Raw genomic sequence first — 57671 nt, forward strand, 5'->3', positions numbered from 1 at the left:
GCTGTCGGCGTTGACGTCGTTGCGACCGGCGACGATGGTCAGGTTCTGCGCCTGAATCTGCGCGTTGATTTTCGCGCTGCGGGTGATGATTTCGAAGCGGTCGATGTTGGTCGCGTTGATGCCCGCGCCTTCGATGGCCACACTGCCCTGATCGACCTGGAAACGATCCAGCCGACCGTTTTCCAGCACCGGTTTGCCGGTGGTCAACGTCACCCGTGGCGCGTTGATAAAACCGCAGCCATTGCAGGTGATGCCGTACGGGTTGGCGACGATGACCCGCGCCGACTGCCCGGCCACTTCGGTGTAGCCGCGCAACTGGCTCGGGTTGCCGCTGATGACTTCGTTGAGGATCGCCTGCGCCGACCCGCTGTTCTTCAGGTTCGGATTGCCGATGACGTGCCCGGCCAACTGGGTGTTCGAGGTCTGGGTCGCGCCGTTGTTGAGGATGACGCCCTGCGCACCGACGTTGTAATCGTGGAACTGGTTATGCGACAGCCCGCTGGCATTGGGCGTGGCAATGTTGATGATCGGCACGCCGTTGCCGGCACGATCCAGTGTGGTATTGGGGTTGGCGACAACGATGCCGTCGGCCTGCGCCCACATCGGTTGCCAGAACATGACGTTCGCCAGCAGGAAGGCCAGTCCGCGCTTGGGCATGCCGAGGAACTGCTCGCGTTTGGCCACGACGGCAGAAGGCTGGCGAGCGAGGAATGCGTACTGGCGAACGTCCATGTAGAAGATCCTGCAACGGGCAATAATCGGTCTGATCAGGTGCCATGCTCCGCAGGAAAGCGGCGCGGATGAGCGCAAAGAGTCGCTGGCATCCCTGCAATAGCGCACTAGTATCAAAATAGTGGCGCGATATTAGATGGCCACTATTTTGGCGTCAATTAAAGGATGCGTTGAAAAATCGATTTCGATGAGCGGTGCAGCTCAAATTCGAAGGCAACAGTCGCCTGCCGACTGCGCAACGAGCGCTCAGGCCGCAATAATCTGTAAACTCTCCTCTCTTTCGCCGCCTGTCACTCCCTCGCGGCCACTACCTCTTTATTTGTTGCGGAGTCCACTTTGCGTCTGTTCCACACCTCCGACTGGCACCTTGGGCAAAACCTGCACGGCCAGGAGCGCGATTTCGAGCACGCGTGTTTTCTCGAATGGCTGCTGCGTCAGTTGCACCTGGCGCAGCCGGATGTGCTGCTGATCGCCGGGGACATCTTCGATACGGTTAACCCGCCGGTGAAAGCGCAGGAACGCCTCTACGATTTCATCGTCAGTGCTCACGAACAGCAGCCGCTGCTGACCATTGTGATGATCGCCGGCAACCATGATTCCGGCTCGCGGATCGAACTGCCGGCGCCGTTGATGCGGCGTTTGCGCACTCACGCGTTGGGCCGGGTGCTGTGGCTGGATGACGGCCAACTCGACGCCGAGCGCCTGTTACTGCCGCTGCCCGATGCCAAAGGCGAAATCGCCGCGTGGTGTCTGGCGCTGCCGTTTTTGCGCCCGGCGGAAGTCACTGGCGCGCATCTGGGCGACAACTATCTGCGTGGCATCGGTCAGGTGCATGAGTGGCTGATCGCGGCGGCGAATGCCAAGCGTCAGCCCGGGCAGGCGTTGATCGCTATCAGCCATGCGCACATGGCCGGCGGTTCGGTGTCGGAGGATTCCGAGCGCAGCCTGATCATCGGCAATGCCGAAGCCCTGCCCGCCAGCCTGTTTGGCGAAAGCATCAGCTATGTCGCCCTCGGCCATTTGCACAAGCCGCAGAAGGTCAACGGCGAGGAGCGCATCCGCTACAGCGGCTCGCCGATTCCGCTGTCGTTTTCGGAGATCGGTTATCAGCACCAGATTTTAGATGTAGTCCTTGATGGTGAAACGCTGGTCAGCGTCGAGCCGAAACTGATTCCGCGTTCGGTCAATCTGCAGCGCATCGGCCCGGCGCCGCTGGCCGAGATCCTCCTGCAACTGGCCGACCTGCCGAACATCGATCTGCTCGCCGAAACCCAGCGCCAGCCATGGCTGGAGGTGCGCGTGCGTCTCGACGAACCGCAACCGGATTTGCGCCATCAGGTGGAAACTGCGCTGCAAGGCAAAGCCGTGCGGCTGGTGCGCATCGCTGCTGAATATGCCGGCAATCGGGGCGCCGATGGCAGCGATGACGGCAGCACGCTGATCGAACTCGACCAGCTCACCCCGCAGGAATTGTTCAGCCGCGCCTGGCTCGACAACTACGGCAGCGAGGTCGATGAACAGACGCTCAAGGACTTCGCCGAACTGCTGCAGGACGTGCAACTGGAGGGCGAGCAGCCATGAAGATTCTTGCCATTCGCTTGAAGAACCTAGCTTCGCTGGCCGGGCCGTTCGAAATCGATTTCACCGCCGAACCGCTGGCCAGCGCCGGCCTGTTTGCGATCACTGGCCCGACTGGCGCTGGTAAAAGTACTTTGCTCGATGCGTTGTGCCTTGCGTTATTCGGCGCTGTGCCACGCCTGAACAACACTGGCCGCGATGCGAAAGTGCCCGACGCCGACGGTGAAATCGCCACTGGCGATCCGCGCACCTTGCTGCGGCGCGGCACCGGCGAGGGCTACGCGGAAGTGGATTTTGTCGGCGTCGATGGCCGTCGCTATCGGGCCCGCTGGGAAGCCAACCGCGCTCGTGAGAAGGCTGGCGGCAAGCTGCAAGCGAGCCGGCAGAGTCTGCGCGATATCGATCAGGACCAATTGCTGGCCAGCCAGAAAGGCGAATACAAAACCCAGCTGGAAGCCGCGCTGGGCCTGAACTTCGAACAGTTCACCCGCGCCGTACTGCTGGCGCAGAGCGAGTTCAGCGCCTTCCTCAAGGCTGACGACAACGACCGCAGCGAACTGCTGGAAAAGCTCACCGACACCGCGCTGTACACCCGCCTCGGCCGCCGCGCCTTCGACAAGACCAAAGAGGCCCGCGAAGCGCACAAGCTGCTGCAGGATCAGGCTACCGGCGTAACGCCGTTGGCGCCTGAAGCCCGCGCCGAACTGGACGAGCGTTTCAACGCCGCGCAGCTACAGATGAAGGCGCAACAGGCGCAGCTCAAACAGCTTGAGCAGCAGCACGGCTGGCTCAAGGACTTGCGCCTGTTGCAGGAGGCGCAGCAAGCGGCCGGCGAACAACTTCAGCTAGCGCAACAGCAATGGCAAGCACTGGCCAGCGAGCGGGAGAAACTGACACGCCTGGAGCAGCTCGGCCCGCAGCGCCATCAGTTCGCGCGTAAAGCCGAACTCGATGCCCTGCTGACGCCACTGGCCACGCAGATTGCCACGCACACGCAACAACACGCAGCGCTGAGCGAACGTCAGACGCAACTGGAGCAGAACCTCGACGCCGCAAAAATCGCCCTGGGCCAAGCGCAACAGCAGCAGAGCGAAAACGCACCACTGTTGCGTCAGGCATTCGACGAGCAAAGCACCCTCGCCCGCCTGATCAAGGACACCGCCAGCAGCGCCGAAGCCCGGCAGACCGCCGAGCAAGCGTTCAAGGATGGCCAAAACGCGATTCAGGCCTTGCAGGAAAAACAGGCTGAGGTCGCCGAGCGTTTGCAACGCATCGCCGCCGGGCTTGAGCAGAGTGCGCATCTGGCGCCGTTGAGCGATGCCTGGAGCGCCTACCGCGATCGTCTGCAACAACTGATGCTGATCGGTAACCGCTTGAACAAGGGCCAGACCGAGCTCGCATCGCTTGAACACAACGCCGCACGCAGTGCTGAACAACTGGCCTCGCACAAACAGCAACTGGAAGTGCTGTTCAAAGAGGCCGGCGCCGAGCCCGACGCGGTCGCCGAACAGATCGGCCTGCTCGGCACATTGCTGCAGGACAACCGCAAACAGCTGCGTGCGATCGAAGAGCTGTCGCGCCTGTGGGCCGCTCAACAGGATCTCGACAAACGCAGCGCGGACTTGCAACAACGCCAGCTCGACGCACAGCAACAACGTGAACGCCTGACCCAGGACGGGGTGAAAACCAAAGCCGAACTGACCGTGGCCGAGCAGACCCTCAGCGTCACCCGCGAACTGCTCGAGCGTCAGCGGCTGGCGCGCAGTGCCAGTGTCGAAGAGTTGCGCGCGCAGTTGCAGGACGATCAGCCCTGCCCGGTCTGCGGCAGCAACGAGCATCCGTATCACCAGCCCGAGGCGCTGCTGCAAAGTCTCGGCCGTCATGATGAAAGCGAACAGGCCAACGCCCAGCAAGTGGTCGATCAGCTCAAGGAGAAACTGATCGAGCTGCGCGGCGAAGTCGGTGGCGTGATCGCGCAACAGAAAGAGTTGCTGCAACAGCAGGAACAACTCGCCGCTCAGCAGCAAGCCCTGGCTTCAAGCCTTGACGCGCATCCACTGGCCGCGCAACTGCTCAATCAGGACGCTGACAAACGCGGCGCCTGGCTCAGCCGCCAGAACGAGCAGTTGAACCAGAGCATCACCCAGGACGAACAACGCCAGAGCGCCCTGCTTACCTTGCAGCAGGATGCGGCGCGTCTGTCGCAGCAATTGCGGCAGGCCGAAGTGGCGCACCAGCAGGCAGCGCAACAGCTGAGCCATCAGCAGCATGAACTCAACGGCGATCGTCAGCGCCTTGATGAAGAACTCAGCGCGTTCGGCCCGCTGTTGCCCGCCGACACGCTTGAAGCCCTGCGTGTTGAGCCGGCAGCGACGTTCATGCAGTTGGACCGGCAGATCGCCGAGCGCCTGGCGCAGCTTGAGCAGCAAAAGGAAGAACTCAGCGAACAGCAGCAACGCCAGCAGACGCTGGAAAAAGAACAGGATCGCCAACAGATTCGCGGCCAGCAACTGCACAGCGCCGCGCAGCGATTGCAAACCCTGACCGAACAGCAGCAAAGTTCTCAGGCGAAACTCGCGCAACTGCTCGGTGAACACAGCAGCGCCGAGCACTGGCAACAGCAGCTGGAAAACGCCGTGGGTCAGGCACGCAGCGCCGAAACCAGCACGGCTGAGGAATTGCAGAACGTGCGCACGCAACTCGTGCAAATCGCCGCAGAGCTGAAGGCGCAGCAGGAACGATTGCAGGCGCTGGAAGGTGAGGACAAAGCGCTCACCGCCAGGATCGCCGATTGGCGCGCCAGCCATCCGGAACTGGATGACGGTGGGCTCGAAGAGTTATTGCGGTTCGACGACGCGCAGGTCGCCCAACTGCGGCAAATCATTCAGCAAAACGAAAAAGCCATCGAACAGGCCCAGGTCTTGTTGCAGGAACGCGATCAGCGTCTGCTCGATCATCAGGCCCGGCAGGACAGCAGCCTCGACACCGAACAGCTCGACAGCGCCCTCGCCGAATTGCACAAACAGTTCGCCGTCAGCGAGCAGCAATGTGCCGAACTGCGCGCCGAACAGCTTGAAGACCAGCGCCGGCAGAACGCCAATCAGGCGCTGGCCCAGCAGATTGCCGATGCCTATGCCGAGTATCAGCGCTGGGCGCGGCTCAGTGCCCTGATCGGCTCGGCCACCGGCGACACCTTCCGCAAGATCGCTCAGGCCTACAACCTTGACCTACTGGTGCATCACGCCAACGCGCAGCTGCGCCAACTGGTCAAACGCTATCGCCTCAAACGTGGCGGCAGCATGCTCGGGCTGCTGGTGATGGACACGGAAATGGGCGATGAACTGCGCTCGGTGCATTCGTTGTCCGGCGGCGAGACGTTTCTGGTTTCGCTGGCATTGGCGCTGGGTCTGGCGTCGATGGCGTCGAGCACGCTGAAAATCGAATCGCTGTTTATCGACGAAGGGTTTGGCAGCCTCGATCCGGAGTCCTTGCAACTGGCCATGGATGCACTCGACGGCTTGCAGGCGCAGGGGCGCAAGGTCGCGGTGATTTCTCACGTACAGGAAATGCACGAGCGGATCCCGGTGCAGATTCAAGTGCGGCGCCAAGGCAATGGTTTGAGCACGCTGGAGGTGAAATGAACACGCTGTATTCTTTCCGCCGCTGCCCTTACGCCATGCGTGCGCGCATGGCGCTGCGTTATTCAGGCGTGCCGGTGGAGATTGTCGAAGTCAGCCTGAAGAACAAACCGGCCGAGATGCTCGCGCTCTCGCCCAAGGGCACGGTGCCGGTGCTGAACGCCGATGGCGTGGTGATTGATGAGAGCCTGCAGATCATGCGCTGGGCGTTGGCGCAGAATGATCCGGATGATTGGTTGCTGGCTGGGGACTCGTTCGCGGCGATGCGGCTGGAAAAGCTTGTTCAGGCTAACGATCAGGTGTTCAAGACAGCTTTGAATCGCTACAAGTACGCCGAGCGTTACCCTGAGCAGCCGATGGAGGTTTATCGGGCTGAAGGGGCGTTGTTCCTGCAGAAGCTGGATGAGCTGCTTGAAGGTCGTGACGACTTGCTGGCCGATCATCCGAGCCTCGCCGATATCGCCCTGCTGCCCTTCGTCCGGCAATTCGCTCATGTTGATCGCGAATGGTTTGCGCAGACGCCGTATGTTCGCTTGCAGGCATGGTTACAGCGCCTGCTCGAATCCGAACTGTTCACTTCAATCATGAAGAAGTGACCCTGAATCTCGCCTCACACCACACCTGTGGCGAGGGAGCTTGCTCCCGCTCGGCTGCGCAGCAGTCGCGGTCTGTTCAGGGCATCAGAAATACTGTGTCTGCAGGATTTGGGGTTGCTTCGCAACCCAGCGGGAGCAAGCTCCCTCGCCACAATGGTCCGCGTTTTTACGCCAAGGCGTTGCACATGCCCAGTGCCATGCAATCCACTTCAAACGGCCCGAGAAAATCGACTGCGGCCTTGACCGGTGGATTACCGGCCATCAGTCCCAGTGTGTTGGCGCGTTCAATGTTATGCGCGATGTTGTGGTTGGCCTCTATGGCGCGGGCCAGACCGCCCACCGAGCCTTGGCCAAACCCCAGCAGTGTGGCGCCGTTGGTCATCAGCGCGAGGCTGGCGATGATCCACAGTCTGTAGCCTTTCATGCGCCGCCGACTCCTGCGAGCTCGGCTCTGTCGACCATTGCGCCTTGCGAGCGCAATTCGAACTGGATGCCAGGGTGGGCGACGTCGATCGGCGCGTCGAAGCTGTGTTCCATTTGCGCGCCGATGCTGACGATCAGCACCACGGCCAGGTACAGACCGATGGCCAGGTAGGCGCCGCGTTTGGCAGAAGTGAGGATTGCGCTGGCCATGGTGTTCTCCCGTGGACAAAGGTTTCGATGGCCACAGAATCAATCAAAAAAACCGAGGCAACCACTCAGGGTTTGCAATGGTGCATATCAGCTTCGTTGATTATTTACCGGCTCTATTTGCCCGTTTGAAGAAACCTATAACCGGATGGCACGCACACGTGTAGGAGCTGCCGAAGGCTGCGATCTTTTGATTTTGAAAAAACAAGATCAAGAGATCGCAGCCTTTGGCAGCTCCTACAGGGAGACCGGAATTTCAGGCTTGGGTTTTATGATCCAGTGCGGCGTAGAAGTTGGCGCTTTGTTGCAGGTATTTCTGGGTGTAGCTCTGGGTATGGGACTTCTTGCTGCTGATCTCGACGTTGGCACTGGCTGGCAATACCACGGTGGCGGAGATGGCGGAGGCGGCGATTACGGAGAAGAGATTGAAGTTCATGGCGGTAACCCTCGTGTGCGTTTGCTTGGTTTGCCCGGTCGGGCTGTGAAACAAACGTAACGCTCGAGGGTTGTTCGCTTGAAATCTTTTGTAGCATTAGCCGTTATCAGTGCAATTAATACAACGGCGCAGGCCCCGCGAATCGGGGCCTGCGGCTCATTGTCGCACTAGAAACTTCAGATCGCTTGGCGCGTCGATCGGCAGTTTTTGCACGGTTTTACCCAGCAGTCCGGTCTTGGCATCGCGCTCGACGACGACAATCTGGTTGCTCTTCTGGTTGGCGATCAAGACGAATTTACCGCTCGGATCGAGGGCAAACTCGCGTGGGTGATCGCCATCGACCGAGCGCTTCTGCAGCTCTTTGAGCTGACCGCTCGCCGGGTCGATGCTGAACACCACCAGTTGGTTGGCCGTGCCGCGATTGCTGACGTAGAGGAACTTGCCATCGGCCGACGCATGCAGCGCGGCGGCCGCCTTGTCCGAGGTCGGCTGGCCCGCTGCCAGATCGACCAGTTGCGTTTGGGTCAGCACGCCATCGTTGTAGTCGAACGCCGCGACCTGAGCGCTCATTTCCATGGTCAGCCAGGCGTGTTTGCCGTCGGCGCTGAACAGCAGATGACGCGGGCCACTGCCGGCCGGCATCGCCACCGAGGCGGTTTTCGCCGGGGTCAGCGGCAAGTGTGGATTGGTTTTCGGGTCGTATTGATAGATGAAGACCTTGTCCGCGCCCAAGTCATTGGAGAACACATAGCGGCCGTCCGGCGAGGACACCGTCGAGTGCACGTGGTTGGAAGCCTGGCGCTCAGGGTTGACCCGACTGGCCGGGTGCCCGCTCATCTGCACCACCGGTTTCAGCTGGCCGTCGGCATCCACCGGCAATACCGCCAGGGTGCCGCCCGGGTCTTGCATCACCGAATAGTTGCTGACGAACAGGTGTTTGGCATCAGCGCTGAGGCTGGAGTGGGTCGGCTCGTTGCCCAGGCTCTGCACTTGATTGATCAGACTCAGCGCGTGGGTTTTCGGGTCGATGGCGAAACTGCTGACGCGACCGACCGGATCGGTCTGGCCCGGACCGTTTTCGTTGACCACGAACAGGCGTTTCTGGTCTTTCGAGAGGGTCAGCCACGATGGGTTTTCAGTCTTGACCACTTGCAGCGGCTTGGCGTCGATCTGGCCGGTGGCGCTGTCGAATTGCATGCGATAGATGCCCTGGCTGGAACCGGCGGTATACGAGCCGACCAGCAACTGCAAGGTCTCGGCAGAGGCGCTGGACAGTCCCATCGCACCGACGCTACCGGCCATCAGCAAAGGCCAGAAGTTACGCATTTTCATCAGATTCTTCCTCGTCATCGCTGCTGCTGACTACGTCGTCGAGACACACCAGGCGATGCTCGCCAGTGGTCTTGGTGTCGCTGGCGTAACCGACGATCAGCCAGCTCTTCAGCGTCTCATCGAACGTCGCCGCCGCGACCTGCGCCGGGGTGAATACCCAGTGCCTGGCTTCGCCGCCAATCATGCATTCGATGTGCAGGTTATCGTCCTCGTCGAGGGCCAATTCGAAGGCGTGCAGGCCATCGATTTCGACCATACCGCAATGTTCGAGGGCGTTGAGAAGGGTTTGGGCAGTCATGGCAAACAGTCTTTCTTTGGGGGAAAGGGCCAATGATAGCTCATGGCGCCCTGCCCTCCGTGTAGGAGCTGCCGCAGGCTGCGATCTTTTGATCTTGTTTTTAAAAGCAAAATCAAAAGATCGCAGCCTGCGGCAGCTCCTACACGGGAGATTGCGGTGCTGGCTAGATCGCCTCACGCGATGGCTTGCCATCGACCAGTCGCTGAATGCGCAGCGGGTTGGCGTTTTTCAGCGGCTCGGGCAGCAAGCTGTCCGGGTAGTTCTGGAAGCACACCGGGCGCAGGAAGCGATCGATCGCCAGCGTACCCACCGACGTACCGCGCGCGTCGGACGTGGCTGGATATGGCCCGCCGTGCACCATCGAATCGCACACCTCTACACCGGTCGGATAACCGTTGAGCAGAATGCGCCCGACCTTTTGTTCCAGCAGCGGCGTCAGTTCGGCGAATTGCTCAAAGTCCGCTGGCTCACCAATGATCGTCGCGGTCAGTTGACCATGCAGACCGTGCAGCGCCGCGCTGAGTTGTGCCTGATCGGCCACTTCAACGATCACTGTGGTGGGGCCGAACACCTCTTCCTGCAGCACTTCGTCAGCGTTGATCAACAGGCTGACATCGGCCTTGAACAACTGCGGCTGCGCCTGATTGCCCTGCTGCGGGTTGCCGGCCAGATGTTCGATGCCGGAATGGCCCAGCAGTTTTTCCAGACCTTTGCCATAGCTGCCAAGGGTGCCGGCGTTGAGCATGGTTTGCGCCGGCTGATCACCGATTGCAGCGGCGACTTGCTGTACAAACGCGCTGAACTGCGGCGAGCGAATGCCGATGACCAGACCCGGATTGGTGCAGAACTGACCGCAGCCCTGCACCACCGATGCGGTCAGATCGCGAGCGACGGTTTCCGAACGCACGGCGAGTGCCTGCGGCAGGACGATGACCGGGTTGATGCTCGACATTTCGGCAAATACCGGGATCGGTTGCGGCCGGGCAGCGGCCATGTCGCACAGCGCGCGACCGCCCTTGAGCGAGCCGGTGAAGCCAACCGCCTGAATCGCCGGATGCTTGACCAGCCATTCGCCGACGCCGCCACCGTAGATCATGTTGAACACGCCGGCGGGCATGCCGGTTTTTTCCGCCGCACGAATGATCGCGTCGGCGACCAGCTCAGCGGTGGCCATGTGGCCGCTGTGGGCCTTGAACACCACCGGGCAACCGGCGGCCAGCGCCGCTGCGGTATCGCCGCCAGCGGTGGAGAACGCCAGCGGGAAGTTGCTCGCGCCGAACACTGCAACGGGGCCGAGGCCAATGCGGTATTGGCGCAGATCCGGGCGTGGCAGCGGCTGACGATCGGGCAGCGGCAGATCGATCCGCGCGCCGTAGAAATCACCGCGACGCAAGACTTTGGCGAACAGGCGCATCTGCCCGCTGGTGCGACCGCGCTCGCCCTGAATGCGCCCGGCCGGCAGCGCGGTTTCACGGCAGACCACGGCAACGAAATCATCGCCAAGGGCGTCCAGCTCATCCGCCACCGTGTCGAGGAATTGCGCGCGACGTTCGGCGCTGAGGCTACGGTAAGTCGGGTAAGCCGCAGCGGCGGCTTTGGCGGCGGCGTCGACTTCTTCGGTCGTGGCCTGAATGAAATCGTGCGGCAGGGCCTCGCCGGTGCTGGCGTCGACCGAGTGCAGTTTGACGGTGCCGGCGGCGCTGCGCTGACCGCCGATGTAGTTGTGACCGAGAATCTGAGTCATGGGATCTCCTTAAAGGGTGCCGATGCTGTCCGGTTCAAAAGCCGCTTCGACCGGGACGATGCCGTTGACCAGCGGTGCGCCGAATTCGGCCTGGCTGATCTCGAACGTGTCGCCCGGTTGAGTGCGGATGCCGTCGGCAAACGACAGCGTCGCAGTGCCGAAAAAGTGAATGTGCACGTCGCCCGGACGCAGGAACTGACGGTACTTGAAGTGATGGTATTCGAGGTTCGCCAGGCTGTGGCACATGTTGGCCTCGCCGCTGAGAAACTCGTTTTGCCACAACACTTCGCCGTCACGCAGGATGCGACTGGTGCCGGCAAGGTGTTGAGGCAATTCACCGGTGCGAAGTTCCGGGCCATAACTGCAACTGCGCAATTTCGAGTGCGCGAGGTACAGGTAATTCTTGCGTTCCATGATGTGGTCGGAGAACTCGTTGCCCACCGCAAAACCAAGGCGATACGGCTTGCCGTCGTTGCCGATGATGTACAGCCCGGCCATCTCCGGTTCCTCGCCGGCGTCTTCGGCAAACGGCGGCAGCGGGAACGGCTGCCCCGGACGCACGACGATGCTGCCGTCGCCCTTGTAGAACCACTCCGGTTGCACACCGGCCTGCCCCGCCGCCGGTTTGCCGCCCTCCACGCCCCATTTGAAGATGCGCATGGTGTCGGTCATCGCCGCCTCGTCACCGGCCTGCTGGTGCATCTTGTCGCGGGCCGAAGCGCTGCCCAGGTGAGTCAGACCGGTGCCGCTGACCAGCATGTGTGCCGGATCCGGGTGATCCAGTGGCGGCAGGACGCGCAGGTCTTTGAGCAACTGCGCGTAGTCGTGACTGGCACCGAGGCCGAGGCTCTGCACTTGATGCTCAAGGCTGCTGCCGGCCTCGATCGCGGCGAGGGCCAGATCGCGCACGCTGCGTGTAGCTTGCACCTCACGAACCTGAGCGTTATCGACCACGCCGACACGGCGCTCGCCGTTGGTTAATTCGAATTGAACCAGATGCATGTTGTTCTCCTTTTCCATCAAAAACGCCGCTATCCCTTGTGGGAGCGAGCCCGCTTGCGAAAGCGGTGTATCAGTCACCCACAATGCTGGACGTGATGGCCTCTTCGCGAGCAGGCTCGCTCCCACAGGGGCCGGTGTTGGTCAGTCAGGTTCGGGTCGCGCCGCGTGCACTGGCGGCAAACTGCTCAACCGGCAGCACATGCTTGCGTTCCAGCGCACGGTAAACCACGCCCGTCAGAATCAGGCCGAACACCATCACGCCCGAGAGGAAATACAGGCCAGAAGCCAGATTGCCGGTGTATTCCTTCAATGCGCCGATCACGAACGGCCCGATATAGCCGCCGAGGTTGCCCACCGAGTTGATCAAGGCGATCCCCGCCGCTGCACTCGCGCCTGCAAAGAAACGGCCCGGCAAAGTCCAGAACACTGCCGTGCAGGAGAACAACGCGAACGCGACCAGGCACAGCGCCGCCAGTTGCGCTGCCGGCATCGACAGCCAGGCGCTGAAGAACAGGCCCAGCGCACCGAGCACATACAGCACCGCCAAATGGCCGTAGCGATCGTTCAAGCGATCGGAGCTGCGCGGAATGATCAGCAGGCCGATGATCCCGAAAATGTAAGGCACCGAAGAAACGAAACCGGTCACCAGGTCGCTGCCGCCGAACTGTTTGATCAACGTCGGCAGCCACAGGCCGAGGCCATAAATGCTCAGGGTTACCGGGAGATAGAACAGCGCCAGCAGCAGCACGCGTTTGTCTTTCAGCGCATGCAACGGATTGCCGTGACGGGTCTGGCCGTACTCCTGCAAATCTTTTTTCAGTTCGCCGGTCAGCCAGTCTTTTTCCGCCTGATCCATCCACTTCACTTGCTGCGGACCGTCCGGCAGCCAGCGCAGCACTGGCCAGGTCAGCAGGATCGCCGGGGTGCCGATGACGATGAACAGCCACTGCCAGCCGTGCAGGCCGAGGATGCCGTCCATGCCCAGCAAGCCACCGGAAACAGGACCGGTGATCATCATCGCGATCGGTTGCGAAAGGATGAACAGCCCGAGGATCTTGCCGCGATGGCGCACCGGAAACCACTGGGTGATGTAGTACAGAACGCCGGGGAAGAAGCCCGCCTCGGCCGCACCGAGCAGAAAGCGCATCACATAGAAACTGTGCGGCCCCTGAACGAACGCCATGCCGATGGTGATCGCGCCCCAGGTGATCATGATCCGCGCGAACCAGCGCCGCGCGCCGAAGCGTTCGAGCATCAGGTTGCTGGGAATCTCGAGCAGGAAGTAACCAATGAAAAACAGCCCGGCGCCCAGGCCATAGGCGGCGTCGCCGATGCCGATGTCGGCGCCCATGTGCAGCTTGGCGAAGCCGACGGCGGAGCGATCCACATAGGCGATCAGGTACAGCAGGATCAGGAAGGGAATCAGTTTCAGTGTGATGCGCCGGACAAGCCGCAATTCCTGGCTCATGAGATCGGTCTCCGATTGTTGTTTTTATAGAACCTCGGGGGACGCCTCTCGCTAAAACAGCCAGGGCCATCCCTCCGTCGAAAACGACTATATAGTAATACTAATTACCCAACAACACTTCCAAAGCGCCGATTTTGAGCTTAGATTAAGCGTCAGCTCGCAAACAATAGTCTTACAATAAGAGAATCGATCATGTCTGATAAGAAACCCACCCTGCGCTCCGCCCAATGGTTTGGCACAGCCGACAAGAACGGCTTCATGTACCGCAGCTGGATGAAGAATCAGGGCATCGCCGACCATCAGTTCCACGGCAAGCCGATCATCGGCATCTGCAACACCTGGTCGGAACTGACTCCGTGCAACGCGCATTTCCGCCAGATCGCGGAGCACGTCAAACGCGGGGTGATCGAGGCCGGTGGTTTTCCGGTGGAATTTCCGGTGTTCTCCAATGGCGAATCGAACCTGCGCCCGACCGCCATGCTCACCCGCAACCTGGCAAGCATGGATGTTGAAGAAGCCATTCGCGGCAACCCGATCGACGGTGTGGTGCTGCTGACCGGCTGCGACAAAACCACCCCGGCGCTGTTGATGGGCGCGGCCAGTTGCGACGTGCCCGCGATCGTCGTCACCGGCGGGCCGATGCTCAACGGCAAGCACAAGGGCAAGGACATCGGTTCCGGCACCGTGGTCTGGCAGCTCAGCGAACAGGTCAAGGCCGGCACCATCACCATCGACGATTTCCTCGCGGCCGAGGGCGGCATGTCGCGCTCGGCGGGCACCTGCAACACCATGGGCACCGCCTCGACCATGGCGTGCATGGCTGAAGCACTGGGCACTTCGCTGCCGCACAACGCGGCGATCCCGGCAGTGGATGCACGGCGCTACGTGTTGGCGCACATGTCCGGCATGCGTGCCGTGGAAATGGTGCGTGAAGACCTGAAGCTGTCGAAGATCCTCACCAAGGAAGCCTTTGAAAACGCCATTCGTGTCAACGCCGCCATCGGTGGTTCGACCAACGCGGTTATCCACCTGAAAGCCATCGCCGGGCGCATCGGTGTCGAACTCGATCTGGACGACTGGACGCGTATCGGTCGTGGCATGCCGACCATCCTCGACTTGCAGCCGTCCGGGCGTTTCCTGATGGAAGAGTTCTACTACGCCGGTGGCCTGCCAGCGGTACTGCGTCGCCTCGGCGAAGCCAATCTGATCCCTAACCCGGACGCGCTCACCGTCAACGGCAAATCGATTGGCGAGAACACCAAGGACGCGCCGATTTATGGCGAAGACGAAGTGATCCGCACCCTCGACAATCCGATTCGCGCTGACGGCGGCATCTGCGTATTGCGCGGCAACCTGGCGCCACTGGGTGCGGTGCTCAAGCCTTCCGCCGCGACCCCGGAATTGATGCAGCATCGCGGCCGTGCGGTGGTGTTCGAGAACTTCGACATGTACAAGGCGCGGATCAACGACCCGGAACTGGACGTCGATAAAGATTCGATTCTGGTCATGAAAAACTGCGGGCCGAAGGGTTATCCGGGCATGGCTGAAGTCGGCAACATGGGCTTGCCGGCCAAGCTGTTGGCGCAGGGTGTGACCGACATGGTGCGTATCTCCGACGCTCGCATGAGCGGCACCGCGTACGGCACGGTGGTTTTGCACGTAGCACCGGAAGCCGCAGCGGGCGGGCCTTTGGCGGCGGTGCAGGAAGGCGACTGGATTGAACTCGATTGCGCCAGCGGTCGTTTGCATCTGGATATTCCCGAGGCGGAACTGGCTGCGCGCATGGCCGATCTGCAAACGCCGCCGCAGTTGCTGGTGGGTGGTTATCGTCAGCTGTACATCGACCACGTGCTGCAGGCGGATCAGGGCTGCGACTTTGACTTCCTCGTCGGTTGCCGAGGCGCTGAAGTCCCCCGCCACTCTCACTGATCACACAAATCCCTGTGGGAGCGAGCTTGCTCGCGAAAGCGGCGTGTCAGCCAAATATATGGCACTGACAGTCCCTCTTCGCGAGCAAGCTCGCTCCCACAGTTGTTCTATACCCGACTCAAGATTGTCCGGTGCCTGCTATGATGCGCGGCATCTCCATCGCTCAGGATCGCGCCGCTCCCCATGGATTACCGCAAACCTTCCGACCGTAAAAGCATGCACTCGCGCATCGTCCAGGAACTGGGCATGCAGATCGTCTCCGGACGCTTTTTGCCCGACGACAAACTGCCCGCCGAAGCCCTGCTCTGCGAAGAGTACGCGGTCAGTCGGCCGGTCTTGCGCGAGGCCACGCGGGTGCTGGTGGCCAAGGGGCTGGTGTATTCAAAGCCACGCGTAGGCACGGTGGTCAAGGCCCGCCGCGAATGGCACATGCTCGACCCGGACGTGCTGCACTGGCTGATGCAAAGCAGCCCGCAGAATGAATTCTTCAACGTGCTGACCAGCGTGCGCAGCATCATCGAACCCGCCGCCGCCGCCCTCGCCGCCCAGCACGCAACCGATGCCGACATCGCCGCGATCAACGAAGCCTATCAACGCATGGAGGCCGCGCCGACGCCGGAAGCCTTGTTGCAGCCGGATCTGGATTTCCATAGCCGGATTGCCGATGCGACGCACAATGATTTGCTGGCGAACCTGTGCAACATGCTCGCGGTGGCGATTGCCGAGGCATTGAAGCATTCCAATCAACGGCCGAATCTGCATGAGTTGGCGTTGCCGCGACATAAGGCGATTTTGACAGCGATCGAAAATCGCGATGCGCTGGGTGCCCGGCATGCGACGTTGGTGCAGCTGGATGATGCGCGCAGTGCGTTGAGTGTGGTGCTGGGCGCTGAACTCTCTTAGCGTTGATGATCGACCTGTGGGAGCGAGCCTGCTCGCGAAACGGTCTGCCTGTGACATTTATGCTGTCTGACACTCCGCCTTCGCGAGCAGGCTCGCTCCCACAGGGAATCGGCGTCTGGTTCAAAAAAATAAAAAAGCCGCAACCCATAAGGTTGCGGCTTTGTTGTATCTGCCTTTCAGATCAGTGCGCAAACAACGAATTGCCCTTCTGCCCCGCCAGCTTCTCTGGCTTGATCAGGAACTTCGCCAGGGCCGGCAGCAGCCACAGCGCGCCGAACATGTTCCACAGCAGCATGAAGGTCAGCATCAGGCCCATGTCCGCCTGGAACTTGATCGCCGAGAAGATCCAGGTGCACACGCCGATCGCCAGGCACAGGCCGGTGAACAGTACCGCTTTACCGGTGGATTTCAGGGTCTGGTAATAGGCTTCCTGCAACGGCAGCCCCGCGCGCAGGAAACTTTCCAGGCGGCTATAGATATAGATACCGTAGTCCACGCCGATCCCCACACCCAGCGCCACCACCGGCAGCGTCGCGACTTTCACGCCGATGCCCATGAACGCCATCAGCGCGTTGCCGAGTACCGAGGTCAGCACCAGCGGCAGGACGATGCACAGGGTCGCCGCCCATGAGCGGAAGGTGATCATGCACATCACCGCCACGCAGATGTACACCAGAATCAGGATGGTCAGCTCAGCCTGTTTGATCACTTCGTTAGTCGCCGCTTCGATCCCGGCGTTGCCGGCGGCGAGAATGAATTCCAGGCCGTCCTTGTTGTTTTCCTTGGCGAACTCCTGAACTGCCTGCACCGCACGGTCGAGGGTTTCGGCCTTGTGGTCGTTGAGGAACACCAGCACCGGCGCCAATGAGCAACTGTTGTTGTACAGGCCGTCGGCGCGGGCGATCGAGTTGTTCAGCACGTCAGGATTGCGCGACAGGGTTTCCCATTTCAGGTTGCCCTCGTTCATGCCCTTGATCATCTGCTTGGACACGGTGACCAGCGAGATCGCCGATTGCACGCCTTCGGTGTTCTGCATCTTCCACATCAGCTGGTCGATCGGAGCCATGGCTTCGTAGCGCGAGCAGCCTTCGGCCTTGGTCTTGACCATCACCACCAGCACGTCGGAGCTGGTCGAGTAGTTACTGATGATGAAGTTGTTGTCCTTGTTGTAACGCGAGTCCGGACGCAGTTCCGGCGCGCCCTGGTCGAGGTCGCCGATCTTCAGGTTCTGGCTGTACCAGAGGCCGCCGCCGAAGGCGATCAGCGCCAGGGCAATGGAGACCGGTGCGACTTTCGGGCTGGCGAAGTTCGACAGCAGGCGCCAGAACGGATGCTCGCGATTGGCGTCCTTCTTGCTCTTGGCAATCGCGCGCTTGCTGATGCCGACATAGGAAATCGCCACCGGCAGCAGGATCAGGTTGGTGAACACGATCACTGCGACGCCAATGGAGGCGCCGATAGCCAGTTCGCGGATCACACCGATGTCGATGATCAGCAGGGTGATGAAGCCCACCGCATCGGCAAGAATCGCGATCATCCCCGGCAGGAACAACTGCCGGAAGGTGCGCCGCGCAGCGGTCAGGGCGTTATCCGCCTCGCTGGATTGCAGGGCGATACCGTTGATTTTCTGCACGCCGTGGGAAATACCGATGGCGAAAATCAGGAACGGCACCAGCATCGAATACGGATCGAGACCGAAGCCGAAGAAGTGCATCAAGCCCAGCTGCCAGACCACCGCCACCAGCGTCGTGCTCAACACCGCGATGGTGCTGCGCAGGCAGTTGGTGAACCACAGCAGCAGAATCAGGGTGATGACGAAGGCGATGCCGAAGAACATCACCACCATCACCAACCCGTCGATCAGGTCGCCGACCTTCTTGGCGAAACCGACGATATGAATCTTGATGTTGGGGTTTTGCGCTTCGAACTTGTTGCGGATCTTGTCTTCGAGTTCATGGGAGAACTTGCGGTAATCCAGCGCCAGCAACTTGCCCTGATCCTGCGGGTCCGGGTAGGCCTCCAGCAGCGGGATGTCGACGATGCTCGACTTGAAATCGTTGGCCACCAGACGCCCGACCTGGCCGGACTTGAGCACGTTGTTGCGCAGCAGGTCGAGGCTGTCCTGGGAGCCGTTGTAGCTCTGCGGGATCACTTCACCGCCGGCGAAACCCTCTTCGGTCACCTCGGTCCAGCGTACGCTCGGGCTCCACAGCGATTTGAGGCCGGAACGATCGACGCCGGAAATGTAGAACACTTCGTCGTTGATCTGGCGCAGGGTCTCCATGTACTCCTTGGAGAAGATGTCGCCGTCGGTGGCTTCCACCGAAATACGCACGGTGTTGCCGAGGTTCGCCAGATCGTTGCGGTGCTCCATCATCTTCTCGATGAACGGATGCTGCAGCGGGATCATCTTTTCGAAACTGGTCGAAGGCCGGATCAATGTGGCCTGCCAGAACAGGAAAATGCTCACCACCAGGCAGATCAGGATCACGGCCGGGCGGTTGTTGAAGATCAGGCGCTCGAGGAACGTCGCCTTTTCCTGCTGAGGAGTGATCAAGGAAGTCATAGCCCCGCCTTCTTGTTATTGGTTTCGGCACCGTTTGGCAGGGTGATGTGCAAACCACCCTGCCCGGTCAGAATCAGGTTGCCGTTGCCGGCAGCGGCGACCGACGACAGCGAAATGCGATCCGGGCGATTGAATACGCTGAAGGTCGCGCCATTGTCGCTGCTGCTGATCACCGAGCCGCCGTTGCCGACGATGACGATCGAGCCGTCCTCCAGCAACGTGCCGCCGGACAGGCCGAACTCCAGCGCCCCGCGTGCGGCTTTCAGCTCGACCTGTTCCCAGGTGCTGCCGAAATCGGTGGAACGATAGAGATTGCCGCGCAAGCCGTAAGCCAGCAGGGTCTGCGCCTGCGCCGTGCCGATCACGCCGAACAACGAGCCTTCGTACGGGCCTTCGAGTTTTTCCCAGGTCTGGCCGTCATCGGCGGAGCGGAACATGCTGCCGGACTCGCCGACGATGAACAGCCCGGCGTCTTTCACAGAGGCAATGGCGTTGAGGTGGAACTGGTCTTCGTTGTCGAGACGGTCGCTGACGTCTTCCCAGTGTTTGCCGCCGTCAGTGGTTTCGAGCAACGTGCCGTAGGCGCCCACGGCAAAGCCGCTGTTGGCGTCCTTGAACCAGACGTCGAGTAGCGGCGATTCGCGGGCGAGGTCTTCGAATTGTTTGCTCCAGGTCAGACCGCCGTCTGCGCTGGCGAGAATCTGTGCGTCGTGGCCCACGGCCCAACCGTTTTTGTCGTCGACGAAATACACGGCGGTGAGCAGTTGCCGGGTCGGCACCTTGGCCTGGGTCCAGGTCTTGCCCTGGTCATCGGAATAGACGATGTGCCCGCGATCCCCGACCGCCACCAGACGCGCACCGGCGTGGACGACATCGAGAATCAGGCTTTTTGCGGCCTTGGCCGACTCGGTGGCATAGACCACGTCAGCCGGGGCCTCGGCGGCAATCACCGGTGCCGATAACGTGGCAAAGCCCAGCAGCGAAAGTGCTGTGGCCAGCAACGCGGTGTTGCGTAACGCCGGCGGGCGGCAACGACTCATAGACCTTCCCCTATTTATTATTGTTGGGCCATCGGGCCTTCAAGGGCGCCGCAAGGGTGCTCGGCTACTGGCGTTTCAGAAGCATAGTCCTGAAACCCGCAATCCAGAGCCCCTTCGGAAGCTGGCTCATCCTATCGGGCTTTGCAAATGTCTGACAATCGGCGCCACGTTATCTTTTGTTAACCGAAAACAGCCTGCACGGAACCCTGTAGGCGCTGACGAGTGAAACGAGGCTGCGGTCTTTTGATCCTGATCTTTAAAACAAAAATCAAAATCAAAAGATCGCAGCGTTCCGCAGCTCCTACAGAAATATCGCGTGGCATCGAATAACGGGATCGGCGGGTGAATGCAGCGCCATTCGCCGGATGGATGCGGCAAATCTTGCGGAGGGGACTTGCAGGATCGGTATTATGGTATACCATCAGACGCACAGACACTCTCAATCCCCAACGGAGCAGCTCATGAGTTTCGAAATTCGCAAGATCGTCAGCTATGTCGAAGAAACCTTCATCGAAGGCGGCAAAGCCGCTGACAAGCCGGTGACCATGGTCGGCCTCGCCGTGGTGATGAAGAACCCTTGGGTGGGCAACGGTTTTGTCGAAGACCTCAAGCCGCAGATCCGCGCCAACTGCTCCGACCTCGGCGCGATGATGGTCGAGCGTCTGGTCGGCATCATCGGCGGCGCCGAGAAGATCGAGGCCTACGGCAAAGCGGCGGTGGTCGGCGCTGACGGCGAGATCGAGCACGCTTCGGCGGTGATCCACACCCTGCGCTTCGGCAATCACTATCGCGAAGCAGTGAAAGCCAAAAGCTACCTGAGTTTCACCAACAAGCGCGGCGGTCCGGGCACGTCGATTCAGATCCCGATGATGCACAAGGACGACGAAGGCCTGCGTTCGCACTACATCACCCTGGAAATGCAGATCGAAGACGCGCCGCGTGCCGACGAAATCGTCGTGGTGCTGGGTTGCGCTGACGGTGGCCGCCTGCACCCGCGCATCGGCAACCGCTACATCGATCTGGAAGAACTGGCCGCCGAAAAAGCCCAGTAATCACAACAAGAAAGGCATTGCAGGAGCGCTCCATGATTCGGCTCACCGCTGAACTCACCCCGGCTGGCACCAGTTACCTGGCGACCGGCCAAGGCCAGCCCGTGGTCTTGATCCACGGCGTGGGCCTGAACAAAGAAATGTGGGGCGGGCAGATTGTCGGCCTCGCCAGCCAGTACCAGGTGATCGCCTACGACATGCTCGGCCATGGCGCCAGCCCGCGACCGGCCAGCGGCACCGACCTGCTCGGTTACGCCGATCAGTTGCTCGAGCTGCTCGATCACCTGAATCTGCCCCTGGCAGCGGTGATCGGTTTCTCCATGGGCGGTCTGGTTGCACGGGCCTTCGCCCTGCATTACCCGCAGCGCCTGCAAAGCCTGGTGGTGTTGAACAGCGTGTTCAACCGCAGCGAAGAACAGCGTGCCGGCGTGATTGCCCGCACCGCGCAGGCCGCCGAGCATGGCCCGGATGCCAACGCCGAAGCGGCGCTGTCACGCTGGTTCAGCCGTGAATATCAGGCGGCCAACCCGGCGCAGATCGCCGCATTGCGCCAGACCCTGGCTAACAACGATCCGCAGGGTTACCTGACCACCTACGAATTGTTCGCTACCCAGGACATGTACCGCGCCGACGACCTGAGCAGCATTCAGGCGCCGACGCTGATCGCGACCGGTGAACTCGACCCTGGCTCGACGCCGGAAATGGCCGAGCAACTGGCCCGGCGCATCCCCGGCGCGAAGGTCGCCGTGCTGCCCGAGCAACGGCATATGATGCCGGTAGAGTCGCCGCGTCTGGTCAATCAGATGCTGCTGGAATTTCTCCAATTCGCACACGCCCGACAAAACCATATAAAGGGGATCGTTGCATGACACTCGCACGCTTCCAGATGTGCATCGGCGGAGACTGGGTCGACGCCCTCTCCGGCAAGACCTTCGAAAGCCTCAACCCGGCCTCCGCGCAGGCCTGGGCCGAACTGCCCGACGCCGATGAAGCGGACGTCGAACGCGCCGTGCAAGCGGCGCAGACCGCGTTCGACAGCCCTGCGTGGCGCGGTTTGTCCGCCACGGCGCGGGGCAAACTGCTGCGCCGCCTCGGCGACCTGATCGCGGAAAACAAGGAACACCTGGCGCAGCTGGAAAGCCGCGACAATGGCAAGCTGATCCGCGAAACCCGTGGGCAAGTCAGCTATCTGCCAGAGTTTTTCCACTACACCGCAGGGTTGGCCGACAAGCTCGAAGGCGGCACCCTGCCGCTGGACAAGCCCGACCTGTTTGCCTACACCGTGCACGAAGCCATGGGCGTGGTCGCCGCGATCATTCCGTGGAACAGCCCGCTGTACCTGACTGCGATCAAGCTTGCCCCGGCGCTCGCCGCCGGCAACACCATCGTGATCAAACCGTCCGAGCATGCTTCGGCAACCATTCTTGAGCTGGCGCGTCTGGCCCTCGAAGCCGGGATTCCGCCTGGCGTGGTCAACGTCGTCACCGGTTACGGCCCGAGCACCGGCGCCGCCCTCACCCGCCATCCGCTGATCCGCAAGATCGCTTTCACCGGCGGCGCGGCCACGGCCCGGCATGTGGTGCGCAGCAGCGCCGAGAACTTTGCCAGGCTGTCGCTGGAACTGGGCGGCAAGTCGCCGAACATCATCTTTGCCGACGCCGATCTGGACAGCGCGATCAACGGCGCGATTGCCGGGATCTATGCAGCGTCCGGGCAGAGTTGCGTGTCCGGGTCGCGCCTGCTGGTGCAGGACGAGATCTACGACGAGTTCGTCAATCGTCTGGTCGAACGCGCCCAGCGCATCCGCATCGGCAACCCGCAGGAAGATCACAGTGAAATGGGCCCGATGGCTACCGCGCAACAACTGGCGGTGGTCGAAGGTCTGGTCGCCGACGCCATCGCCGAAGGCGCGCGTTTGCGCACTGGCGGCAAGCGTCCGGCGGATCTTGGTGAGGGCTGGTTCTACGAGCCGACGCTGTTCGAGTGCGACCGCAATTCGATGAAGATCATGCAGGAAGAAGTCTTCGGCCCGGTGGCTTCGGTGATTCGTTTCAAGGATGAAGCCGAAGCGCTGGCCATCGCCAACGACTCGCAGTTTGGCCTCGCTGCCGGCATCTGGACCCGCGACCTCGGCCGCGCCCATCGTCTGGCGCGCGATGTGCGCTCGGGAATCATCTGGGTCAACACCTACCGCGCAGTGTCGGCGATGGCACCGATCGGCGGCTTCAAGAACAGTGGCTATGGACGCGAAAGCGGCATCGATTCAGTGCTGGCCTACACCGAACTGAAAACGGTGTGGATCAACCTCTCTCAGGCGCCGATGCCTGATCCGTTTGTGATGCGCTAGGAGTCCTGCGAAATGATCGAACCCGGCATTTACAAAGACGTCATGAGCTCGTTCCCGTCCGGCGTCACGGTGGTCACCACCCTCGACCCGGATGGCGGCATCGTCGGCATCACCGCCAGCGCCTTCAGTGCTCTGTCGATTGACCCGGCGCTGGTGCTGTTCTGCCCCAATTACGCCTCCGACACCTACCCGGTGCTGCGCGACAGCAAGAAGTTTGCGATCCACTTGCTCTCCGCCGACCAGACCGCCGAAGCCTATGCCTTCGCCAGCAAGGGCAAGGAAAAAGCCAAGGACATCGAGTGGCACTTGAGCGAACTGGGCAACCCGATCCTCGCCAAGGCCACGGCGATCATCGAATGCGAATTGTGGCGTGAGTACGATGGCGGCGATCACGCGATCATTGTTGGCGCGGTGAAGAACCTGATCCTGCCCGAGCAACCGGTGACACCGATGATTTACCACAAGGGCAAGCTGGGTGCGTTGCCCACCTTGACCTGAAAGATTCACACAAATCGCCCTGTGCAGGAGCTGCCGAAGGCTGCGATCTTTTGACTTTGATGTTTAAAAGCAAGATCAAAAGATCGCAGCCTTCGGCAGCTCCTGCACAAGGGATCTGTGGTGAGTGGAGGATTTATGAGTAACGAGAAATATGAAAAAGGCCTGCAGATCCGCACGCAGGTACTCGGCGAAGCCTACGTTCAGCGTTCGATCGACAATGCCGACGACTTCACCCGTCCGCTACAGGAAATGGTCACCGAGTATTGCTGGGGCCATGTCTGGGGACGCGAGGGTCTGTCGCTCAAGGAGCGCAGCATGATCAACCTGGCGATGATCTCGGCGCTCAACCGTCCCCACGAACTCAAGCTGCATGTGCGTGGCGCCTTGCGTAACGGCCTGAGTCGTGAGCAAATACGCGAAATTCTGCTTCAGGTCGGCATTTATTGCGGCGTTCCGGCGGCCGTGGACAGTTTCCGGCTGGCCCGTGAAGCCTTTGCCGAAGCCGACGCCGAGGCCTCCAGTTAACCCCTCGGCTGTTTCGATGCCTTCTGGCATGGACAGCCAACCCAAAGAGCGGACCCCATGAAACGCCAGCCACTCGACGACAGCTTCAAGGTCAATCGCAACCCCGTTACCCTGCGCGAAATCGTGCTGGACAAACTGCGTAGCGCGATCATGAATTTCCAGCTCATGCCAGGCGATCGTCTGGTCGAACGCGACCTGTGTGATCGCCTCGGCGTCAGCCGCACCTCGGTGCGCGAAGCGTTGCGTCACCTTGAATCCGAAGGTCTGGTGGAGTTCGCCGATGCCAAGGGGCCGCGCGTTGCGATCATCACCCTCGCCGACGCCGTCGATATCTACGAATTGCGTTGCGTGCTCGAAGGCCTGATCGTGCAGCTGTTCACCCTGCGCGCCAAGGCCAAGGACATCAAGGCCCTGGAAAAAGCGCTCGATGACAACCGCAAGGCACTCAAGGACGGCGAGCTGCAACAGGTGATCGACTCGGTGCAGGGCTTCTACGACGTGCTGCTCGAGGGCTCCGGCAACCATGTCGCGGCCACGCAACTGCGCCAGTTGCAGGCGCGCATCAGCTATCTGCGCGCGACGTCGGTCTCGCAGGAGAACCGTCGCGGCGCGAGTAACCACGAGATGGAAAAAATGGTCGAGGCGATCAAGAGCGGCGATCCGCTGGCGGCGCATCAGGCCTGTGTCGATCACGTCCGCGCCGCGGCTGCCGTGGCCCTCGATTATCTCAAGCGCAAGCAGGAAGACACCGGCGTCGCCGTCAAAGGCACCCCGGCCATAACCCTGCCGATCGCGCTGAAAGAACCGCGCATAGGTCAATGACATGTTCAGCCCGAGCTTTTGCCCGAAATGCGGTGGCCCTGACCTCGGTCAGCAACTGCCGCCGGGCGATACGCACGAGCGTCTGATGTGCCGCGGCTGCGGCTACATTCACTATGTAAACCCCAAGATCATCGCCGGCTGCATCATCGAGCAGGACGGCAAATACCTGCTGTGCCAACGGGCGATTCCCCCGCGCCCTGGCACCTGGACCCTGCCCGCCGGTTTCATGGAGAGCGGCGAAACCACTGAGCAGGCAGCGTTGCGCGAAGTCTGGGAAGAAAGCGGTGTGCGTGCGGAAATCGTCTCGCCGTATTCGATCTTCAGCGTGCCGAAGATCAGCGAGGTGTACATCATCTTCCGCGCCATCGCGCTGGAGATCACCGGGCAGTTCGGCCCTGAGACCATGGATTACAAATTCTTCGCCCCTGAAGACATTCCATGGGAGCAGATCTATTACCCAGCGATCCGGCAGATTCTGGAGCGCTATATCGAAGAACGCCAGGCCGGTGTGTACGGGATTTACATGGGCAATGACGACAGCGGCAAAATCCACTTCATGCGCTGATCTCCATCGTCGCACAACCTTGTAGGAGCTGCCGAAGGCTGCGATCTCTTGATTTTGCTTTTAAAGTCAAAATCAAAAGATCGCAGCCTTCGGCAGCTCCTACAGGGGGTCTTGTGGTATGGCTCAGTTCGGGGCGACGCCCTCGACGATGATGATCTGCGCCCTCGCCCATTCCTCGCGATAACTCTTCGCCTCCTGATACGCCGCCGAGTGGTAGCACGCCACGGCTTTTTCGTAGCTATCAAATTCGATCACCACGCTGCGCTGCGGTGTCTGCCGCCCTTCCATGGCCTCGCTGCGTCCGCCCCGGGCGAGAAACTTCGCGCCGAACTCAGCAAAAGCCGCCGGCGCGCGCTGGGTGTATTGGCTGTAATGATCGGCATCAGCTATATCCACGTGTGCAATCCAGTACGCCTTCATAGTGACCTCTTTGTTGATTTTGTATTATGGTATACCAATATATTTCCAACGAACCCTGAGAGTCCAGCATGGCCTTCAACAGCATCGAAGAAATCATCGAAGATTATCGCCTCGGCAAAATGGTCCTGTTGGTCGATGACGAAGACCGCGAAAACGAAGGCGACCTGCTGCTGGCCGCCGATCGTTGCACGCCGGAGGCGATCAGCTTCATGGCCCGCGAAGCACGCGGGCTGATCTGCCTGACCCTGACCGACGAGCATTGCCAGCGTCTGGGCCTTGAGCAAATGGTGCCGAGCAACGGCAGCGTGTTCAGCACCGCGTTCACCGTGTCGATCGAGGCGGCGGTTGGCGTGACCACCGGCATTTCGGCGGCGGATCGAGCGCGCACCGTTGCCGCCGCCGTCGCACCCGATGCCCGCGCTGAAGACCTGGTGCAGCCCGGCCACATCTTCCCGTTGCGCGCCAAGGAAGGCGGCGTGCTGACCCGTGCCGGCCACACCGAAGCCGGCTGCGACCTCGCCCGGCTGGCCGGTTTCACCCCGGCCTCAGTGATCGTCGAAGTGATGAACGACGACGGCACCATGGCCCGCCGCCCTGATCTTGAGCAATTCGCACGCAAGCACGGGATCAGGATAGGCACTATCGCCGACCTGATCCACTACCGCCTGAGCACCGAGCACACCATCGAACGCATCGGCGAGCGCGAGCTGCCGACGGTGCACGGCACCTTCCGTCTGATCACGTTCGAAGATCGCATTGAAGGCGGCGTGCACATGGCGATGGTGATGGGCGACTTGCGCCGCGAGGAGCCGACGCTGGTGCGCGTGCACGTGATTGATCCGCTGCGCGATCTGGTCGGTGCCGATTACAGCGGGCCGAGCAACTGGACGCTATGGGCGGCGCTGCAGCGGATCGCCGCTGAAGGTCATGGCGTGGTTGTGGTGCTGGCCAATCATGAGTCGTCGCAGGCCTTGTTGGAACGAGTGCCGCAATTGACTCAGCCGCCGCGGCAGTTCAGCCGTTCACAGTCGCGGATTTATTCGGAGGTCGGGACGGGGGCGCAGATTCTGCAGAATCTGGGGGTGGGCAAATTGCGTCACCTCGGCCCACCATTGAAGTATGCAGGGTTGACCGGCTATGACCTGGAAGTCGTTGAAAGCATCCCTTTCACCGAATAACCCGAACCCACTACACACCGTGTGGGAGCGAGCTTGCTCGCGAAGGCGCCCTTTCATTCGACATGGATGTTGCATGAACCAGCGCTTTCGCGAGCAAGCTCGCTCCCACAGGTTTTTATTTCAATGCCTATTCCCTGCGGCACGAAAACAGATTCGCCAGATAACCGGTAAGGCAAAGTGCTTGCACAAAGTTTGGAATACCATAATATGATATTCCATAGACCGGACGCACCCACGAGTCGTCCATCTACTGCTCCCGACAGGCGGGCGACAACGCAAGGCCCGCTCAAAAACACAACAATGAGGGCGTGAACATGGTGTTGAACAAAGCTGCAACCGCGATCTTTTTCGCGGGACTGCTCAGCGTTACCGGCCAGGCTGCAATGGCTGCCGAAAGCGTGAACTTCGTCAGCTGGGGCGGTAGCACCCAGGATGCGCAGAAACAGGCCTGGGCCGATCCGTTCAGCAAAGCCAGCGGCATCACTGTCGTACAGGACGGCCCGACCGACTACGGCAAACTCAAGGCCATGGTCGAAAGTGGCAACGTGCAGTGGGATGTGGTCGACGTCGAAGCCGACTTCGCCTTGCGTGCCGCCGCTGAAGGCCTGCTCGAACCCCTCGATTTCAAAGTGATCCAGCGCGACAGGATCGACCCGCGCTTCGTCAGCGATCACGGCGTCGGCTCGTTCTTCTTCTCCTTTGTCCTCGGCTACAACGAAGGCAAGCTCGGCGCCAACAAGCCGCAGGACTGGAGCGCACTGTTCGACACCAAGACCTACCCGGGCAAGCGCGCCCTCTATAAATGGCCAAGCCCCGGCGTGCTCGAACTGGCGCTGCTGGCCGACGGCGTTGCGGCTGACAAGCTTTATCCGCTGGATCTGGATCGCGCCTTCAAGAAACTCGACACCATCAAGAAAGACATCGTCTGGTGGGGCGGCGGCGCGCAGTCGCAGCAACTGCTGGCGTCTGGCGAAGCGAGCATGGGCCAGTTCTGGAACGGTCGCGTGCATGCCCTGCAGGAAGACGGCGCACCGGTCGGCGTGAGCTGGAAGCAGAACCTGGTCATGGCCGACATTCTGGTCATCCCCAAGGGTTCGAAAAACAAGGACGCGGCGATGAAGTTCCTGGCCAACGCCAGCAGCGCTAAAGGCCAGGCCGACTTCTCCAACCTGACCGCCTACGCCCCGGTCAACCTCGACAGTGTGGAGCGTCTGGATTCGACGCTGGCGCCCAACCTGCCGACGGCCTACGCCAAGGATCAGATCACCCTTGACTTCGCTTACTGGGCCAAAAACGGTCCGGCTATCGCGACACGGTGGAACGAATGGCTGGTCAAATGAAAATCGCGGCCACTGCGCCCCGTCCCGCCACTGCCACCGGGAGCGCCGCCGGCGCTGCCGGTTCGGCCTTCAAGCAACGCTGGCGCGGCGCCGGCAACCTCGTCCCGGCGCTGTTGTTCCTCGGGCTGTTCTTTCTCGCGCCGCTGATTGGCCTGTTGTTGCGCGGCGTGCTTGAACCGACACCAGGTCTTGGCAACTACGAACAACTGTTCGCTAACTCGGCCTATGCGCGGGTGCTGCTCAACACCTTTTCGGTGGCCGGGCTGGTGACGCTGTTCAGCCTGCTCTTGGGCTTCCCATTGGCCTGGGCGATCACGCTGGTGCCGCGCGGCTGGGGCCGCTGGATTCTCAATATCGTGCTGCTGTCGATGTGGACCAGCCTGCTCGCCCGTACCTATTCGTGGCTGGTGCTGCTGCAGGCATCGGGCGTGATCAACAAGGCGCTGATGGCGCTGGGCATCATCGATCAGCCACTGGAAATGGTGCACAACCTCACCGGCGTGGTGATCGGCATGAGCTACATCATGATCCCGTTCATCGTGCTGCCGTTGCAGGCGACCATGCAGGCCATCGACCCGATGATCCTGCAGGCCGGTTCGATCTGTGGCGCCAGTCCGTGGACCAATTTCTTCCGGGTGTTCCTGCCGCTGTGCCGACCGGGTCTGGCCTCCGGCGGTTTGATGGTGTTCGTGATGTCGCTCGGTTACTACGTCACTCCGGCGCTGCTCGGCGGGGCGCAGAACATGATGCTGCCGGAGTTCATCATTCAGCAGGTGCAATCGTTCCTCAACTGGGGTCTGGCCAGTGCCGGCGCCGCGTTGCTGATCGCGATCACGCTGGTGCTGTTCTACTTCTACCTGAAGCTTCAGCCGGAATCCCCGGTTGGCGCCAGTAACGCGAGGTAAGCCGACATGCTCCTGACTCCCAATGCCATGAGCCGGCGGATGCGCGTCGGCCTCTATACCACCACCGGGCTGATCGGTCTGTTCCTGCTGCTGCCGATCGTCTTCATCGTGCTGCTGTCGTTCGGCTCCTCGCAGTGGCTGGTGTTCCCGCCTCCAGGCTGGACGCTGAAATGGTACGGCCAGTTTTTCTCCAATCCCGACTGGATGAACGCCGCTGCCGCCAGCCTCAAGGTCGCCGTACTGACGACGATCTGCGCCGTGGCCCTCGGCTTGCCGACCGCGTTTGCCCTGGTGCGCGGGCGCTTTCCCGGCCGGGAAATGCTTTACGGCCTGTTCACCCTGCCGATGATCGTGCCGCTGGTGATCATCGCCGTGGCGGTGTACGCGCTGTTTCTCAAGCTCGGTTACACCGGGACGATGTTCGCCTTTGTCGTCAGCCATGTGATCGTCGCGCTGCCGTTCACCATCATCTCGATCATCAACTCGCTGAAGCTGTTCGATCAGTCGATTGAAGATGCGGCGGTGATCTGCGGCGCCTCGCGCCTGCAAGCGGTGTTCAAGGTGACGTTCCCGGCGATCCGTCCGGGCATGGTCGCCGGCGCCCTCTTCGCTTTTCTCGTTTCATGGGACGAAGTGGTGCTCAGCGTGATGATGGCCAGTCCCACACTGCAAACCCTTCCCGTGAAAATGTGGACCACCCTGCGCCAGGATCTGACCCCGGTGATCGCCGTCGCTTCGACGCTGCTGATCGGCCTGTCGGTATTGGTCATGGTGATCGCCGCCGCCCTGCGCCGGCGCAACGAAATCAGCGCCTGAGCGCCCCGGAGTACGACATGAGTGCCGTGATCAAAGACGCTTCCCAGCAGAACGACAAGCCCCTGGTCAGCCTGCGCAACCTCAACAAGCATTACGGCGACTTTGCAGCCGTCGACAACATCTCGCTGGATATCAAGGACGGCGAGTTCCTGACCTTCCTCGGCTCCAGCGGCTCGGGCAAGAGTACGACGCTGTCGATGCTCGCCGGGTTCGAAACGCCGAGCAGCGGCGAGATTCTCGTCAACGGCCAGTCGCTGGTCAACGTTCCCCCGCACAAGCGCGACATCGGCATGGTCTTTCAGCGTTATTCGCTGTTCCCGCATCTGTCGGTGCGCGACAACATCGCCTTCCCTTTGGCGATCCGCAAACTCGCCGCCGCCGAGCGCGAGAAACGTGTCGATGCGATGCTCAAACTGGTGCAACTCGAACAGTTCGCCCATCGCCGCCCTTCGCAGCTGTCAGGCGGTCAGCAACAACGCGTGGCGATCGCGCGAGCGCTGGTTTACGAGCCACGGATTCTGCTGATGGACGAACCACTGGGCGCGCTGGATAAAAAGCTGCGCGAGGACCTGCAGGATGAACTGCGCCAGTTGCATCGACGCCTGGGCATCACCATCGTTTACGTGACCCACGATCAGGAAGAAGCCATGCGTTTGTCGCAACGCATCGCGATTTTCAGCCACGGCAAGATCGTCGGCCTGGGCAGCGGCTACGACCTGTACCAGAATCCACCGAATGCGTTTGTTGCCTCGTTTCTGGGCAATTCGAACTTCCTCAAGCTCAAGGCACAAGGTAATGCGGCGGCGAGTTTCGAGCGGCAGTCGCTGTCGATTCGGCTGACGGCCGGCCTGCACACCGATCAGGACGTGCTGCTGATGGTGCGCCCGGAAAAAGCCCTGGCGTTGAGCGTGCCACAGGCGATCGACGAGCCGTTGGCCGACGGTTGGAACGAGGTTTCGGCGAACGTTGCAGAGGTACTGTTTCTGGGAGAGAGCCAGACCTGCAGTGTGGTGACTTCGGGCGGGACTTCGATGACGGTGAAGGCGCTTTCAGCGGCCGGCATGCCGCTCAAGGCTGGCGATCCGGTGCGGGTGCGTTGGGCGACGGCAGATGCCTGCGTTTATACCGAGTGGACCGAAAGCGACCTCAACAAAGCTGCGGGCTCTCACTGAGGACACCTGTAGGAGCTGTCGAGTGAAACGAGGCTGCGATCTTTTGATCTTGCTGTTAAAAACAGGATCAACAGATCGCAGCCTCGTTTCACTCGACAGCTCCTACAGGGTTTTGTGGTGCTCAGAGGATCGGGACAAAGCCCTCAATCTCATCCGGCCACGCCGTCAGCACTTCAAACCCGGTCTCCGTCACCGCCACCATATGCTCCCACTGCGCCGACAACGAGCCATCCTTGGTCAGCACCGTCCAGCCATCCGGCATGTTCTTCACATGGCGCTTGCCGGCATTGAGCATCGGTTCGACGGTAAAAATCATCCCGGCCTTGAGCTTCAAGCCCTGATTGGGAAAACCGTAATGCAGTATCTGCGGTTCATCGTGGTAGACCTTGCCGATGCCGTGGCCGCAGTATTCGCGAACCACGCTGAAGCCCTCCGCCTCCGCCAGGCTCTGGATCGCATGGCCGATATCGCCCAGGGTTGCGCCCGGTTTCACCGCGCGAATACCCGCGCACATCGCTTCGTAGGTGGTCTTGATCAGGTGCTGTGCTTCGGGTGTTGCCTCACCCACAACGTACATGCGGCTGGTATCGCCGAACCAGCCGTCCTTGATCACGGCGATGTCGAGGTTGACGATGTCGCCGTCCTTCAATGGTGTGCCTGACGGTATGCCGTGGCACACCACATCGTTGACCGAGGCACACACGGTTTTCGGAAAACCGTGATAACCGACATTGGCCGGAACGGCTTTCTGCACGTTGACGATGTAGTCGTTGCACAGCCGGTCCAGCTCATCGGTGGTCACGCCGGCCTTCACGTGAGGCACCAGCATCGCCAGCACTTGGGCGGCGAGTCTGCCGGCGGCGCGGGACTTTTCGATGTCGGCCGGGGTGTTGATCCTGATCTGGTTTTTCATGCGCTGACGGCTTCCCGGGTCAGTTGTTGCAGATCCAGCCCGCCGTTCTGTTCGGCGCGGATCAGCAGGCGGCAAATGGCGCTGTGGTCGAGATTGGGGTGCAGTTCAGCGAGCATGCCGATGCGCATCCAGTGCTCGGCCTGCGCGTTGATCGAGCGGCTGAGTGCGTTGCTGGAGATGCGCAGATTCTCGTGCATATCCTCTGAAATCTTTACGATGCCCATATATAAATCCGATACGTTATGTATATGGAACGTATATTAGCCAGGCACCCTCCTGAATTGCAAACGCTCCAGCATGGAAACGCGTGCCCCCGTAGGAGCTGCCGAAGGCTGCGATCTTTAGATTTTGTCTTTAACGGTCTAGATCAAAAGATCGCAGCCTTCGGCAGCTCCTACAGAGGCAGATTCGGCTCCCCTTTAGCGGCTCGATCGACTACCATGCCGCCGCCGGTTTCCACACGGAATTAACAGGGAATCCGAAATGCTCGCACAGCATCAATCGGAACTGCCCCCGCAACTGTAGGTGCCGAGCCTGCTCCTCGACTGCCACTGGGTGAACCCCGGGAAGGCCGGAGCAAGGCGATGACGCATCAGTCAGGAGACCTGCCGGCACAGTGACTGACTAACCGGCGGGGTGTCCGGGAAGGACATCGTGCCGTGCGCGTCTTCAGCAGGTGACCGGCCTTGCGCTGTTTCCACGACCGCGCCCGAGGTGTGTTTCCAGACCGTACCCGCCCGCTCCCGTACGGTTCCCCTGGAGACTGCCCATGCTGCTGCCCCGCGTTGCCTTCCTGATCACCAGCCTGAGTCTCGGCGCCGTGGCGCAAGCGGCGCCTACCGCCTACCCGCTGACCGTGGAAAACTGCGGCAGCCGCCTCACCTTCCAGCACGCGCCGGCGCGCACCGTGACCATCGGCCAGGCCGGCACGGAAATGCTCTACGCCTTGGGTGTGGGCGACAAAGTCGTCGGCACCTCGCTGTGGTTCAACGACGTCCTGCCTGAATACAAAGCGCAAAACGACCAGATCGAGCGCCTCGCCAATAACGAACCCAGCTTTGAAGCGGTGATCGGCAAACGCCCGGACCTCGTCGCCGTGGAGCTGGAATGGATGGTCGGCCCGCAGGGTGCGGTCGGCACCCGCGAGCAGTTTCACGAAATGAAGATTCCAACCTACCTGCTGCCCTCCGATTGCGAAGCCAAGGACAACCTGGTCGGCGCTGATGGCACGCGACTGGCGCCGTTTCGCGTCGACAGCATCTACAAAAGCGTGAGCCAACTGGCGATGATTTTCGACGTGCAGGCCCGTGGCGAACAGCTCAACGGTCAACTCAAAGCCAGCCTCGCCCAGTCGATCGCCACCGCGAAAAACCAGCAGCGCAAAGACCTCAGCGCACTGGTGTGGTTTTCCAGCGCCGAGATGGACATCGAGCCGTTCGTGGCCGGGCACAAAGGCGTTCCCGATTTTATGCTCAGCACCTTGGGCGTGCGCAACGTGGTCGAGTCGGATGAGGAATGGCCGACCGTCGGCTGGGAAACCATTGCCAAGGCCAATCCGACCTTCCTGGTCATCGCACGCATGGATCGGCGGCGTTTCCCGGCTGACGATTATCAGAAGAAGCTCGCGTTCCTGCGCAGCGATCCGGTGACGCGCAACATGGACGCGGTGAAGCACAACCGCATCATCATTCTCGACGCCATGGCCATGCAGGCCAGCCTGCGCACCTTCGATGGCCTTGAACAACTGGCCAGCGCCATCAACGGCTTCGACCTGTCGCCATGAGCAGACGCCTGATCCGTACGCTGCTGGTTTTACTGACGCTGTCGGTCGCGCTGATCGGCGGCGTGGCCATTGGCGAGACGTCGATCGAGCCAAGCGTGGTGCTGCAGGTGCTGGCCAACAAGCTGTGGGGCGCCGGCTATGTACTCGACCCGATCGATGAAGGCATCGTCTGGAACTACCGCCTGACCCGCGCTCTGGTCGCGGCGGCCTGCGGTGCCGGTCTGGCCACGTGCGGAGTGATCCTGCAGTCGCTGCTGCGCAACCCGTTGGCCGATCCGTATCTGCTGGGGATTTCCGCCGGTGCCTCGACCGGCGCAGTGATGGTCGCCCTGCTCGGCGTCGGCGCCGGGGCGATTTCGCTGTCGGTCGGTGCCTTTGCCGGCGCGGTCACCGCGTTCGCGTTGGTGATCGTGTTGGCACGGGTCAGCGGCTCGACCAGCGGCACCGGACAGATCATTCTCGCCGGGATCGCCGGTTCGCAATTGTTCAACGCCCTCACGGCATTTCTGATCACCCGCTCGGCCAGCTCCGAGCAGGCGCGCGGAATCATGTTCTGGCTGCTGGGCAACCTCGGCGGCGTACGCTGGCCTTCGGTGTGGCTGGCGGTGCCGGTGGCTGCGCTGGGGTTGGTTGTTTGTCTGTGGCATCGCCGGGCGCTGGATGCGTTTACCTTTGGCGCGGACTCGGCGGCCTCCCTGGGCATTGCGGTGCGCCGGGTGCAGATCGTGCTGATTGGCGTCGCCGCGCTGGTCACCGCGGTGATGGTGTCGATTGTCGGCTCGATCGGCTTTGTCGGCCTGGTGATTCCCCACGCCGCGCGGCTGTTGCTCGGCACCGGCCATGCGCGTCTGCTGCCCGCCAGCGCGTTGGGCGGCGCGGTGTTTCTGATTGCCGCCGATGTGCTGTCGCGCACCCTGATCAAGGGGCAGGTGATTCCGGTTGGGGTGGTCACCGCGCTGGTCGGCGCACCGGTGTTTGCCCTGATTCTGGTAGGCCGGAGATCGGCGCGATGAAGCCGATACTCAGTTGTGCGAATCTGGGATTCAAAGTGCGCGGTGCCGAGTTGCTCAACGGTGTCAGCCTCGACGTCCAGCATGGCGAGACCCTGGGTATTGTCGGGCCGAACGGATCGGGCAAATCCACCCTGCTGAAGCTGCTCGCTGGCCTGCGTGAACCGAGCGCCGGGCAAGTACAACTCGACGCTCAGGTGCTGGGCAAAATGTCCCGACGCAGCATCGCGCAGACCCTCGCTGTGGTCGAACAACAGGCCGATACCGACGATGGCATTCGCGTCTTCGACGCTGTCGCGCTGGGGCGTACGCCGTGGTTGTCGGCGCTGCAACCGTGGTCGGCCACTGATGACGCCATCGTCCAGCAAGCCTTGGTCGATGTCGACGCTGTACATCTGCGCAAGCGCCTCTGGCGCAGTTTGTCCGGCGGTGAACGCCAGCGCGTACACATTGCTCGGGCACTGGCGCAGCGACCGCAGATTCTGCTGCTCGACGAGCCGGCCAACCACCTCGATATCCAACATCAATTGAGCATTCTGCAAGTGGTCCGTGCACTGCCGGTGACCACGCTGATTGCGCTGCACGATCTCAATCAGGCCCTCAAGTGCGACCGCCTGGCGGTGCTTGAACGCGGGCAACTGGTGGCGCTGGGCGCGCCGCTGCAAGTGCTGACGCCGGAGCGCTTGCAGACGACGTTCGGGGTCAGGGCGCACTACCTGACAGACCCGTTCGATGGCGCCCGGATTCTGCGTTTTCATTCATGAACGATTGCATGTGCGTGGTCTGCCAGAGCGGATCCTCGTCGACCTGGACGATTTCAAACCCCTGGCGCTGCCAGAACTCGATGGCGCCCGGCAGAAACGGATGAGTGTGCAGGTAGATCAACTGCACGCCGTTGGCCTGCGCGTGTTTCTTCAGCGCGCGATACAACGCACCCGCCAGACCTGAACGACGCTGCGATGGCAGGACGAACAGGCGCACCACTTCCACGACTTTGCGGCCGGGATACATCAGTTGCGGGAAACGTCGGTCGTACGGCACATAGCCGATCGAGGCGACGATCTGCCCTTCATGCCGCGCAATCAGGAAGCAACCTTCGCCATGCAGATACACCTCGGCGAAGCGCGCCAGATCGTCAGGCACGCCGCTGCCGCTGAGTTTGGGAAACAGCTCGGCGCGGGCCTCGAGGGTGAAGGTCAAAACATCGGGAATGTCTGCGGCGGACACTGCCTGAATAGCCGGTTGAGCGTTCATGTAGCAAAAATACCTGGACCACGGCTGACTACCTTAACAACGGGGATGCCAAAAATCCCGCACACACCGCAAATCCCTGTGGGAGCGAGCTTGCTCGCGAAGGCGGCGGATCATTCAACATCAGTGTCGACTGATCTGACGTGCAGGAGCTGCCGAAGGCTGAGATCTTGAGGTGTGGGAACGCGGAGCGTCCCTGACTGCACTCCCACGCGGAGCGTGGGGAACAATCAGACCGGCGCGGTACAGATCAAGCATTTATCGCAGCGACGACGCCCTTTGAATAGCTAATGACGCCTCTTTGTAAACGTGTGCGTACTCTCCTGTGAGCGCGCCGATTTCGTTCTATCGTTAGATCGAAATGGCTGGATTTGCGAGGGACTAATGGTTGCGACAGAGCATGTCTGAGCCTATGTTGCACGCGAGTCTTTTCCCCGCGATCGGAACGCGATCAACACCATAAAGAGGTGAAGAAATGTCAAAGGAATCACGCCCTGCGGTACTTGGGCTGATAGGCAACACTCCGCTGGTTCAGGTCACCCGCTTCGATACCGGACCGTGCACGCTGTTCTTGAAACTCGAATCGCAAAACCCCGGTGGTTCGATCAAGGACCGCATCGGTCTGGCCATGATCGACGCCGCCGAACGTGACGGGCGTCTGCAACCCGGCGGCACCATTGTCGAAGCCACTGCAGGCAACACTGGCCTGGGCCTGGCACTGGTCGGTCGCGCCAAAGGCTATCGTGTGGTGCTGGTGGTGCCGGACAAGATGTCCACCGAGAAAGTCCTGCACCTGAAGGCCATGGGCGCCGAAGTGCATATCACCCGCTCCGATGTCGGCAAGGGCCATCCCGAGTATTACCAGGACGTCGCCGCACGTTTGGCCAAAGACATTCCCGGCGCCTTTTTCGCCGACCAGTTCAACAATCCGGCCAACCCGCTGGCCCATGAATGCAGCACCGCTCCGGAGATATGGGCGCAGACCGAACATGATCTGGATGCCATCGTCGTTGGCGTCGGGTCGGCGGGGACGCTGACGGGTCTGAGTCGCTTCTTCAAACGCGTGCAGCCGGATCTGGAAATGGTGCTTGCCGATCCGGTCGGCTCGGTGATGGCGCAATACAGCCGCGACGGCAGCCTGCCGACGCCCGGTTCGTGGGCGGTCGAAGGCATTGGCGAGGATTTCATTCCGTCGATCACTGACCTGTCCAGCGTGCGCCACGCCTATTCGATCAGTGATGAAGAAAGCTTCGATCACGCCCGCCAGTTGCTCAAGGCCGAAGGCATTCTCGGTGGTTCATCGACCGGCACCCTCTTCGCTGCCGCGCTGCGCTATTGCCGCGCACAGACCGAGCCGAAACGCGTGGTCAGTTTTGTCTGCGACACTGGCACGCGCTACTTGTCGAAGGTCTACAACGACCAGTGGATGACCGATCAGGGCCTGTTGCAACGCAAAGGCTACGGCGACCTGCGCGATTTGATCGCACGACGTTTCGAGGACGGCCGGGTGATCAGCGTCGGCCCCGATGACACCTTGCTGACTGCGTTCCAGCGCATGCGTCTGGCGGATGTTTCGCAACTGCCGGTGCTGGTCGAAGGCAAACAACTGGTGGGGGTGATCGACGAGTCCGACATTCTCCTCGGCGTGCACGAAGACGCCGCGCGCTTCAGTCAGTCGGTATCCAGCGTGATGACCGACAAACTGCAAACCCTCGCCCCGGCCGCCTCCCTGGCCGAGCTGGAATCAGTGCTCAGCCGTGGCCTCGTGGCGATCATCGCCGACGCCTCGGGCTTCCATGGCCTGATCACCCGCACCGACATGCTCAACCAATTACGGAGATCCCTTGCATGAGTCAGCACGACGATAAATCCCAGGGCTTCGCGACCCGGGTAATCCACGCCGGGCAGCAGCCTGACCCGACCACCGGTGCGCTGATGCCGCCGATCTACGCCAACTCCACCTACCTGCAGGACAGCCCCGGCGTGCACAAGGGCTTCGATTACGGTCGCTCGCACAATCCGACGCGCTTCGCGCTGGAGCGCTGCGTTGCCGATCTCGAAGGTGGCACTCGCGCCTTTGCGTTTGCCTCGGGGCTGGCGGCGATTTCCACAGTGCTGGAATTGCTCGATGCCGGCTCGCACATCGTCTCCGGCAACGACCTGTACGGCGGCACGTTCCGCCTGTTCGACAAGGTCCGCCAGCGCAGTGCCGGGCATCGCTTCAGCTTCGTCGACCTGACCGATCTGTCGGCGTTCGAAGCCTCGTTGCAGGACGACACGCGCATGGTCATGGTCGAGACCCCGACCAACCCGCTGCTGAGCCTGTCGGACCTCGCCGCCATCGCCCGCATCTGCCGCGCGCGGGGCATTATCTGTGTCGCCGACAACACGTTCGCCAGCCCCTACATCCAGCGTCCGCTGGAGTTGGGTTTCGACATTGTGCTGCACTCGACCACCAAATACCTCAATGGCCACTCCGACGTGATCGGCGGCATCGCCGTGGTTGGGCAGAACGCCGAGCTGGCGGAAAAACTCGGTTTTCTGCAAAACGCCGTTGGCGCGATTTCCGGGCCGTTCGATGCGTTCCTGACCTTGCGCGGGGTGAAAACCCTGGCGCTGCGCATGGAACGGCATTGCAGCAATGCACTGGATCTGGCGCAATGGCTCGAGCAGCAACCGCAGGTCAAGCGCGTTTACTATCCGGGGCTGGCTTCGCACCCACAGCATGAGCTGGCCAAGCGGCAGATGCGCGGTTTTGGCGGGATGATCTCCGTCGATCTGGACAGCGACCTGGCCGGCGCGCGGCGCTTTCTGGAGAACGTGAAGATCTTCGCGCTGGCGGAAAGCCTCGGTGGCGTAGAGAGCCTGATCGAGCATCCCGCGATCATGACCCATGCGACCATTCCCCCAGAGACTCGCACCAGGCTTGGCATCGGCGATGGTCTGGTGCGGTTGTCGGTCGGGGTCGAAGACGTTGAAGACCTGCGCGCCGACCTCGCCCAGGCACTGGCGAAAATCTAGAAAGGCACGCACGACAAAGCCCGCAGAACGCGGGTTTTGTCGTTCAAGCGGATTTCATTTACCCGACGTTTTCAAGCGGCTCGACCTGCCGGTCGCGCAAGGCGCGCAGCGTCGCGCGCAACTCGGCAGGCCGAACCGGCTTGGACAGGATCGCAATCTGCCGATCCTGCAAGGCTGCCTGAATCTTTTCGATATCGTGGCCGGTGATGATCATTGCCGGTACCGCCCAGCCGCGTTGCCTTCGCACATCGTCGATGCATTCGATACCGGTGGCGTGGGTGCCGAGGTCATAGTCGGCGACGATGATGTCGCAGTCGGTGACCAGATTCTCCGCCGACCACTCGCCCTGCACCACACAGCCCCAGCGCTCGAGCAGCGCCGACGTCGCCTGCAACACGTTGCGGTCATCTTCCACCAGACACACTTTCAGCCCGGTCAGCAGCCCCACCTGCCGCGCTTCATCGCGAATGACCGGCGACAGCGGCGCCGCTGCGAACGACAAACCGGCGAGGGTCACCGCCGTGCCGCGTCCCAGCTGCGAACGCAGCGCGACTTCCACGCCGATCAACTCCCCGAGACGCTTGACGATCGACAGCCCCAGCCCGACGCCCTCGACGTCTTTATCGCGGATCTGGCGCACCCGGTAAAACTCCTCGAAGACCTTTGGCAGATGTTCTTCGGCAATGCCGTTGCCGCGGTCATAAATGACGATGGCCAGCCCTGCCCCGCGTTTGCGCACGCCCATCAGCACCGGTCGCTGCGCGCCGTACTTGAAGCAATTGGAGAGCACGTTCTGCACCATGGTCGCCAGCAGTGCCGGGTCGGTTCTGACCCAGTAGTGACAGGGGCGCAGACGCAGTGCAACACCAGCCCAACGCGCCGCTTCCAGGTTCTGTCGAAGCAGCTCCGCCAGCCATTCGCCCAGGTTGATCACTTGCATTTTCGCTTCGACGCGGCCGTTATCGAGGGTGTAAAGATCGAGAATCGAGCGGAACAACTGCGAGACGTTGAGCAGAGAACGATCAATGTTATCCACCAGCCGTCGCTCGTCATCGCCCAGGCGCGATTCACGCAGGCACGCCGTAAACAAACCGATGGAATGAATCGGCTGGCGCAGATCATGACTGGCCTGAGCGAGGAAACGGGACTTCTCCAGATTGGCTGCCACCGCCTCTTCCGATGCCTTGCGCGTCCGCTCCAGCAGCAGGTGCGCGTAAAACGGAATCACCGTGCTGGTGATCAACAGCATCAGCACCATGAACGGTTGCGCCTGCCAGTAAGGCGTCAGGCGATAGACCACCACGAGCGCCAGCAACGCCAGCCCGGTGGCAATCGCCAGATAGCGCGAGCCGTAGCGCATGCCGTTGCCGAGGTTGACCCAGACCATCACCGCGTACAGCGGCAGTGCCGCTTCGCCGCCGATCACCAGACCAAAACAGGTGCCGGTGTAATCGTGAACCATGGCAAAAATCCGCCGCGCCGGATAATGCCCCGGCCAGCGGGCGATGGCCTGGCGGAACACGATCGAGGCCAGCAGAAACAGGACGATGTAGGTGATGACCGGCAGATAAGTATCGAAGTGCTGGCCCGGCAGAAAACCCAGAACGACCATGTAAACTACCGCGATGGCAGCGATGATGATGCGCAGGTTGGCCTGGTCGAGTTCGGTGTTTTTTTCGAATTTCATGGTAAACGTCCTTGTGCAGCGATTGCAGTTTCGGAAGCAGCCTACAGGCAACCCTGGCGTCCGATGCTAAGGTGCAGGCCTTGAATAACGCCGACCCAGGGAGGGTCACGCCATGACATGCCGGATCATCATAGCCGACGATCACCCGCTGTTTCGCGAAGCGATGCTGCGCACTGTGCAGCGCGTGCTGCCCGAGGCAATGATCGACGAAGCCGGCGACCTCGACGCCGTGCTGGCGCTGCTGCAACCGGGCCACGAGCCGGACACGCTGATGCTCGATCTGCGTTTTCCCGGACTGACCTGCATCACCCAGCTCGCCGACTTGCGCCGACGATTGCCGCGCACCACGCTGATCGTGGTGTCGATGGTCGATGATCAAGCGCTGATCAGTGAAGTCATGGCGGCCGGCATTGACGGCTTCATCGGCAAGAACATTGCGCCCGATGAAATCGGCCAGGCGATTCTGGCGATCCGTGAAGGCGAGGTGTTGGTGAAGTCTGCGCCGTCAGGCTTGCTGCCGCTGGAAACCGCGACGACGCTGACGCCGCGTCAGCAGGATGTGCTGCGGTTGATTGCGCAAGGCAAGACCAACAAGGAAATCGCCCGTGAACTGGACATTTCGCCATTCACGGTGCGGATTCATGTGTCCTCGTTGTTGCGTACGCTGGACGTGCCGACGCGAGCGGCAGCGGCGGTGAAATTTTCCGGCGGATTCTGAGGTTCAACCGTCCTGGCCTTGTAGAAGGATGAGCCGGGCTTGTCGGGTGAACCGGTAACTCTTGCCGTTTTCAAGCACGATCAGGCCTTCAAGACACAGCCGTTTGAGCACTTCGCGCACGCTGATGAATGACAACTGCGGTGAGGACGACGCCACAAACGCATACACCCCGTTTACCCCCATAACGCGCCCCTCCCGATCGGCAATCACCAGCGCATTGAGCACTTTGAAACGGATCAGGCTGCTGCGTAGTCCGAAGTGGCGGAGCAGTTGACGGATGTGTTCGTTACCTGTTCGATCCAGTTCAAAAACCAGCCTGGGAGACGCTGGCCGGTGTATGGCAGATGCATCGTCAACCGCAGCGCCCGGGTTGTTCAACATGGCGAATACTCCTTTTCCGAATGTTCAAACGGGTTGCTGCCGATCCCGCATCGGCAACACGGTCATGCCTCTATATAAAGAAGAGAAAGCAATCGCCGAGATTGTCGGCGACGCCCCTGCCCGTCAGAAGTCGACGGTGGCCGACAGTTGCAAGGTTCGTGGCGAACCCGGGGAAAATGCACCGTAGGAAGCCACGCCCGACCAATATTCGCGATCGAATACGTTCTGCACCGTGGCGCGGAACGTCGTAGGCCGGCCTTCGATTCTGGTCGCGTAACGGGCGCCGGCGTCGAAGCGGGTCCAGGCATCCAGTGCCTGGGTGTTGGCCTGGTTGACGTACTGGCGGTCGGTGTAAATCGCACCACTGGTGAGAGTGAAGCCCTCGATCCACGGCGTATCCCACTCGGCCCAGAGATTGGCTTGCACGTCCGGCACACCGACCGGTTTGTTGCCACGATTGGCAGCAGTCGCCGAGTCGGTGAGTTCGCCGTCGAGCACCGTCACACCGCCCATCAAGCGAGTACCCTTGGCGACTTCACCGTACATGCTCAGCTCAATGCCACGGTTGCGCTGTTCGGCCTGCACCGAGAAAACATTGCCGGTACCGACCTCGCCACTCGGCTTCTCGATCTGGAACAACGCCAGGGAGGTCATGAACGTGCCGTGCTCGTATTTGACCCCGACTTCGTGCTGCCTGGATTCGTAAGGCGCGAAGGTTTCACCGGCGTTGGTCGCCGTGCCCGGAGCGATGTCGCCTTTGCTCAAGCCTTCAACATAGTTGTAGTAAAGGGAGACGTCTTCCCAGGGCTTGACCACCACACCAACCAATGGCGTGGTGGCGTTGTCGCGGTACTTCGAGCTGACGGCGCCGGCGGCGTTGTAATTGCGCGATTCGATCTCCTGGCGGCGCACGCCCAGGGTCAACTGAAAGCGCTCATCGAGCATCGACAGGGTATCGGTCAACGCCACACCCGACAGTTCCGACTCGGACACGCGCAGCACTTTCGGTGCGTTGAGATACTGCCGGGGCGCATCGACCGGGTGGTAGATGTTAGAAACAATCGCGGTGCCGTTGTTGATGCCGCGCGACAGTTCGTCCTGATAACGCGTGGCCATGACCGTGGTGGTGTGGGTGATCGGGCCGGTGGCAAATACACCACGGATACCGACATCGGCGGTCGAGCGATCAACGTTGAATTTGTAGTAGCCGGGGACATTACTGGTATCGCCGGCATCGTTGAGGATCCGCGGGACCTGGTCGGACAGGCGCTTGACGTCGGATCGCCCGCCGCCGGCGTGAGCGAATACCGTCACCGCGTCATTCAGATCATATTCGCCGCCAAGCAACGCCGATTGTTCCTTGGTGTCCGACCAGCCCCAGTCCTGTGGCAGGTTGGTGCGGCCGTTCGGCGCTGAAGGCACTTCAACGCCCGGCGCGATGGTGAACGGTCGCGAGGCCGCTTCCCAGCTTTCCTTCTGACTGAGGTAGTCGAGGTTCAAGCGCAGGCGCTCGCCGCGATAATCCAGGGCAATCGCACCCACGCCAAGGTCGCGGTGCTGATCGTCGATAGCCGTGTCGCCACCCTGCAGGTTGCCGTTGAAGCGCACGCCGAACTGGTTTTCCGAGCCGAAACGACGACTTACATCCAAGTGACCGCCGACCTGGGAATCGGAGGCATAACTGCCGGTAAAGCGGGTCAGGTCCTCATCCAGCGGACGCTTGGGCACGATGTTGATCACCCCGCCGACGCCGCTGTTGGGCGACAGACCGTACATCAGCGCACCGGGCCCCTTGAGCACTTCGACCCGCTCGGCATAGTCGGTGAACACGCGATAATTCGGTGCCACGCCATACACGCCGTCGAAGGCCAGTTCTCCGAGGTTGCCCTCGCCGATCGGGAAGCCGCGAATGAAAAACGAGTCGACGATCCCGCCGGTCTGCCCAGTGGAGCGCACCGAAGGGTCACGCTCCAATGCATCGGCGACGGTCACGGTCTGCAGGTCGGCGAGGGTTTTGGCGGTGTAGCTGGTGACGCTGAACGGGGTGTCCATTACGTCTTTGTTGCCCAGCATGCCCAGCCGTGCACCGCGCGCCACCTGGCCACCGGCAAGCGTTTCGGGCAAGGCCGTCGCGCCGTTGTAGCGGGCATCGATGCGGGTTGTATCGAGGGTCAGCGCGTCCTTGCTGGCGTCGGCCGGCACGACTGGCGCAGCGTCCGCAGTCTGATCGGCGGCAACGCCGGATTGCCCGGAGCCGGCGGCCCAGGCGTTGGCGCTTGCTGCGACCAGAACGAAGTTCAGCATGGCGGTACGCACGGCGAGTGTTAACACCCGCTCACCGCAGGGACGACTGACAACAGGCATGACGTGAGGATCCTTTTCATCAAGGGAAAATGGTAATCACTCCTATTGCCAGTCGATCTGCGAAAAAGTATCACCCGCAGTCGAGTTTTTTTGCTTTGCCGTGATCAGGCGCTGTCGTAGAGCCGTTCCAGCGCTATGGCGACCACCGGCAATGCCGGTTCAAACGCGTGGCGGGTGGTCTTGTACGGAAGAATTTCCCCCCGGGCGATAGTGCTGAAAATCTGCGCCACCTCGAACGCCTGCCCGGTTTGCCAATGCCGCACGCAAACCCGCGGATCGCTGTAATCGAGCAGGATGCAAGGCACCCGTTTCAGCCCCAACTGCCGCGCTGCGGTGAAACGATGATTGCCGTCCATGACGATGCCACGCGAACGCTCGACGATGATCGGCTCCAGCCAGTGCCCGGCGCGGACGATCGACTCGCACAGCCTCGTCACGTTGGCCGGATCGACCTGCTCGGACTGCAAAACCTGGCACAGCGGCCGCAGCGCAATCTGATAACCGTGATCCATGATGGTCTCCTGATCAACCGGGATTCAGCAGGCATCGGCGCGGGCAACCGGCGCGTGCTGGCGGGCGACATCGAGCAAGCGCTGGGCGTGTTCGATCAACGGCAAGTCGACCATCTCGCCGTCCACTTGCACGGCATGGCTGCCGGCCGCAACCGCACGTATCACGCGCTCGGCCCATGCCAACTGGCGTGAGTCCGGCAGGAAAGCGCGCTGCACCGTGGGCAATTGACCGGGGTGGATACACAACTTGGCGCCGAACCCCAGCGAACGAGCGTAATGCGAGTCCCTGGCGACCACCTCCAGGTCGCTGATCGCCGGCGTCACGCCATCGATCGGCGCCGGCAAATCCGCCGTGCGCGAGGCCAGCACGATACGGTTGCGGGCGAACAGAAACGCCTCCGGAACCTGGCTGCAGTTGATATCGAGCGCGAAATCCAGCGAGCCGAAAGCCAGCCTCGCCAAGCCGGGAATTGCTGCAATTGCCTCGACCTGTTGCAAGCCCTTGGCGGTCTCGATGATCGCGACGATCTGCAACTGCGGCTGCCACGCCAACAGCCGCTCCACCACTGGCGCCAAGGTCTCGGGGCATTCGGCCTTGGGCAGGAAGATCCCGCTGCACCGTTCGGGATAACGCATGTCGCCGAGCCAGGTCAGATCTTGGCGAAACAGCGCGCTGCTGACGCTGTTCAACCGGATGTAACGATCGCAGGCAACCCCCGGCGTCGCCTCCTGCCAGGCCCGGGTAGCGTCTCGGGCGGCCGCTTTGCTGTCCGGATGAACAGCATCCTCGAGATCCAGAATGATCGCGTCCGCGCCTGCCGCGGCGGCTTTGCAAAAACGCTCGGGCCGGTTGCCCGGGACGAACAGGTAGCTGATGGCGAGGCGGGTTTGGCCGCTGAGTCGGACGGATGGCATGGCGTTGCTCCTTGAATGTGAACCAGTCGTGGTTTCGAACAGTTTTCAAGCCCCTGCCACAGCAGGATTTCCTGCGGTTTCGCGGACTTGGTGCAACAACCGTTAACGCCTTATCGTTCAAGCAATTAACGGACTTTTTTATCTCGGGGCGAACGATTCCTTGAGCGTGTAAATACACGTTCATGGATTCGTCTTGCGCAGGTGTTTATTCAAAAATATTTGAAAACCTTACTTGATAATCGTTCCTGTTCGCAATATTGTTCACGCCGCCAAGAGGAACTTTCCTCGGTTAAACACAAGTCAGCAGTGCCTTTGGAATTACCCGCCAATGATGTCAGTTGAACATCAGATTCGGGTATTTACGGAGGACTGGCCAGCAACTAACGGCCAATTGACACGTCCGTGCAAACCTTATGGATTGGGGTTTTTATGCGATTGTTCGGTGAAGTATTTATTACCAGAACCATTTCGGATCCAGGCTCTGACTTTGCCCGGGATCCGCCTGTGACGTAACACGATCATCGTCTCTGACGAGTCGAAACAACACATGAATTGATAACAAACCGGTTATCAAATTATCTATGGCGACGTTATTTTTCAGCGTCGGGGTGAACTATGCCTGAAGTAAAAGCAGTACCTATCGACCAGTGCAATAAAGTCCATCACCCGCACATGTTGAAACCGCTGATCGACCCGGTTATTTCCAAACTTATCAATGGCTTTCCGAGCACACTTATTGATCTGGTAGAAAAACACGGTTCGCCATTGAATCTGGTCTGGCCCCATGCATTTACATTGAATACGCAAGCATTGCTGAACGTGTTGAAACAGCACGCCGTCGCCCATGCCATCTTCTACGGCGCGAAGGCGAACAAGTCGCAGAGCATGCTTGGCGCGGCAGCGACGTCCGCCATCGGAGTCGACGTTTCGAGCATCCATGAACTGCGGGCAGCCTTGCGAGCGGGTACCCCAGCGGCAAAAATCTGCGCCACAGGGCCGGCCAAAACTGTGGAGTTTCACCATGCGCTGGTCGGCGCCGGCGCACTGATTTGCGTGGACTCGCTCGAGGAATTCGCCCACCTGAAGGAGGTGGTCGAGGCCCAGCCAATCCGCGCAAAAGCCCGTATTCTGCTGCGTTACCGTGCCAAAAGCTGCACAACAAGCCGATTCGGCATGGGCTCGCAAGACTTGCTCGAAGCTTTGCATCGCTTGATGAAAGACACCGTGCGCTTCGATTTCGAGGGTTTCCACTTTCATCTTGGCGGCTATGGGTTCGAAACCCGGGTGCAAGCGTTTCGTGAGGTCAGCGGGTTCGTCGATGCGGCCAGAGAAATGGGCTTGCATCCGCAAATGATCGATATCGGCGGCGGCCTGCCGATTCGTTATGTCGATCCCCAGCGATATGCACGCTTCCTGCAAAACGACAATAACCCGAGCCACTATTACAACCAGAAAGTACCGGCTGACTATTATCCGTACGGCAGCGACCTGACGGCTGCGCAATGGCTGACGTTATTTCTCGAAGCCGAGCATTCAGCGGGATTATCCATTGCCGGTTATTTGCAACAACAGAACATTACTCTGGCCCTGGAACCAGGTCGAAGTCTGGTCGATCAGGCGGCCATCTCAATCTTTCGCATTACCCGCACGAAAAAACTTGCCGACAATAAAACCGTCATTTTCGTTGAAGGCAGTAGTTTCAGTGCTTGCGAAACCTGGTTTGCTTCCGAATATCTTGTTGATCCGATACTGATCAGCACAGAACAACATGCAAACACGCCGTGCCAAGCGTATATCGCCGGGCACAGCTGCCTTGACGATGATGTCATCACTTATCGCCTGATCAACTTCGCCTGTGAACCGCGGCGTGGCGACTTATTGATTTACATCAACACTGCCGGTTATCAGATGGATTTGCTGGAAAACCAGTTTCACCGCCATCCCCTGCCCCGTCGGTTGATGGCGACTTGTTGTAAGGAAGGTAACTATGCGTTTGCACCTGACTACTGAAGGGAATCATTGCGATGATATTGAATAAAGTTTCAGATTTGATCGGCAATACCCCGATGCTGGCTATCGAAGTTCCCGATAGCAACGCCCGTTTATTGTTGAAGATTGAAAAGAATAATCCCGGCGGCAGCATCAAGGATCGCATGGCGCGCAATATGGTGCTGGCAGCGCTCAAGTCCGGGCGCCTTAAAGCCGGCGGCGTGGTGGTCGAGTCGTCTTCCGGCAATACCGGAATTGGCCTGGCCATGGCTGCCATCGAATTCGGTCTGCATTTCATCGCGGTGGTCGATCACCATGCAGCACAAGACAAGATCGCCGTGATGAAGGCCCTCGGTGCCGACATTCGCTTCGTCAAAGGCACCTATCGCGAAGATGAAGTCGCCGTGGTCGAGCGCCAGCGCCTCGCTGCGGAACTGGCGTCCGAGATCCCGGGCGCGGTGTTCATGAATCAATCCGACAACGCGGCCAATGCCGGTGGCTACAGTGATTTCGTCCGCGAAATCATCGCCCAGGCTGACGGGGCGATCGGCGCCTACGTCGGTTGTGTCGGCACCGGCGGTTCAATGACCGGTATCGCTCGCGGCCTGAAAGTACACAACCCCGATACCGTTACCGTCGGCGTCGAACCGGCCGGTTCGATCGTTTTCGGCCATCCCGGCTATCCCTACTACCAATCCGGAACCGGCACACCGGCAGGCGACACCGTTGGCCTGGTGCTCGATTACAGCTGCATCGATCTGGGGGTGCAGGTCACCGATTCCCAGGCCTTCGAGACCGCGCGCTACATCGCCCGCAATCTTGCCTTGCTGGTCGGCGGCTCGACTGGCGGGGCGATTTTCAAGGCATTGGAACTGATCCACAAAGGCGTGCTGACCGGCAACGTCGTGGTGCCGGTTGCCGACGGCGGCGAGAAATACCTGCATACCGTGTTCGATGAACAGTGGTTGCAACAGCGCGACCTGATCGATCCGAGCATCGCCCCGCAACTGGACGCCTGGCTGGGCAAGACCCAATGGCTGGATTCCGTTTCCGCGCCGCTGCAATTGAGCGTCGCATGACCCACCTTTCACACAGGAACGCCTCTCGATGAATTTGTTGAAAGTCGCCATCTGCGGTGGCGGCAGGACCGGCCATCTCAACGCCATCCTGTTCAAGCAACTGCCCGAGGTTCAGGTTTCGTTGCTCACCCACAATCACGAGGTCATTGAACAACACGTGCGCCAGACGCCGATGCAGGCGCTACTGCCAGACGGCTCGACCCTGAGTGCCCGTCTGGACCGCGTTACCGCGGATGCCAAAGCCGCGGTGGAGGATGCCGACATCGTCATCGTCACCGTGCCTGCTCACGTCCGCCAACAAACCCTGCAAGCCATCGCCCCGCATTTGAGTCCCAGCAAACCGGTGTTCATCGGTGCGATCCCTGGCTTCTGCGGTTTCGACTGGCTGGCCGAAGCCACCCTGCCCGATCGACCGAACGTAGTGATCTGGGGCATGAAGGATGTACCGCACACAGCCTTTGAGCTGATACCGGGACGCTCGATCAAAATGGGCGGCGGCAAAAGCCAACTGTATGTGGCTACCCATGCCAGGGAGCCGCAAACCGCGCGCCGCCAGTTGGAGAAAATACTGACCAGGCTGTACGGACCCTGCGTGACGATGCTTGAGCATTATCTGGAAATCACCCTGACGCCGGGCAACCCGATCATGCACAGTTCGGTGATCTACGGCTTGATCGGCCCTTTTGGCCAGTGGCATGGCAAGATCTTCCCGCAGCGCATGTGCTGGTGGACCGAATGCCCGGAACTGGGCGCGTATTTTCTCGAACGCATGGATCAGGAAAGCCAGGCGTTATGCACGGTGATCAGCCAACGGCTGGGCATCGACCTGTCCTCGGTGAAATCGCTGAAACAGGAAATCGTCGAGGCCTACGGCGAGCAGATCCGTGATCAGAGCAGCATGCTGTCGATCCTGCGCACCAATCAGGCCTACAACGACATCCTCGCGCCGATGGTGCCAGCCGCCGGCAACCGCGCCGGCTACGTCATCGAGCGCGAGAGCCGTGCCTTCAACGAAGACGTCGCCTACGGCCTGGTGCTGTTGGTGGAAATGGCCCGGCGCTTCGAACTCAAGGTGCCCTACATCGAGGAAGTCCTGCAGTGGAGCGTGGCTTACATGCAGGGTCTGCGCGATTCGGCACTCGACTATTTCCCGCGTCACTGGCCACACACGACAAGCGCCGCCGCTTGATCGCTCTATTCAATTTCTGACGAGCAGACCGCTGATATGGATGACCTCAAGACACTGATCGCCTATTCCCGCAAGAACGCCATGCGCCGTCTGGTGCGTTGTCTGTTCGCGGAGAACATTCTCGACCGTTCGGCGCTGCGTTTCTGCGCCGAAGGCAACCAGGCCACTTATCCGCTCAAGGGCGGACATGCTCACCTGGCATTTTCCGCCATCGCCAAAGGCCCGGCCGACACCGTAGTCAACGACGGCGACGTGGTGCTGGTCACCGATGAAGGTGTGCGCCAGACCATCACCAGCCATCAGGACATGCTCGATGTGCTGCGCGACAGCTTCGATTTCGCGCCGACCGACGAAGGCGTCGCCGGGCTCAAGGCCGACATGGAAAACAGCCTGACCAATGACGCCCATGCTCGCCAGCATCGCCAGCAATGGAATGCGCGCCTGCACCAGGCCATCGCGGATCAGGGCCTCGACAGCTTCACCGATTACTTGCGCCAGCATGCGAGCACCAAGGATGCTGCGATCCTGCTCGATCAATGGGGCTCGCTGGAGGGCCACCCGTATTACCCGACGTGGAAGGCACGCCCGGGCCTGACCGATGACGAAGTGGCGCAACTGTCGCCCGAGTTCAATGCTCAAGTGCCGTTGCGCCTCGCTGCATTGCGCGCCGACAACGCAAAAAGCGAGAGCATGCCCCACGTGACCAGCTACCACGCCTGGTTTGCCGGCAACTTCCCGGCGCAGTGGGAACAATGGAAAGCCTCGCTCAACCGCAAGGGCCTGGACGAAACCCAATGGCTGCCGCTGCCGATCCATGCCTGGCACCTGCAGGCCTACGTGCTGAAGACCTTTGCGACGGAAATCGAAGACGGGATTCTGATCACCGATGGCCCCGACCTGGCGACGCTGCCGACCATGTCGTATCGGACCATGATGCCGGTGCTGGACGAGTGTGCGCCGCTGATCAAACTGCCGATCGCCGTGTGGATGACCAGCGAGTTGCGTAGCCTGCAAGCCAAGTCGATTCACATGGGGCCGCGCATCAGCACGGTGATCATGGACATTTTGAAAGCCGAAAACGGTTTCGGACGGCGCCTGGAAATCTTCCCGGAAGAAATCGGCGTGCGGTACAAAAACGCGATCACCCAGGATGATCATCCGGGACGACATTTGTCCGTGGTCTTTCGCGCCAGCGCCCCGGCACTGGAACGCCACGACGATTGCCTGCCCATCACCGTAGCGTCGCTGTTCACCCGTTTGCCTGGCAGCGGCCGTCCGCTGTTTACCGATCTGATCGAACGCGACGGGGTACGGGCCAATGCCGCACAGGTGCAAGACTGGTTCCGTGAGTACGCCAAAGCAGTCACGCACCCGGTAGTGGCGATCTATCTGCTGTACGGCATCGGTCTCGAAGCGCATCAGCAAAACACCATGGTGCTGTTCTCCCCGGACGGCAAAGCACGTAGTCTGCTGATCCGCGATTTTGGCGACGGCCGCACCTATGCGCCGTGGCTGGAGGGACGTGGCTACAGCCTGCAACCGCATGTGCAGCCGGGTATCCTGCCGACGGTGTTTGCCGATGACATCGAGCCGGTGCGCATGTTTGTCCTCGACGCGGCGTTCCTCACGCATCTGCATGAGATCGCCCTGTGGCTGACCAGGGAGTACGGTTTGAACGACACGCGACTGTGGCAGATCCTGCGCCAGGAAACCGACCTTGCGTTCGACGCAGTGCGCGAGCGCGTCTCGCCTCAGGTGTGGGAAGTCGAGCACAAGGCGTTCGTCGAAGACCCGTGGCCGACACGTTCGTTGTTGCGCATGCACTTGATGCAATACAGCAACTATCGTTTGCAGCACACCCTGACCAACCCGCTCGCTAACGTTTAACCGAGGCTGACTCATGTCCCATGCAGGTGCCATCGAGGGTTCGAGAGTACGAATCCTGATTTATCTTCTCTTCGCCATCCAATTGGTATCGATGGGTGCGATGGAAATGAGCGGGCCGTTCTGGCCTGTCCATCTGCGTGGGCTGACCAGCTCCGAGTCGGTTTTCAGCTTCGCCAGTATCGCCGTGTATGTCGGGCCGATGCTGGGCATTATTCTGACCAGCGCATTCTGGGGCCGTATCGGTGACCGCTACGGCCACAAGTTGATGATGATCCGCGCCCTCGCCGGTCTGTCGTTGACCCAGCTCGGGCTGGCCCTGTTCACGGACATCTGGGTCATCCTGATCCTGCGCTTTCTGCAAGGTGCGTTTGCCGGCTATATCGCCCCGGCCCAGGCCTATGGCGTGAGTATCGAAGCGCCGTCGCGCAGGGCCAGACTGTTCGCCATTCTGCAGATTTCAACCAACGTCGGCTCGCTGCTCGGCGCAGTGGTTGGCGGCCTGATCCTCGATTACGCGACGTTCTTCTGGATCAACATCACCGCCTCGGCGTTGTGTGCGGTGTGCACCGTGATTGCCGCCGTGACCTTGCCGGACGTGCCGCCAGTGAAGAAACCAGCGGTCGCAGACAAGGCCGCGCCCGAGCGCCGCGCCAGCAGTCTCTGGCAAGGCTCGCCGCTGCTGTCGCTGCTTGCAGTGATGGGCATTCTGTTGCTCGCGCGGATGCTGCCGCAGACCTCCTTTTCGCTGTATGTCAGCTCGGTGTTCGAGGTCAGCAATTCGGTGGTCGGTCTGTGCTACGGCTTGCTCGCGTTGGGCTTCATTCTGTCGGCCACGGCATGGTCGCGTCATTTCGAGCACCGCGGCCAGCAAGACACCTTGCAGCGCATGACCTACGTGGTGATCGGCTGCATCGGGCTCACCGCAGTGGCGGGCGTCACGCGAAATCCACTGGTGTTCGTCAGCGCTTATTTCATCTGGGGCGTACTGCTTGGGGCCACCACGCCGGTGCTGATGGCGCTGATCTCGAAAACTGCCGACAGCTCGCGCCAGGGCCATGTGCTGGGGATCGCCCAGGGCACGGCGCAGTTCGCGTCGATTGCGGGCATTTCTGCAGGCGGTCTGCTCAGTCAGGTCTACGGTTTGCAATACACCTACCTGTTCGTTTGCCTGGCCTACGTGCTGGCGCTGATCCCGATCGTTGCGCTGCGTTACTGGCCGGCGGCGCTGCAAACGAGCCCTGCCCCGCCCGGGGATTGATCGAGGAGTGAGACTTTTGGACATTGCACAACTGCGCGCCGACACCCCCGCCGTCGCGCAATTGATCCACTTCAACAATGCCGGCGCGGCGCTGATGCCTGCGCCGGTGATCGACACCATGACGCGCCATATCCAGCTCGAAGCGCGCCTGGGCGGCTACGAAGCCGCCGCGCAGCAATCGCAAGCAATCGAAAATGTCTACGTCGCCCTCGCCCGGTTGATCAATGCCCGCGCCGATGAAATCGCGGTGATCGAAAACGCCACCCGCGCCTGGGACATGGCGTTCTATTCACTGCCGTTGCGCCCCGGCGATGTGGTGTTGACGTCGACCACCGAATACGCGGGCAACTACATCCCCTACCTGCAACTGAAACAGCAGCGGGGCATCGAGGTTCGGGTCATCCCCAACGACGAACACGGCCAGGTCTCGCTTACGGCGCTTGAAGACCTTCTCGACGATGAGCGCGTGGCGTTGATCTCCCTGCCGGTCATTGCCACCAATGGCGGACCGGTTCAGCCCATCGAGCAGATCGGCGCCCTCGCCCGCGCCGCTGGCGTGCTGTTTCTGCTCGATGCCTGCCAGGGTGTCGGACACCTGCCGATCGATGTACAGAAGGTCGGTTGTCACATGCTCACCGCCACCAGCCGCAAATACTTGCGCGGACCAAGGGGGATGGGCTTTTTATATGTCGAACGCTCGCTGTGCGAGAACCTCGAACCGGCGTTTCTCGATTTGCACGCTGCGTCTCTGCTGAGCGCCGACCACTTCACGGTCCGCGCCGATGCGCGCCGTTTCGAGAATTGGGAATGCAATGTCGCCGCCAAACTGGGTTTCGGGGCGGCGGTGCATTACGCGCTGGCGCAAGGTATCGAGCCGATGTGGCAGCGGATTCAGCAACTGGCCGATTACCTGCGCCAGCGACTGCTGGAGGTTCCCGGCGTCACACCACAGGATCTGGGTGTGCAGAAGTCCGGGATCGTCACGTTCACCCATCGGCATCACAGCGCATCCCAGGTTCAGCAATGGCTGGCCGGACAGGAAAAACGCATCAATGTCAGTACCTCGACGTTGCGTTCTACCCTGCTCGATATGCAGCAAAGAGATCTGCTGGAGGTCAGTCGCGCCTCGCTGCACGCCTACAACAGCGAAGCAGAGATCGACACAATGATTGCCGCGCTGCGCGGTCTGCCGAACCTGTGAAAGCAGAAGCCAATCGGCGCTTGCGTCACAGAGGGTTTGTAAACTAGCATTGGGAATACTTCTCAATTGCATGAAAATCTGCAGCCATGAGCGAACCCCTTTCCGCGAGTAATGACAAGCACCTGCGCGCGATCGAAGCCCTGTACAGCGGCCATCACGGCTGGCTGTACGCGACGCTGAGGAAAAAACTGGGTAACGCCATGGATGCGGCGGATCTGGCGCAGGACACCTTCACCCGCATCCTCGCCTCCCAGGTCACGGTCATCGAGCAGCCCCGGGCCTACCTGAGCTGCGTGGCCAAGGGCATTCTGGTCAACTGGTATCAGCGCAAGGCATTGGAACGCGCTTATCTTGACGCCCTCGCTCATCTGCCCGCGCCCGAAGTACCGTCTCCGGAACTGCGCTTGATGGTGCTGGAGACGCTTCACGAAATCGACGCTATGCTCGACGCCCTGCCGCCGTTGGTGAAGCGCGCCTTTTTGCTGTCGCAGATCAGCGGTTTGAAGTACGACGACATCGCCGAGCAGCTTGGAGTCTCGCTGATCACCGTCAAACGCTACATGAAGCAAGCCTTCGTGCAGTGCCTGTTGCTGGTGGAGTGATGCTCACCCGGCGCAATGAAGCGCAGCCCGATCACCAGGCCCTGGAAGAAGCCGCCGACTGGTTGATCCGCATGAGTGAAGGCGAACTCAGCGGCAGCGAACGCGGTGAGTGGGAATTCTGGAAAGCCAGCACCCCCGAGCGCAGCCGTGCCTGGGCGCGCGCGCAGTTGTTGCAGACCAAACTCGGCGGTCTGCCAGCGTCATTGGCGATGTCGGCCCTCGATCGTCCCAGCAGCCCTGAACGGCGCGCAGCGATGACCAAGCTGGCGTTGCTCCTGGCCCTTGTGCCGGCCGGTTGGGGCAGCTGGAAACTGGCAGAATCGCAGCAATGGTCGGCCGACTACCGCACGGCCGTCGGCGAGCGACGCGAGCTGAGTCTGGCCGATGGTTCGAAAATCATCCTTAACACCGACAGCGCCATCGACGTGCTGTTCGACGCCGGCCAACGCCTCGTTTATCTGCGCGAAGGCGAAATACTCGTGCAGACCACCGCGGATATTTCCCCTCTCGCCCGGCCTTTCGTGGTCAGCACCCGTCAGGGCCGCATGCAGGCGCTGGGCACGCGTTTCAGCGTCCGCGAGCAGCAACCGCTGACCCGTCTGGCGGTGCTGGAAGGCGCGGTGAAAGTCGAGCTTGCGGACAATCGCCAAGGCACACCTTTGATCGTCAACGCCGGTCAGCGCACGGATTTTTCGTCCTCCAGGTTTGGCCCGGTCAGCGCCACCGACCGCAATGTCGGGGCCTGGAGCCAAGGCTTGTTGATGGCCGACCAAATGCGCCTGGCCGATTTTGTCGACGAACTCACGCGCTATCGCCGGGGTTTCGTGCGCCTCGATCCGGCTATCGCCGACCTGCGTATTTCCGGCGCATACCCCATCAGCGACAGCCAGCGAACCTTGAACATGCTGGCGCAGACCTATCCGATTCTCGTCAGCGGCCACCTGAATGGCTACTGGGTCATGCTCTCTCCCGCCTGAGTGAAAAAAATCGCCGTCCGGGTGATACTTTTTTCGGTTTCGACTGGCAATTGGGGAGAAGCACTTTTCCGTCCTGTTCATAGGCTCATCCATCCATGTTTGCCGCACGCCTCCTGCGCCCGGATCGTCAGTTCAAACCTGTTGTTCGCAGTGCGTTGCTCAGCCTTGCCCTGACCGGTGTCGTTTGCCCATTCGCCCTGGCCGCCGCGCCTGTGCAACTGGACGCTGGCGCGGTTCGGGCTTTCAACCTTCCCGCTGGGCCGCTGGGTGCGACCCTGTCGGGTTTTGCCGTAGACGCCGGCATTGCCCTGTCGTTCCAGCCTGCGCTGACTGAAGGCCTGCGCAGTCCTGCGCTGATCGGCACTTATTCGACCCGGGAAGCGGCTAACCGGTTACTGGACGGCAGCGGCCTGGACATGGTGCTACGCAGCGACGGCAGCTACACGCTGGTGCCGCGCCGGGTCACGCTGGAGGAAACCGCGGTCATTGGCACCGACACGCGTGCAGACGCCCTGCCCCCGGTGTACGCCGGGGGGCAGGTCGCCAGCGGCGGGCGGCTGGGCCTTCTCGGCAATACCCAAGTGATGGACGCGCCGTTCAGCGTCAGCACCTACACCTCTACGCTGATCAAGGATCAACAGGCCGTCACCGTGGGCGATGTACTGGAACGCGATTCTTCGGTGCGCTCCACCGGCCAGACCGGAGGAATTGTCGACTCGTTCTTCATCCGTGGCTTTCCTGTGGGCGAAGGCAATCTCGGTGAGCTGGCCTTCGACGGCGTTTACGGTGTGGCGCCCAACTATCGGGTATTCACCGAGTACGCCGAGCGCATCGAGCTGGTCAAAGGCCCAGGCGCTTTGCTCTATGGCATGTCACCCAATAGCGCCGTCGGCGGCGTGATCAACGTGGTACCCAAGCGCTCCCTCGATGACGATCTGACCCGGTTCACCGCCAGTTACGCCATGAACGCTCAGCTTGGCGGGCACGTCGACGTCAGCCGGCGTTTCGGCGAAGAACGCCGCTTCGGCGTGCGTATCAACGGCAGCACGCAACTGGGCGATACCGCGATTGACCACCAGTCCCGCCACGTTGATATCGGTGCAATCGCCCTCGATTATCAGGGCGAACGCCTGCGTACCAGTTTCGACTGGCTGAACCAGAAAGAACGCTTCGACGCCGCCTCGCGGCCATTTCTGATCGCCCCCGGCGTCGATATCCCCTCCGCTGCCAACGGCCGCACCAGTGTCAGTCAGGACTGGGGCTGGTCGAAAAGCCGCGACAGTTCCGTCCTGCTCAGCGGCGAATATGACCTTAGCGACAGCCTGACGGCGTTCGCCCACGCCGGTGGCGGCAAATCGGACGTCGCGCGCATGTCCGACCAGACGCCGACCATCATCAATGCGGC

General features: G+C 61.0%; 52 protein-coding genes and 1 riboswitch (1 of these 53 running past the window's edge). Of the genes, 32 read left to right on the forward strand and 20 right to left on the reverse strand.

The genetic code is table 11. The features are described 5' to 3' along the window. A partial coding sequence (locus VNV36_RS24010) for a filamentous hemagglutinin N-terminal domain-containing protein (protein WP_325721260.1) occupies positions 1–732 on the reverse strand: 732 nt, incomplete at its 3' end. 336 nt (positions 733–1068) lie between these two features. Between VNV36_RS24010 and VNV36_RS24015 the strand changes: the two genes are divergently transcribed. Genes VNV36_RS24015 through VNV36_RS24025 form a run of 3 tightly spaced genes read left to right on the forward strand, consistent with a single transcriptional unit; the run spans position 1069 to position 6544 of the window. Then, positions 1069–2313, forward strand: coding sequence for an exonuclease SbcCD subunit D C-terminal domain-containing protein (locus tag VNV36_RS24015; RefSeq protein ID WP_325721262.1), 1245 nt, complete (start codon positions 1069–1071; stop codon positions 2311–2313). Further along, positions 2310–5951 carry an AAA family ATPase gene (locus tag VNV36_RS24020; RefSeq protein ID WP_325721264.1) on the forward strand — a complete coding sequence of 1214 codons (3642 nt, stop codon included), beginning with the start codon at positions 2310–2312 and terminating at the stop codon, positions 5949–5951. The genes VNV36_RS24015 and VNV36_RS24020 overlap by 4 nt, the downstream gene beginning before the upstream one ends. Then, positions 5948–6544: a glutathione S-transferase gene (locus VNV36_RS24025; RefSeq protein WP_325721267.1), complete on the forward strand. Its 597-nt coding sequence runs from the start codon at positions 5948–5950 to the stop codon at positions 6542–6544. Before VNV36_RS24020 ends, VNV36_RS24025 begins: the two co-directional genes overlap by 4 nt. A gap of 166 nt (positions 6545–6710) precedes the next feature. Here the strand turns inward: VNV36_RS24025 and VNV36_RS24030 are convergent, their stop codons facing one another. The 8 genes from VNV36_RS24030 to VNV36_RS24065 all read right to left on the reverse strand — a co-directional run bounded on the left by VNV36_RS24030 (position 6711) and on the right by VNV36_RS24065 (position 13454). Next, on the reverse strand, positions 6711–6968 hold the full coding sequence (locus tag VNV36_RS24030) for a hypothetical protein (protein WP_325721269.1): 258 nt from the start codon (positions 6966–6968) through the stop codon (positions 6711–6713). Then, positions 6965–7177, reverse strand: a complete 213-nt coding sequence (locus tag VNV36_RS24035) for a hypothetical protein (RefSeq protein ID WP_325721271.1) — start codon at positions 7175–7177, stop codon at positions 6965–6967. The genes VNV36_RS24030 and VNV36_RS24035 overlap by 4 nt, the downstream gene beginning before the upstream one ends. A 253-nt stretch (positions 7178–7430) precedes the next feature. Beyond that, positions 7431–7610 carry a hypothetical protein gene (locus VNV36_RS24040; RefSeq protein ID WP_325721273.1) on the reverse strand — a complete coding sequence of 60 codons (180 nt, stop codon included), beginning with the start codon at positions 7608–7610 and terminating at the stop codon, positions 7431–7433. 156 nt (positions 7611–7766) lie between these two features. Further along, positions 7767–8942: a lactonase family protein gene (locus VNV36_RS24045; RefSeq protein WP_325721275.1), complete on the reverse strand. Its 1176-nt coding sequence runs from the start codon at positions 8940–8942 to the stop codon at positions 7767–7769. Then, positions 8929–9240, reverse strand: a complete 312-nt coding sequence (locus VNV36_RS24050) for a DUF5629 family protein (protein WP_325721277.1) — start codon at positions 9238–9240, stop codon at positions 8929–8931. The genes VNV36_RS24045 and VNV36_RS24050 overlap by 14 nt, the downstream gene beginning before the upstream one ends. Positions 9241–9403: 163 nt before the next feature. Next, complete coding sequence (locus tag VNV36_RS24055; RefSeq protein ID WP_325721279.1) at positions 9404–10984, reverse strand: aldehyde dehydrogenase (NADP(+)); 1581 nt, start codon at positions 10982–10984, stop codon at positions 9404–9406. A 9-nt stretch (positions 10985–10993) separates the two neighbouring features. Next, positions 10994–11986, reverse strand: a complete 993-nt coding sequence (gene araD1, locus VNV36_RS24060; protein WP_325721281.1) for an AraD1 family protein — start codon at positions 11984–11986, stop codon at positions 10994–10996. A 145-nt stretch (positions 11987–12131) separates the two neighbouring features. Further along, positions 12132–13454: an MFS transporter gene (locus VNV36_RS24065; RefSeq protein WP_325721283.1), complete on the reverse strand. Its 1323-nt coding sequence runs from the start codon at positions 13452–13454 to the stop codon at positions 12132–12134. 192 nt (positions 13455–13646) lie between these two features. On the opposite strand from VNV36_RS24065, the gene VNV36_RS24070 reads away from it, so the two are divergent. Together VNV36_RS24070 and VNV36_RS24075 are read left to right on the forward strand one after the other, a co-directional pair. After that, positions 13647–15383: an IlvD/Edd family dehydratase gene (locus VNV36_RS24070; protein WP_325721285.1), complete on the forward strand. Its 1737-nt coding sequence runs from the start codon at positions 13647–13649 to the stop codon at positions 15381–15383. A 183-nt stretch (positions 15384–15566) separates the two neighbouring features. Next, on the forward strand, positions 15567–16286 hold the full coding sequence (locus VNV36_RS24075; protein WP_024013185.1) for a FadR/GntR family transcriptional regulator: 720 nt from the start codon (positions 15567–15569) through the stop codon (positions 16284–16286). A gap of 181 nt (positions 16287–16467) precedes the next feature. On the opposite strand, the gene VNV36_RS24080 is transcribed toward VNV36_RS24075, so the two are convergent. Both VNV36_RS24080 and VNV36_RS24085 read right to left on the reverse strand, forming a co-directional pair. Further along, on the reverse strand, positions 16468–18852 hold the full coding sequence (locus VNV36_RS24080; RefSeq protein WP_325721289.1) for an efflux RND transporter permease subunit: 2385 nt from the start codon (positions 18850–18852) through the stop codon (positions 16468–16470). Beyond that, positions 18849–19892 carry a WD40/YVTN/BNR-like repeat-containing protein gene (locus VNV36_RS24085; protein ID WP_325721291.1) on the reverse strand — a complete coding sequence of 348 codons (1044 nt, stop codon included), beginning with the start codon at positions 19890–19892 and terminating at the stop codon, positions 18849–18851. Before VNV36_RS24085 ends, VNV36_RS24080 begins: the two co-directional genes overlap by 4 nt. Positions 19893–20353: 461 nt before the next feature. On the opposite strand from VNV36_RS24085, the gene VNV36_RS24090 reads away from it, so the two are divergent. The 7 genes from VNV36_RS24090 to VNV36_RS24120 all read left to right on the forward strand — a co-directional run bounded on the left by VNV36_RS24090 (position 20354) and on the right by VNV36_RS24120 (position 25698). Then, a complete protein-coding gene (locus VNV36_RS24090; protein WP_186630535.1) occupies positions 20354–20944 on the forward strand; it encodes an amino acid synthesis family protein in 591 nt (196 codons plus the stop codon). A gap of 32 nt (positions 20945–20976) precedes the next feature. Further along, positions 20977–21810 (forward strand): alpha/beta fold hydrolase, encoded by an 834-nt coding sequence (locus tag VNV36_RS24095; protein WP_325721294.1) that lies wholly within the window; start codon positions 20977–20979, stop codon positions 21808–21810. Further along, complete coding sequence (locus tag VNV36_RS24100; RefSeq protein WP_325721296.1) at positions 21807–23288, forward strand: aldehyde dehydrogenase; 1482 nt, start codon at positions 21807–21809, stop codon at positions 23286–23288. The genes VNV36_RS24095 and VNV36_RS24100 overlap by 4 nt, the downstream gene beginning before the upstream one ends. 12 nt (positions 23289–23300) lie before the next feature. Next, complete coding sequence (locus VNV36_RS24105; protein WP_325721298.1) at positions 23301–23786, forward strand: flavin reductase family protein; 486 nt, start codon at positions 23301–23303, stop codon at positions 23784–23786. Between the two features lie 135 nt (positions 23787–23921). Then, entirely contained in the window at positions 23922–24311 is a 390-nt protein-coding gene (locus tag VNV36_RS24110; RefSeq protein WP_039763896.1) for a carboxymuconolactone decarboxylase family protein, read from the forward strand. Positions 24312–24368: 57 nt separating this feature from the next. Beyond that, entirely contained in the window at positions 24369–25133 is a 765-nt protein-coding gene (locus VNV36_RS24115; protein ID WP_325721301.1) for a GntR family transcriptional regulator, read from the forward strand. A 1-nt stretch (position 25134) separates the two neighbouring features. Continuing rightward, positions 25135–25698, forward strand: a complete 564-nt coding sequence (locus tag VNV36_RS24120; protein WP_325721303.1) for an NUDIX hydrolase — start codon at positions 25135–25137, stop codon at positions 25696–25698. Between the two features lie 123 nt (positions 25699–25821). On the opposite strand, the gene VNV36_RS24125 is transcribed toward VNV36_RS24120, so the two are convergent. Beyond that, positions 25822–26118: a DUF1330 domain-containing protein gene (locus VNV36_RS24125; RefSeq protein WP_325721304.1), complete on the reverse strand. Its 297-nt coding sequence runs from the start codon at positions 26116–26118 to the stop codon at positions 25822–25824. A gap of 68 nt (positions 26119–26186) precedes the next feature. On the opposite strand from VNV36_RS24125, the gene ribBA reads away from it, so the two are divergent. The 5 genes from ribBA to VNV36_RS24150 all read left to right on the forward strand — a co-directional run bounded on the left by ribBA (position 26187) and on the right by VNV36_RS24150 (position 31529). After that, positions 26187–27296 carry a bifunctional 3,4-dihydroxy-2-butanone-4-phosphate synthase/GTP cyclohydrolase II gene (gene ribBA, locus VNV36_RS24130; protein WP_325721306.1) on the forward strand — a complete coding sequence of 370 codons (1110 nt, stop codon included), beginning with the start codon at positions 26187–26189 and terminating at the stop codon, positions 27294–27296. 314 nt (positions 27297–27610) lie between these two features. Further along, positions 27611–28636, forward strand: a complete 1026-nt coding sequence (locus VNV36_RS24135; RefSeq protein ID WP_016775018.1) for an ABC transporter substrate-binding protein — start codon at positions 27611–27613, stop codon at positions 28634–28636. Continuing rightward, a complete protein-coding gene (locus VNV36_RS24140) occupies positions 28633–29541 on the forward strand; it encodes an ABC transporter permease (protein WP_325721389.1) in 909 nt (302 codons plus the stop codon). Before VNV36_RS24135 ends, VNV36_RS24140 begins: the two co-directional genes overlap by 4 nt. A 6-nt stretch (positions 29542–29547) precedes the next feature. Beyond that, entirely contained in the window at positions 29548–30357 is an 810-nt protein-coding gene (locus VNV36_RS24145) for an ABC transporter permease (protein WP_325721309.1), read from the forward strand. A gap of 17 nt (positions 30358–30374) precedes the next feature. Next, a complete protein-coding gene (locus VNV36_RS24150) occupies positions 30375–31529 on the forward strand; it encodes an ABC transporter ATP-binding protein (protein WP_325721311.1) in 1155 nt (384 codons plus the stop codon). Positions 31530–31650: 121 nt separating this feature from the next. On the opposite strand, the gene map is transcribed toward VNV36_RS24150, so the two are convergent. Together map and VNV36_RS24160 are read right to left on the reverse strand one after the other, a co-directional pair. Next, positions 31651–32442, reverse strand: a complete 792-nt coding sequence (gene map, locus VNV36_RS24155; protein ID WP_325721313.1) for a type I methionyl aminopeptidase — start codon at positions 32440–32442, stop codon at positions 31651–31653. Next, complete coding sequence (locus VNV36_RS24160; RefSeq protein ID WP_325721315.1) at positions 32439–32666, reverse strand: ParD-like family protein; 228 nt, start codon at positions 32664–32666, stop codon at positions 32439–32441. The genes map and VNV36_RS24160 overlap by 4 nt, the downstream gene beginning before the upstream one ends. 209 nt (positions 32667–32875) lie before the next feature. Then, a riboswitch (cobalamin riboswitch) is annotated at positions 32876–33069 on the forward strand. A 142-nt stretch (positions 33070–33211) separates the two neighbouring features. On the opposite strand from VNV36_RS24160, the gene VNV36_RS24165 reads away from it, so the two are divergent. From VNV36_RS24165 to VNV36_RS24175, 3 genes are read left to right on the forward strand one after another with little or no spacing between them, the layout of a single operon-like run. Continuing rightward, positions 33212–34225, forward strand: a complete 1014-nt coding sequence (locus VNV36_RS24165) for an ABC transporter substrate-binding protein (protein ID WP_325721317.1) — start codon at positions 33212–33214, stop codon at positions 34223–34225. Next, complete coding sequence (locus VNV36_RS24170) at positions 34222–35238, forward strand: FecCD family ABC transporter permease (protein WP_325721319.1); 1017 nt, start codon at positions 34222–34224, stop codon at positions 35236–35238. The genes VNV36_RS24165 and VNV36_RS24170 overlap by 4 nt, the downstream gene beginning before the upstream one ends. Beyond that, the gene (locus VNV36_RS24175; RefSeq protein ID WP_325721321.1) at positions 35235–35999 is read left to right on the forward strand and encodes an ABC transporter ATP-binding protein; all 765 of its coding nucleotides are present in this window, start codon (positions 35235–35237) and stop codon (positions 35997–35999) included. Before VNV36_RS24170 ends, VNV36_RS24175 begins: the two co-directional genes overlap by 4 nt. Here VNV36_RS24175 and VNV36_RS24180 read toward each other — a convergent pair. Further along, positions 35938–36489: a GNAT family N-acetyltransferase gene (locus VNV36_RS24180; RefSeq protein ID WP_325721323.1), complete on the reverse strand. Its 552-nt coding sequence runs from the start codon at positions 36487–36489 to the stop codon at positions 35938–35940. The genes VNV36_RS24175 and VNV36_RS24180 overlap by 62 nt on opposite strands. Before the next feature lie 472 nt (positions 36490–36961). On the opposite strand from VNV36_RS24180, the gene VNV36_RS24185 reads away from it, so the two are divergent. Further along, positions 36962–38338, forward strand: a complete 1377-nt coding sequence (locus tag VNV36_RS24185) for a pyridoxal-phosphate dependent enzyme (RefSeq protein WP_325721324.1) — start codon at positions 36962–36964, stop codon at positions 38336–38338. Continuing rightward, the gene (locus VNV36_RS24190; protein WP_325721326.1) at positions 38335–39507 is read left to right on the forward strand and encodes a cystathionine gamma-synthase; all 1173 of its coding nucleotides are present in this window, start codon (positions 38335–38337) and stop codon (positions 39505–39507) included. The genes VNV36_RS24185 and VNV36_RS24190 overlap by 4 nt, the downstream gene beginning before the upstream one ends. Before the next feature lie 58 nt (positions 39508–39565). Here the strand turns inward: VNV36_RS24190 and VNV36_RS24195 are convergent, their stop codons facing one another. Further along, positions 39566–41194 (reverse strand): ATP-binding protein, encoded by a 1629-nt coding sequence (locus VNV36_RS24195; RefSeq protein WP_325721328.1) that lies wholly within the window; start codon positions 41192–41194, stop codon positions 39566–39568. A gap of 112 nt (positions 41195–41306) precedes the next feature. Here VNV36_RS24195 and VNV36_RS24200 point away from each other — a divergent pair, with 112 nt between their 5' ends. Continuing rightward, positions 41307–41912: a LuxR C-terminal-related transcriptional regulator gene (locus VNV36_RS24200; protein WP_325721330.1), complete on the forward strand. Its 606-nt coding sequence runs from the start codon at positions 41307–41309 to the stop codon at positions 41910–41912. Positions 41913–41915: 3 nt separating this feature from the next. Here the strand turns inward: VNV36_RS24200 and VNV36_RS24205 are convergent, their stop codons facing one another. From VNV36_RS24205 to VNV36_RS24220, 4 genes are all read right to left on the reverse strand, one after another. Then, a complete protein-coding gene (locus tag VNV36_RS24205; protein ID WP_414705541.1) occupies positions 41916–42290 on the reverse strand; it encodes a fe2+ zn2+ uptake regulation protein in 375 nt (124 codons plus the stop codon). 126 nt (positions 42291–42416) lie between these two features. Continuing rightward, positions 42417–44657 (reverse strand): TonB-dependent receptor, encoded by a 2241-nt coding sequence (locus VNV36_RS24210; RefSeq protein ID WP_325721334.1) that lies wholly within the window; start codon positions 44655–44657, stop codon positions 42417–42419. Between the two features lie 104 nt (positions 44658–44761). Next, positions 44762–45169, reverse strand: coding sequence for a ParB N-terminal domain-containing protein (locus tag VNV36_RS24215; RefSeq protein WP_325721336.1), 408 nt, complete (start codon positions 45167–45169; stop codon positions 44762–44764). A 24-nt stretch (positions 45170–45193) separates the two neighbouring features. Further along, positions 45194–46084, reverse strand: a complete 891-nt coding sequence (locus VNV36_RS24220) for an HpcH/HpaI aldolase/citrate lyase family protein (protein ID WP_325721338.1) — start codon at positions 46082–46084, stop codon at positions 45194–45196. Positions 46085–46699: 615 nt separating this feature from the next. Here VNV36_RS24220 and VNV36_RS24225 point away from each other — a divergent pair. From VNV36_RS24225 to VNV36_RS24265, 9 genes are all read left to right on the forward strand, one after another. Next, positions 46700–48094: a Y4yA family PLP-dependent enzyme gene (locus VNV36_RS24225; protein ID WP_325721340.1), complete on the forward strand. Its 1395-nt coding sequence runs from the start codon at positions 46700–46702 to the stop codon at positions 48092–48094. A gap of 14 nt (positions 48095–48108) precedes the next feature. Next, entirely contained in the window at positions 48109–49152 is a 1044-nt protein-coding gene (locus tag VNV36_RS24230) for a PLP-dependent cysteine synthase family protein (protein WP_325721342.1), read from the forward strand. A gap of 28 nt (positions 49153–49180) precedes the next feature. After that, positions 49181–50341 (forward strand): NAD/NADP-dependent octopine/nopaline dehydrogenase family protein, encoded by a 1161-nt coding sequence (locus tag VNV36_RS24235; RefSeq protein WP_325721344.1) that lies wholly within the window; start codon positions 49181–49183, stop codon positions 50339–50341. A 36-nt stretch (positions 50342–50377) separates the two neighbouring features. Further along, positions 50378–52228, forward strand: coding sequence for an IucA/IucC family protein (locus tag VNV36_RS24240; RefSeq protein ID WP_325721346.1), 1851 nt, complete (start codon positions 50378–50380; stop codon positions 52226–52228). Positions 52229–52241: 13 nt separating this feature from the next. Beyond that, positions 52242–53486: an MFS transporter gene (locus tag VNV36_RS24245; protein WP_325721348.1), complete on the forward strand. Its 1245-nt coding sequence runs from the start codon at positions 52242–52244 to the stop codon at positions 53484–53486. A 7-nt stretch (positions 53487–53493) separates the two neighbouring features. Then, positions 53494–54687, forward strand: coding sequence for an aminotransferase class V-fold PLP-dependent enzyme (locus tag VNV36_RS24250; RefSeq protein ID WP_325721350.1), 1194 nt, complete (start codon positions 53494–53496; stop codon positions 54685–54687). An 86-nt stretch (positions 54688–54773) separates the two neighbouring features. Then, positions 54774–55289: a sigma-70 family RNA polymerase sigma factor gene (locus VNV36_RS24255; RefSeq protein WP_325721352.1), complete on the forward strand. Its 516-nt coding sequence runs from the start codon at positions 54774–54776 to the stop codon at positions 55287–55289. After that, complete coding sequence (locus tag VNV36_RS24260; RefSeq protein ID WP_325721354.1) at positions 55289–56266, forward strand: FecR domain-containing protein; 978 nt, start codon at positions 55289–55291, stop codon at positions 56264–56266. The genes VNV36_RS24255 and VNV36_RS24260 overlap by 1 nt, the downstream gene beginning before the upstream one ends. A gap of 95 nt (positions 56267–56361) precedes the next feature. After that, a protein-coding gene (locus tag VNV36_RS24265; RefSeq protein WP_325721356.1) for a TonB-dependent siderophore receptor crosses the window boundary here: on the forward strand, positions 56362–57671 show its 5' portion. 1105 nt of this gene lie beyond the right edge of the window; the window shows 1310 of its 2415 coding nt (coding positions 1–1310); its start codon is at positions 56362–56364; its stop codon lies off the right edge, out of view.

It is taken from the genome of Pseudomonas sp. (assembly GCF_035554175.1).
Classification (GTDB): Bacteria; Pseudomonadota; Gammaproteobacteria; order Pseudomonadales; family Pseudomonadaceae; genus Aquipseudomonas.

Bases quoted from the DNA above. Each gene is read 5' to 3' on its own strand.
- VNV36_RS24020 (WP_325721264.1), top strand. From the start codon at position 2,310: ATGAAGATTCTTGCCATTCGCTTGAAGAACCTAGCTTCGCTGGCCGGG.
- VNV36_RS24025 (WP_325721267.1), top strand. From the start codon at position 5,948: ATGAACACGCTGTATTCTTTCCGCCGCTGCCCTTACGCCATGCGTGCG.
- VNV36_RS24030 (WP_325721269.1), bottom strand. From the start codon at position 6,968: ATGAAAGGCTACAGACTGTGGATCATCGCCAGCCTCGCGCTGATGACC.
- VNV36_RS24035 (WP_325721271.1), bottom strand. From the start codon at position 7,177: ATGGCCAGCGCAATCCTCACTTCTGCCAAACGCGGCGCCTACCTGGCC.
- VNV36_RS24040 (WP_325721273.1), bottom strand. From the start codon at position 7,610: ATGAACTTCAATCTCTTCTCCGTAATCGCCGCCTCCGCCATCTCCGCC.
- VNV36_RS24045 (WP_325721275.1), bottom strand. From the start codon at position 8,942: ATGAAAATGCGTAACTTCTGGCCTTTGCTGATGGCCGGTAGCGTCGGT.
- VNV36_RS24050 (WP_325721277.1), bottom strand. From the start codon at position 9,240: ATGACTGCCCAAACCCTTCTCAACGCCCTCGAACATTGCGGTATGGTC.
- VNV36_RS24055 (WP_325721279.1), bottom strand. From the start codon at position 10,984: ATGACTCAGATTCTCGGTCACAACTACATCGGCGGTCAGCGCAGCGCC.
- araD1 (WP_325721281.1), bottom strand. From the start codon at position 11,986: ATGCATCTGGTTCAATTCGAATTAACCAACGGCGAGCGCCGTGTCGGC.
- VNV36_RS24065 (WP_325721283.1), bottom strand. From the start codon at position 13,454: ATGAGCCAGGAATTGCGGCTTGTCCGGCGCATCACACTGAAACTGATT.
- VNV36_RS24070 (WP_325721285.1), top strand. From the start codon at position 13,647: ATGTCTGATAAGAAACCCACCCTGCGCTCCGCCCAATGGTTTGGCACA.
- VNV36_RS24075 (WP_024013185.1), top strand. From the start codon at position 15,567: ATGGATTACCGCAAACCTTCCGACCGTAAAAGCATGCACTCGCGCATC.
- VNV36_RS24080 (WP_325721289.1), bottom strand. From the start codon at position 18,852: ATGACTTCCTTGATCACTCCTCAGCAGGAAAAGGCGACGTTCCTCGAG.
- VNV36_RS24085 (WP_325721291.1), bottom strand. From the start codon at position 19,892: ATGAGTCGTTGCCGCCCGCCGGCGTTACGCAACACCGCGTTGCTGGCC.
- VNV36_RS24090 (WP_186630535.1), top strand. From the start codon at position 20,354: ATGAGTTTCGAAATTCGCAAGATCGTCAGCTATGTCGAAGAAACCTTC.
- VNV36_RS24095 (WP_325721294.1), top strand. From the start codon at position 20,977: ATGATTCGGCTCACCGCTGAACTCACCCCGGCTGGCACCAGTTACCTG.
- VNV36_RS24100 (WP_325721296.1), top strand. From the start codon at position 21,807: ATGACACTCGCACGCTTCCAGATGTGCATCGGCGGAGACTGGGTCGAC.
- VNV36_RS24105 (WP_325721298.1), top strand. From the start codon at position 23,301: ATGATCGAACCCGGCATTTACAAAGACGTCATGAGCTCGTTCCCGTCC.
- VNV36_RS24110 (WP_039763896.1), top strand. From the start codon at position 23,922: ATGAGTAACGAGAAATATGAAAAAGGCCTGCAGATCCGCACGCAGGTA.
- VNV36_RS24115 (WP_325721301.1), top strand. From the start codon at position 24,369: ATGAAACGCCAGCCACTCGACGACAGCTTCAAGGTCAATCGCAACCCC.
- VNV36_RS24120 (WP_325721303.1), top strand. From the start codon at position 25,135: ATGTTCAGCCCGAGCTTTTGCCCGAAATGCGGTGGCCCTGACCTCGGT.
- VNV36_RS24125 (WP_325721304.1), bottom strand. From the start codon at position 26,118: ATGAAGGCGTACTGGATTGCACACGTGGATATAGCTGATGCCGATCAT.
- ribBA (WP_325721306.1), top strand. From the start codon at position 26,187: ATGGCCTTCAACAGCATCGAAGAAATCATCGAAGATTATCGCCTCGGC.
- VNV36_RS24135 (WP_016775018.1), top strand. From the start codon at position 27,611: ATGGTGTTGAACAAAGCTGCAACCGCGATCTTTTTCGCGGGACTGCTC.
- VNV36_RS24140 (WP_325721389.1), top strand. From the start codon at position 28,633: ATGAAAATCGCGGCCACTGCGCCCCGTCCCGCCACTGCCACCGGGAGC.
- VNV36_RS24145 (WP_325721309.1), top strand. From the start codon at position 29,548: ATGCTCCTGACTCCCAATGCCATGAGCCGGCGGATGCGCGTCGGCCTC.
- VNV36_RS24150 (WP_325721311.1), top strand. From the start codon at position 30,375: ATGAGTGCCGTGATCAAAGACGCTTCCCAGCAGAACGACAAGCCCCTG.
- map (WP_325721313.1), bottom strand. From the start codon at position 32,442: ATGAAAAACCAGATCAGGATCAACACCCCGGCCGACATCGAAAAGTCC.
- VNV36_RS24160 (WP_325721315.1), bottom strand. From the start codon at position 32,666: ATGGGCATCGTAAAGATTTCAGAGGATATGCACGAGAATCTGCGCATC.
- VNV36_RS24165 (WP_325721317.1), top strand. From the start codon at position 33,212: ATGCTGCTGCCCCGCGTTGCCTTCCTGATCACCAGCCTGAGTCTCGGC.
- VNV36_RS24170 (WP_325721319.1), top strand. From the start codon at position 34,222: ATGAGCAGACGCCTGATCCGTACGCTGCTGGTTTTACTGACGCTGTCG.
- VNV36_RS24175 (WP_325721321.1), top strand. From the start codon at position 35,235: ATGAAGCCGATACTCAGTTGTGCGAATCTGGGATTCAAAGTGCGCGGT.
- VNV36_RS24180 (WP_325721323.1), bottom strand. From the start codon at position 36,489: ATGAACGCTCAACCGGCTATTCAGGCAGTGTCCGCCGCAGACATTCCC.
- VNV36_RS24185 (WP_325721324.1), top strand. From the start codon at position 36,962: ATGTCAAAGGAATCACGCCCTGCGGTACTTGGGCTGATAGGCAACACT.
- VNV36_RS24190 (WP_325721326.1), top strand. From the start codon at position 38,335: ATGAGTCAGCACGACGATAAATCCCAGGGCTTCGCGACCCGGGTAATC.
- VNV36_RS24195 (WP_325721328.1), bottom strand. From the start codon at position 41,194: ATGAAATTCGAAAAAAACACCGAACTCGACCAGGCCAACCTGCGCATC.
- VNV36_RS24200 (WP_325721330.1), top strand. From the start codon at position 41,307: ATGACATGCCGGATCATCATAGCCGACGATCACCCGCTGTTTCGCGAA.
- VNV36_RS24210 (WP_325721334.1), bottom strand. From the start codon at position 44,657: ATGCCTGTTGTCAGTCGTCCCTGCGGTGAGCGGGTGTTAACACTCGCC.
- VNV36_RS24215 (WP_325721336.1), bottom strand. From the start codon at position 45,169: ATGGATCACGGTTATCAGATTGCGCTGCGGCCGCTGTGCCAGGTTTTG.
- VNV36_RS24220 (WP_325721338.1), bottom strand. From the start codon at position 46,084: ATGCCATCCGTCCGACTCAGCGGCCAAACCCGCCTCGCCATCAGCTAC.
- VNV36_RS24225 (WP_325721340.1), top strand. From the start codon at position 46,700: ATGCCTGAAGTAAAAGCAGTACCTATCGACCAGTGCAATAAAGTCCAT.
- VNV36_RS24230 (WP_325721342.1), top strand. From the start codon at position 48,109: ATGATATTGAATAAAGTTTCAGATTTGATCGGCAATACCCCGATGCTG.
- VNV36_RS24235 (WP_325721344.1), top strand. From the start codon at position 49,181: ATGAATTTGTTGAAAGTCGCCATCTGCGGTGGCGGCAGGACCGGCCAT.
- VNV36_RS24240 (WP_325721346.1), top strand. From the start codon at position 50,378: ATGGATGACCTCAAGACACTGATCGCCTATTCCCGCAAGAACGCCATG.
- VNV36_RS24245 (WP_325721348.1), top strand. From the start codon at position 52,242: ATGTCCCATGCAGGTGCCATCGAGGGTTCGAGAGTACGAATCCTGATT.
- VNV36_RS24255 (WP_325721352.1), top strand. From the start codon at position 54,774: ATGAGCGAACCCCTTTCCGCGAGTAATGACAAGCACCTGCGCGCGATC.
- VNV36_RS24260 (WP_325721354.1), top strand. From the start codon at position 55,289: ATGCTCACCCGGCGCAATGAAGCGCAGCCCGATCACCAGGCCCTGGAA.